33 protein-coding genes, 1 tRNA gene, 1 rRNA gene and 1 riboswitch (1 of these 36 only partly in view) are annotated in these 43,052 nt (G+C 52.5%); of the genes, 6 read left to right on the forward strand and 29 right to left on the reverse strand.

All coding sequences use genetic code 11. From position 1 onward, the window contains the following. The 23 genes from ACSF8W_RS15965 to csrD form a co-directional block, all read right to left on the reverse strand. A protein-coding gene (locus tag ACSF8W_RS15965; RefSeq protein ID WP_500848205.1) for a YhdP family protein crosses the window boundary here: on the reverse strand, positions 1–1,512 show its beginning. 2,451 nt of this gene lie to the left of the window's left edge; the window shows 1,512 of its 3,963 coding nt (coding positions 1–1,512); the start codon lies at positions 1,510–1,512; its stop codon lies off the left edge, out of view. 15 nt (positions 1,513–1,527) lie between these two features. Then, positions 1,528–2,997, reverse strand: coding sequence for a ribonuclease G (gene rng / locus ACSF8W_RS15970; RefSeq protein WP_500848206.1), 1,470 nt, complete (start codon positions 2,995–2,997; stop codon positions 1,528–1,530). Between the two features lie 8 nt (positions 2,998–3,005). After that, on the reverse strand, positions 3,006–3,593 hold the full coding sequence (locus tag ACSF8W_RS15975) for a Maf family protein (RefSeq protein WP_500848207.1): 588 nt from the start codon (positions 3,591–3,593) through the stop codon (positions 3,006–3,008). Between the two features lie 107 nt (positions 3,594–3,700). Then, entirely contained in the window at positions 3,701–4,189 is a 489-nt protein-coding gene (mreD, locus tag ACSF8W_RS15980; RefSeq protein WP_428476468.1) for a rod shape-determining protein MreD, read from the reverse strand. Next, entirely contained in the window at positions 4,179–5,039 is an 861-nt protein-coding gene (gene mreC / locus ACSF8W_RS15985; RefSeq protein WP_428476467.1) for a rod shape-determining protein MreC, read from the reverse strand. Before mreC ends, mreD begins: the two co-directional genes overlap by 11 nt. Before the next feature lie 40 nt (positions 5,040–5,079). Continuing rightward, positions 5,080–6,123 carry a rod shape-determining protein gene (locus tag ACSF8W_RS15990; protein ID WP_281026299.1) on the reverse strand — a complete coding sequence of 348 codons (1,044 nt, stop codon included), beginning with the start codon at positions 6,121–6,123 and terminating at the stop codon, positions 5,080–5,082. Between the two features lie 115 nt (positions 6,124–6,238). Then, the gene (locus ACSF8W_RS15995) at positions 6,239–9,466 is read right to left on the reverse strand and encodes a DUF6701 domain-containing protein (protein ID WP_500848208.1); all 3,228 of its coding nucleotides are present in this window, start codon (positions 9,464–9,466) and stop codon (positions 6,239–6,241) included. Between the two features lies 1 nt (position 9,467). Beyond that, positions 9,468–9,908, reverse strand: coding sequence for an MshP protein (locus ACSF8W_RS16000; RefSeq protein WP_500848209.1), 441 nt, complete (start codon positions 9,906–9,908; stop codon positions 9,468–9,470). Next, on the reverse strand, positions 9,898–10,665 hold the full coding sequence (locus ACSF8W_RS16005) for a PilW family protein (protein ID WP_500848210.1): 768 nt from the start codon (positions 10,663–10,665) through the stop codon (positions 9,898–9,900). The genes ACSF8W_RS16000 and ACSF8W_RS16005 overlap by 11 nt, the downstream gene beginning before the upstream one ends. Then, positions 10,665–11,432 carry a type IV pilus modification PilV family protein gene (locus ACSF8W_RS16010; protein ID WP_500848211.1) on the reverse strand — a complete coding sequence of 256 codons (768 nt, stop codon included), beginning with the start codon at positions 11,430–11,432 and terminating at the stop codon, positions 10,665–10,667. The genes ACSF8W_RS16005 and ACSF8W_RS16010 overlap by 1 nt, the downstream gene beginning before the upstream one ends. Continuing rightward, positions 11,416–11,952 (reverse strand): prepilin-type N-terminal cleavage/methylation domain-containing protein, encoded by a 537-nt coding sequence (locus tag ACSF8W_RS16015; RefSeq protein ID WP_500848212.1) that lies wholly within the window; start codon positions 11,950–11,952, stop codon positions 11,416–11,418. Before ACSF8W_RS16015 ends, ACSF8W_RS16010 begins: the two co-directional genes overlap by 17 nt. A 90-nt stretch (positions 11,953–12,042) precedes the next feature. Next, a complete protein-coding gene (locus ACSF8W_RS16020; RefSeq protein ID WP_428476461.1) occupies positions 12,043–12,510 on the reverse strand; it encodes a type II secretion system protein in 468 nt (155 codons plus the stop codon). 30 nt (positions 12,511–12,540) lie between these two features. Continuing rightward, the gene (locus ACSF8W_RS16025; RefSeq protein ID WP_500848213.1) at positions 12,541–13,119 is read right to left on the reverse strand and encodes a prepilin-type N-terminal cleavage/methylation domain-containing protein; all 579 of its coding nucleotides are present in this window, start codon (positions 13,117–13,119) and stop codon (positions 12,541–12,543) included. A gap of 40 nt (positions 13,120–13,159) precedes the next feature. Further along, positions 13,160–13,636 (reverse strand): hypothetical protein, encoded by a 477-nt coding sequence (locus ACSF8W_RS16030; RefSeq protein WP_500848214.1) that lies wholly within the window; start codon positions 13,634–13,636, stop codon positions 13,160–13,162. Continuing rightward, positions 13,617–14,837, reverse strand: a complete 1,221-nt coding sequence (locus ACSF8W_RS16035) for a type II secretion system F family protein (protein ID WP_500848215.1) — start codon at positions 14,835–14,837, stop codon at positions 13,617–13,619. Before ACSF8W_RS16035 ends, ACSF8W_RS16030 begins: the two co-directional genes overlap by 20 nt. Positions 14,838–14,886: 49 nt before the next feature. After that, the gene (locus ACSF8W_RS16040; RefSeq protein WP_500848216.1) at positions 14,887–16,590 is read right to left on the reverse strand and encodes a GspE/PulE family protein; all 1,704 of its coding nucleotides are present in this window, start codon (positions 16,588–16,590) and stop codon (positions 14,887–14,889) included. Between the two features lie 2 nt (positions 16,591–16,592). Beyond that, entirely contained in the window at positions 16,593–17,909 is a 1,317-nt protein-coding gene (locus ACSF8W_RS16045) for a tetratricopeptide repeat protein (RefSeq protein ID WP_500848217.1), read from the reverse strand. Positions 17,910–17,913: 4 nt separating this feature from the next. Then, the gene (locus ACSF8W_RS16050; protein WP_500848218.1) at positions 17,914–18,762 is read right to left on the reverse strand and encodes an ExeA family protein; all 849 of its coding nucleotides are present in this window, start codon (positions 18,760–18,762) and stop codon (positions 17,914–17,916) included. 3 nt (positions 18,763–18,765) lie between these two features. After that, positions 18,766–20,394 carry a pilus (MSHA type) biogenesis protein MshL gene (gene mshL, locus ACSF8W_RS16055; protein WP_500848219.1) on the reverse strand — a complete coding sequence of 543 codons (1,629 nt, stop codon included), beginning with the start codon at positions 20,392–20,394 and terminating at the stop codon, positions 18,766–18,768. Between the two features lie 17 nt (positions 20,395–20,411). Then, positions 20,412–20,759 carry an MSHA biogenesis protein MshK gene (locus ACSF8W_RS16060; protein WP_500848220.1) on the reverse strand — a complete coding sequence of 116 codons (348 nt, stop codon included), beginning with the start codon at positions 20,757–20,759 and terminating at the stop codon, positions 20,412–20,414. Beyond that, positions 20,752–21,393: an MSHA biogenesis protein MshJ gene (locus ACSF8W_RS16065; RefSeq protein WP_500848221.1), complete on the reverse strand. Its 642-nt coding sequence runs from the start codon at positions 21,391–21,393 to the stop codon at positions 20,752–20,754. Before ACSF8W_RS16065 ends, ACSF8W_RS16060 begins: the two co-directional genes overlap by 8 nt. Then, a complete protein-coding gene (locus ACSF8W_RS16070) occupies positions 21,390–22,874 on the reverse strand; it encodes a PilN domain-containing protein (RefSeq protein ID WP_500848222.1) in 1,485 nt (494 codons plus the stop codon). Before ACSF8W_RS16070 ends, ACSF8W_RS16065 begins: the two co-directional genes overlap by 4 nt. Positions 22,875–23,014: 140 nt before the next feature. Beyond that, entirely contained in the window at positions 23,015–24,982 is a 1,968-nt protein-coding gene (gene csrD, locus ACSF8W_RS16075) for an RNase E specificity factor CsrD (RefSeq protein ID WP_500848223.1), read from the reverse strand. Between the two features lie 263 nt (positions 24,983–25,245). Between csrD and ACSF8W_RS16080 the strand changes: the two genes are divergently transcribed. Together ACSF8W_RS16080 and ACSF8W_RS16085 are read left to right on the forward strand one after the other, a co-directional pair. Beyond that, positions 25,246–26,133: a LysR family transcriptional regulator gene (locus ACSF8W_RS16080; RefSeq protein ID WP_500848224.1), complete on the forward strand. Its 888-nt coding sequence runs from the start codon at positions 25,246–25,248 to the stop codon at positions 26,131–26,133. 108 nt (positions 26,134–26,241) lie between these two features. Beyond that, positions 26,242–27,459: a putative manganese transporter gene (locus ACSF8W_RS16085; protein WP_500848225.1), complete on the forward strand. Its 1,218-nt coding sequence runs from the start codon at positions 26,242–26,244 to the stop codon at positions 27,457–27,459. A 103-nt stretch (positions 27,460–27,562) separates the two neighbouring features. Here ACSF8W_RS16085 and ACSF8W_RS16090 read toward each other — a convergent pair whose 3' ends face one another. Then, positions 27,563–28,135, reverse strand: coding sequence for a single-stranded DNA-binding protein (locus ACSF8W_RS16090; RefSeq protein ID WP_500848226.1), 573 nt, complete (start codon positions 28,133–28,135; stop codon positions 27,563–27,565). Positions 28,136–28,402: 267 nt separating this feature from the next. On the opposite strand from ACSF8W_RS16090, the gene uvrA reads away from it, so the two are divergent. Together uvrA and ACSF8W_RS16100 are read left to right on the forward strand one after the other, a co-directional pair. Next, positions 28,403–31,246 (forward strand): excinuclease ABC subunit UvrA, encoded by a 2,844-nt coding sequence (gene uvrA, locus ACSF8W_RS16095; protein WP_500848227.1) that lies wholly within the window; start codon positions 28,403–28,405, stop codon positions 31,244–31,246. A gap of 104 nt (positions 31,247–31,350) precedes the next feature. Then, the gene (locus tag ACSF8W_RS16100; protein ID WP_500848228.1) at positions 31,351–33,108 is read left to right on the forward strand and encodes a PglL family O-oligosaccharyltransferase; all 1,758 of its coding nucleotides are present in this window, start codon (positions 31,351–31,353) and stop codon (positions 33,106–33,108) included. A gap of 80 nt (positions 33,109–33,188) precedes the next feature. Here ACSF8W_RS16100 and ACSF8W_RS16105 read toward each other — a convergent pair whose 3' ends face one another. Beyond that, positions 33,189–34,307 carry a pyridoxal-phosphate-dependent aminotransferase family protein gene (locus ACSF8W_RS16105; RefSeq protein ID WP_500848229.1) on the reverse strand — a complete coding sequence of 373 codons (1,119 nt, stop codon included), beginning with the start codon at positions 34,305–34,307 and terminating at the stop codon, positions 33,189–33,191. A 279-nt stretch (positions 34,308–34,586) separates the two neighbouring features. After that, positions 34,587–34,777: riboswitch (Lysine riboswitch) on the forward strand. A 110-nt stretch (positions 34,778–34,887) separates the two neighbouring features. Between ACSF8W_RS16105 and lysC the strand changes: the two genes are divergently transcribed. After that, the gene (gene lysC / locus ACSF8W_RS16110; RefSeq protein ID WP_500848230.1) at positions 34,888–36,267 is read left to right on the forward strand and encodes a lysine-sensitive aspartokinase 3; all 1,380 of its coding nucleotides are present in this window, start codon (positions 34,888–34,890) and stop codon (positions 36,265–36,267) included. A 101-nt stretch (positions 36,268–36,368) separates the two neighbouring features. On the opposite strand, the gene metH is transcribed toward lysC, so the two are convergent. Then, on the reverse strand, positions 36,369–40,043 hold the full coding sequence (metH, locus tag ACSF8W_RS16115; RefSeq protein WP_500848231.1) for a methionine synthase: 3,675 nt from the start codon (positions 40,041–40,043) through the stop codon (positions 36,369–36,371). Between the two features lie 196 nt (positions 40,044–40,239). On the opposite strand from metH, the gene ACSF8W_RS16120 reads away from it, so the two are divergent. Then, positions 40,240–41,523, forward strand: a complete 1,284-nt coding sequence (locus ACSF8W_RS16120; RefSeq protein ID WP_500848232.1) for a cation:proton antiporter — start codon at positions 40,240–40,242, stop codon at positions 41,521–41,523. A gap of 91 nt (positions 41,524–41,614) precedes the next feature. On the opposite strand, the gene metA is transcribed toward ACSF8W_RS16120, so the two are convergent. The 3 genes from metA to ACSF8W_RS16135 form a co-directional block, all read right to left on the reverse strand. Further along, a complete protein-coding gene (gene metA, locus ACSF8W_RS16125; RefSeq protein WP_500848233.1) occupies positions 41,615–42,556 on the reverse strand; it encodes a homoserine O-succinyltransferase MetA in 942 nt (313 codons plus the stop codon). Between the two features lie 251 nt (positions 42,557–42,807). Beyond that, positions 42,808–42,923, reverse strand: a 5S ribosomal RNA gene (gene rrf, locus ACSF8W_RS16130). A gap of 8 nt (positions 42,924–42,931) precedes the next feature. Further along, positions 42,932–43,007 (reverse strand) — tRNA-Thr (locus tag ACSF8W_RS16135). Positions 43,008–43,052: the final 45 nt, after the last annotated feature.

The raw sequence follows: 43,052 nt of genomic DNA on the forward strand, positions 1-43,052 counted from the left end.
CCACGCGGGCGAGTCGGTCGGAAAATCCAAACGGAATTGCCCGTCGACGCTCAAATCCGGGGTGGAGACCGCCAGTTTGTCGCTCCATAAACGCCAGCCTTGTTTGTCCATCTGCCAATAAGCGGTCACCTCCGCATTGCGGATCGGCAATGCGGCCTGAAACATATCACCGTATGGCAAGCTGTCGTTTTTGAGGGTCAGTTGGGCCTTACCGCCTGCCAGATCGCCGGCGACATGGGCATCAAGCTTGTTGAACCCCGGCAGGTATTCCCAGTGGGTCAAGCCCAGTTGCTTGGCATCAAAAGAGAAATACGGGCCATGCTTCGCATCGCTTGCCACACGAATATCGTTAATCGTACCGTGCGGCTTCAGTTGCTCAATGGCGTTGCGGGAGGTCTCATCCAACGGCAGCAAGTCCACCAACGGACGCAAAGGCGCCAGCGCAATCGTGTTGAGCGCCGCTTGCCAGCCGGAAGGCGTCCACTGTGCCGCGAGATCGAGTTCAGGCCAATCGGTGCGATCGGTTTGCAGAGCCAGCTTATCGCTGTCCAAACGCCAGCCAATCACCGGAGCATTACCGGATCGGCCATGCGTATCCTCAAACAGGGGCTGAAGGCGTAGCTGGCCGTCATGAATGCGCAAATGGTGTGAGCCGTTTTTGCCTTTCCAGCGCAGGAAGGTGTCGTCCAACACCAAGCGTGAACGCTGCAGCTGGCCATCCACTACGGTCAGCCACGCTTGTGCATTAATGTTACTGCTGGTGATTTCAGCCTCGCTGACGCGCTGCTTGTTGAGCCATGGCGTCAACGACAGGTTGCGCGCGTTCAGGTAAATCTGTCCGGATTGCTCTGACCACGATTGCTTGGCGGACAAGTTCGCCATCACTTCCACCTGACTGAAATGGGTATCAGCGATACTGATCACCCCTTCGGCACGGCGTTGGTCATGCAAGGTATCCCATTTCAGAGTTTGGATGTCGACCGTCAACCGCTCATTGGCGGGCGACATAAAGGTAATGGCGGAGTTACGCAGTGAGAACTGCCCCAACTGAACAAAGAGCACGTCTTCCAGCCGTTTAAGGGTGGCAAGTTGTTCATCGTCTTCGTTGGCCGACGCCGTGTCGGGCGCCGATTGGAAAGCGGTCACATCAAGCTGTAAGCGGTCAATGCGCAGATCCTGAAAGACCGGCTGCAAACGCCATAGTGATGCCAGTACATCCAATTGGAAAGAGACATCCCCCACCTGCACTAACGAATCAGGCTGATCCGGCATGGTGACGCTGACGTCTTGTAAAATCAGGGAAGGGCCTAAATTGCGCCAATGTCCTTCAACATGGGCGATGTCCAGACGCAGACCGGCCTGCTCAGAGGCCCACTGCCGAATAGGCTCGCGGTAATCGTTAAGCTGGGGAAGGATAAAACGCAGACCACTAATCGCAATTGCGGCCAGTACTAACACCGTTAGTACCAGCCACATGCATCCACGTACCAGACGAACTGGAACTGTTGTCACTCAACTGCCTCGCTGTTACATCATGACGACGTCAAACTGCTCTTGGATGTACAGCGGCTCTGCTTTGATTTTCACTTGTTTGCCAATGAAAACTTCCAGCTCTGCCAATGCGTGAGACTCGTCGCCCACCAAAGCATCTGCCACTGCCGGAGAGACATACACCACGAAGCGATCCGCGTCATACGCACGGTTCACACGCGTGATTTCACGTAAGATCTCGTAACATACGCTTTCCACTGTTTTCACCGTACCACGTCCTTCACAGCTTGGACAGGTGCCACACAAGACATGTTCAATGCTTTCACGGGTACGCTTACGGGTCATCTCCGCCAAGCCCAGTTGCGTAAAGCCGTTGATATTGGTTTTCACGCGGTCATACGACAGCGCCTGCTCTAAGGCACTCAATACGCGACGCTGGTGATCGTCTAACGCCATATCAATGAAATCAATGATGATGATCCCACCGAGGTTACGCAGCCGCAACTGGCGGGCAATCGCTTTGGTCGCTTCAATGTTGGTGTTGAAGATGGTCTCTTCCAAATTGCGGCGACCCACAAACGCACCGGTATTGATGTCGATCGTCGTCATCGCTTCTGTTTGATCAATGATCAAATAGCCGCCAGACTTCAACTCGACCTTACGATCCAGTGAACGCTGAATTTCATTCTCGGTGTCATACAGATCAAAGATCGGCTGCGACCCGGCGTAATATTCCAGCTTTTCACTCAACTCAGGCACAAACTCATCGGTAAACTCTTTGAGCTTTTCAAAGCCCAAGCGGGAATCCACTAAAATGCTATCTAACTCTGTACCGACAAAGTCACGCAAAATACGCTGCGCCAACCCCAGCTCACCGTACAACATCGACTTAGGCTTGTACTTCGCACGGCGTTCCAGCACTTTGCGCCACAAATGCTTCAAGAAAGCGGCATCTTGTGCGATTTCGTCTGAACTTGCCCCTTCCGCGGCAGTACGAATAATAAAGCCGCCAAGATCGTCACAATACGCGTTCACCACACTCTTAAGACGATCTCGCTCTTTTTCACTTTCAATACGCTGCGAGACACCGACATGACTCGCCCCTGGCATAAACACCAAGTAACGTGATGGCAATGTCACGTCTGTGGTTAGACGCGCGCCCTTCGTGCCGAGTGGATCTTTCACCACCTGCACAACCAGATCCTGCCCCTGGCGAACCAGTTCAGAGATATCACGCACCTGAAATTGTTGTTTTTCGTTTTCAGCGACACATTCCGTGTGCGGCACAATGTCTGATGCATGCAAAAAAGCAGCTTTATCAAGGCCAATATCAACAAATGCAGCCTGCATGCCCGGTAACACGCGACTCACGCGACCTTTGTAAATATTTCCGACGATACCGCGCTTGGATTCACGTTCAATATGAACTTCCTGCAGGGTGCCGGCCTCAATCATCGCAACGCGCGTTTCGCTCGGCGTTACATTAATCAGCAGCTCTGTGCTCATGGTTGCCTCTAATTTGATAAACTTAAAAAGTTTTGAACCATGATGTCGGTTTCCACTAACGGTAACCCCACCACAGCGTAATAACTGCCATCGATACGCTCGACAAACTTGCCACCGATCCCCTGAATACCGTAACTGCCGGCTTTGTCTTGGGGTTCTCCGCTTTGCCAATAGGCGTCGATCTCTTGATCGGACAACGTTTTGAACCACACATCCGTGATCACAAGTTGCGTCTGCTGCTGTACCTGAGTGGCAAGGGTCACGGCGGTCATCACTTGATGGCGACGGCCGGATAATAACTGCAACATACGCTTGGCATCGGCAAAATCATGGGGTTTTTCAAGGATGGTTTCATCCACCACGACAATGGTATCGGCCCCGAGAACCGGGTGACTATCGGCCACTTCGGCCACTTCGGCCACCCCTGCCATCGCTTTGTCTCGCGACAAACGCTGGACATAGTCTGCAGGCGCTTCGCCGACTTGATGTTGTTCTTCAACATCGACCACAACCCGTTCAAAACGATAGCCTAATTGGGTGAGAAGCTCTTTACGGCGAGGCGAACCGGAAGCCAGATACAGTTGTGGCGTCGACATGATATCACTCATACAGTTTGGTGTGATAAATCAATGCGATCCGTCCAATTTCGCTCGATGTATAGGACTACACCCTAGCATCGAACAGATCGCATTGGGAATATTATTTAACGAATTGAGAGCTTGCGACGCATTCGGCGTAAGAGCAGAAATAACCACGGCCACAACAGGAAGTTTAGCAGCACAGCCCAGAGTCTTTCCGGATCAAAACTGATCACTGACACCAGATACTCCGCCCAGAACTCGACCAGTTTGCCGCCGAGCGTCAGCAAGGCAATCAGGATGGCCTGTTGCCACAATGAGAGATTCCGCAACACCTGAAAATTCAATGCTACGATATAACACAGCACCGACATCATCAGCCCGCGCACACCCAGCGTGGAGCCCAACATCAGATCCCACAATAACCCGAGCACCAATGCGGTGCCCACGTTCACCCGATGCGGCAGTGCCAACACCCAGTAAAACGTTATCAGGATCACCCAGGAAGGACGGAAGGGTTCCAACTCACCCGGCCAAGGCGCAGCCTGTAAGATCAAGGCCACTAAAAACGACAGCCAAATCCAAAGACGGCCATGAGCTCGACTATTTGCCACCCGCGAAGTCTCCATCTGTCAGGGTTTCACGTTCGGTCGGCCACACTAGCAACAGGTAGCGCAGACGATCAAACTGTACCGTGGGTCTTGCCTTGATTTGAGCAAACGGCCGTTTGTTATCAAACGAAAATTCCGTCACATGCGCCACCGGATACCCTTCAGGATACCGCCCGCCTAATCCGGAACTGACCAACAAATCTCCCACTTCAATGTCGGTACTGCTTGGCACGTGTTCCAATTGGATCTGATCAATCTGGCCACTGCCGGACGCGATCACGCGAATGTCATTACGCACAACTTGCACCGGAATGGCATGGCTTGGGTCAATCAGCAAGAGTACGCGACTGTTGTGCGCCCCCACGTACGAGACCTGTCCGACGATCCCTTTTTCATTGATCACCGGTTGGCCTTCATACACGCCATCAACACGCCCTTTATCGATCATCACTTGATGACTATAAGGGTCGGAATCCACCGCCATCACTTCGGCAATTAATTTCTTTTCGTCACGCACAAACGGGGAGCCTAATAGCTCGCGTAAACGTTGATTTTCCTGTTTCAATTGCTCAAGCAATAAGACATCGCTCTGCTGCACCAATAAGTCACGCTGTAAGGCTTTATTTTCGGCCAATACGCGGCGGTGCGAACTGAACTGTCCAGAGACGCCATCAAGAAAATCACGCGGCAAGTTCGCAGCATATTGCAACGGCGCAATCGCCGTGTTCAGCAAATAACGGACATTGGCGAAGGCATCAAGACGACTGTCGGCCAGCATTAAGCCAACCGACAGTAAAATGGCAAGAAACAGGCGCAGTTGCAGGGAAGGCCCCCTGCCAAAGATAGGTTTCATGTAACGCTATAACCTGTTTATCGATATGCCCGAACGGGCATTATTCTTCGCTGAATAGATCGCCACCGTGCATGTCGATCATTTCCAGTGCTTTACCGCCGCCACGCGCGACGCAAGTCAACGGCTCATCGGCCACGACCACTGGAATACCGGTTTCTTCTGTAAGCAGACGATCAAGATCACGCAATAGCGCACCGCCGCCTGTTAGCACCATGCCGCGCTCTGAAATATCAGACGCCAGTTCTGGTGGACACTGCTCAAGCGCAACCATCACCGCTGACACGATACCGGTGAGTGGCTCTTGCAATGCTTCAAGAATTTCGTTTGAGTTAAGCGTAAAGCTACGTGGCACACCTTCAGCCAGGTTACGGCCGCGCACTTCGATTTCACGCACTTCATCGCCCGGGTACGCCGAACCGATTTCATGCTTGATGCGCTCAGCAGTCGCTTCACCGATCAGGCTGCCGTAGTTACGGCGCACGTAGTTAATGATCGCTTCATCGAAACGGTCACCACCAATACGGACAGAAGACGAGTACACCACACCGTTCAGTGAGATCACCGCCACTTCTGTGGTACCACCACCGATATCGATCACCATTGAGCCGGTCGCTTCAGACACAGGCATGCCCGCGCCGATCGCAGCCGCCATTGGCTCATCAATCAAGTACACTTCACGTGCACCTGCACCTTGTGCGGATTCACGGATCGCACGGCGCTCAACTTGCGTAGAACCACAAGGAACGGCCACCAACACGCGAGGGCTTGGACGCAATAGACTGTTGTCGTGAACCTGCTTGATAAAATGCTGAAGCATTTTTTCTGTTACATAAAAGTCCGCGATCACACCGTCTTTCATCGGGCGGATCGCCGCGATATTGCCCGGAGTACGGCCTAGCATCTGCTTGGCATCATGACCGACTGCGGCCACGCTTTTGGTTGCTCCGGCACGATCCTGACGGATCGCCACTACTGATGGTTCATCGAGAACGATGCCCTGTCCTTTGACATAAATAAGGGTATTGGCTGTACCCAAGTCAATAGACAGGTCATTAGAAAACATGCCACGAAGTTTTTTAAACATAGTCTTCGGCTAATCCTGCAAGATCACAAATTCGTTAAATTGCGCTAAATGTATCAAGGGGGGCGGATCGAGACAAGGTAAGCTTTGTCAAACCTGCCACAGATCGTCATTTTATTTACGGCAGCCTAAAATTCATGCCCTTTTCCCCCCGATAGATAACACGATCGTTACCCCGATACGTCCCAAACGTCACCACAGCTGACGGGTTTTCGTCACCTTGTTGACGCCAGTTGTATAACAACCACGGCTGCAATTCGCCGCTGCGATCCACCGCACCAGGCTCACAGGTGATGACAGGATCATTGTCCGCCACTGGCGCGGGTGTTTGATCCACTAACTTCTGCCAGAACCGGGTCTGTTCACGGTAGTGCGGCAGATCGTGCGGCTGCGCCAATAACTGGCCTGACGCGGCAACGCCCTTCTCCACCACACCGCCCCCTGACATGAGGGTATCACTGTCGACACTGGTATCAGACTGCATCAGGATCTGCTTACAATAAAACTGACCATCAAAGGCCGATACATTGTCATCTCCGTGCGCCGTGAACGCACTGCCGTTCCAGTGCTCTACCCTTAGCGGGATCGCCAATGCCTGTCCGCTGCGTCCGGCGGTGTCACCCATCACCATACGACCATAACGCGTGGTAAAGGTTACAAAGGGTTGTACCGACAATGTGGTACTGCACGCCACGTCCGCCCTACAGTTAAAGACCTTTATCTTAGGTTCGTCCAATACCGGACAACCAATTTGTGAACAATTGTCCGATTCTTGAGGGGCGATCCCCAAGCTCACGCGATACGGTCCATCCGGTTGTGTGGTTCCAAACCGACTCGTAGCAACGCCTTGTATCACATTTGAACGGGTAAAGAGCAAAGGTGCGGTTGGCACGATAATGGCGTCTTGTTCCCAGTTGTGCTGCCAACCGTTTCCCGCCACACGGTCCCATTCAGAAAAATCCATCCGATCCGTCAGACGATTGCCTGTACCGTCAGGGGTATTCTGCGCGACCGCAACCACTTGGATCCCGATTTTATTCCCCGCTGAAAAATGCCCGTAGTTATAGGTCGGTTCACGCTGTTGATTGAGTGCCTGTACCTTTAACCGGCCATTAAACGGCTGATTCATGTACACAAAACCCTGCGCCTTGGGATACGTCATACCACTTTGGTTCGGATCCACCGCCATGAACTTAGGATAAAAACGCCCCACAGGCCGGTAACCGATGTTCACTGTCATCCCCAAATACGAGCCTTGTACTCCCGCCCGCAGTTGAATGCTGCCCACCTCACTCCAACTGGCATAAAACGCATTATTGTCTATCTGCTGATGCGTTAACGACGAACTCGTTAAGACACCCGGACGGGATCGCTTATCTTTGGGTGTATCGAGTATTGATGACAATACAACCTCAGCGGTAGGCGCTTGGTCATGATAAAAATTCGTCGCTTCCGTCCGTCCACACAAGTTGCGGCTATCCACAAGATCCGTTGCATTACCGGCGGTATCAATATTGTCTTTGCCTGCATCACCGTTGACCCAAATCACGGCTTTCACTTTCGTCGCAAAACGCTCGCCTGCCGCCACAAACGCGTTTTCCGTATTCGAGGCCGTCCCTTTCGCTTGCTCAATGGAACGGGCATCGGGGGCATCACACAGAGCAAAGGTATAGGGACGCGATTTAATGGATAGGGATCCGGTTAACGCCTGCCACCCATTGGGCAGACCAGAGCGCTTACGCAGAACGGTTTGTATCACCGTACAATCTGATGTATTGCATTGCTTATCGGTCACCGTTAAACGGGCTTGGCCTGCATCCAGATAGCGCAACTGCGCGCTGGCTTTTCCCGCCTCAAAATGCACACTGAGTTGACGGCTTTGCCATTCGGTACTATTTGGTTTTGCCAGCTGAATACGCTGACTGCCCGTCGACGGTGAATCGTAAACCGTCTCTAACGTCAGTGTCCGGTTTCCCAGATATTCGGTTGCGACCATCTGGCCTTTTTCAGAGGGGCAAGCCAATGCGGTGATCGCAATATCGACCGGCTTTCCTGCCACTAAAGGGAGCTCGCCCTCTGCGATTTCAAATCCATAAGGGGCAAACAAAAAGGTGCTGCTATCGGTTTTCTTGTCATCCTTCGACAAGGTCGCCGTCACGGTTATCTTTCCAATGTGTTCGCTTTTGAGCCACACCTCAGCCTCCCCTTGATGAGGCGTGATAGATACACTTTTCAGAGCGTCACCTAACGTAGTACCTCCAGACGCAACATCAAACCAATGTGCTTTACCTGCCATAGTCAGCGACGAGGATACATGGATATTTCCCGTGTAATCGGTTGCGACTTGCTTGTCTTTATCCAAAACCCGCACGGTCACTTTTTGACGGTCACACGTGAGGGATTCATTTTTTTCGGGCGTGACGTCAATGAAGTATTCTTTGGGGTTGAAGCAGACACTTTGACCATAGATGATAGTTGTTGGCTCAGCATAGGCACTATTCATCGTCAGATCTTTTGCCGTTAATGAGCCCGTAATTGACGTCACTTTATCTTTTTCTCCCCACCCCCCACTCATCGCCACCTTGCCTTCAGAATAAAGCAATGCTGTTACCTTACTGCCCCTCGTCAACTCAACACTACTACTTATATTTGGAGGCAATTCACTGTCATGTACATATATTTTTAATTGGTCGGGGTTCTTATCTTCTGGGGAAATTAACCCCATATCACTAACAATCAGTAATTTAGTATGAATCGTCACATCACCATGTGTCACCAAGTGGCTTTGCGTTTTAATATCAAGTTTCTCAATCCAGTACTCACCACTGTAGAGATGCAAAATAGAGCGATTATTCAAGTCCAAAGACCGGATTTTTTGGCCGGCGCCATCACGCAAAGAAACCTCTCTATTCGGAGAATGAACCCCCAATGAAAAGGTTCCGTATTCAGGTAAGGTATTATCACCATTAAACTGCGGCGCATATCCGGACGCAGTTAAAAACGGCCCAACATTCAGCTTCTTAGCCCAATAACTGCCTTTAGCCTCATCCGGAGAATGACAAGGAAAACCATCACATCCTGTGGCCCCATTACCCGGATGTATGGAGGGTAGATAAAACCACAAAAAGTGTTTATTACCTTCCTTTCGCGTCTTCGTGATCAAGGCTTTATCTTGCAAATATGCCTTCTCAGTGTTGCCTTCCCACGTCTGTGCTGGCCCCGGAAACGCGGCACAATAATTGTCGATACCGACCGCTTGAACATTGACGGAATACAATAGACTCACCATCACACTGAGGGTCATCAGCCCAAGCGCGATAACGTTTGATAAATATCGCTTCATCATCTTATTCAATCTCTTTCGCCCACGCTTCTTGCACACGCGTTGTTGCGTAAGCGCCGGTGCCGCAGGTGGCGGAACTGACTAACTGAAAACGCAAGGCGTCCTGACCCGTGGCATCCTGATACGGCAACGCGCTGCATGTCACCGTCACCTGCTGGCAGGAAAACGCGGCAGCCGACAAGGTGTACGTTTTACACGCTGCCGCATCGGCATCGTGACGGCCGAGGGGGAACAACTGGCTGAGCACATATTCATTGCCCGAATGGGCGGCATACCATGCCCGGGAGGCAAACACTTCATGCGTGGTGGAGGTTTGACTGGTACTGTCGATCCGGATCATCGCCGCCGCCAATAACCCCATTACGGTGATCAGAAAAATTGCCACGATCAAGGCACTGCCGCGCTGGCGACGATAAGACACCGAGGGACGTACACTAAAGGACATTTAACACCTGCACCGTATGCTCATAACGAAAGGCCTCATCACTGCGCGGGTCAACCGTACGCAAACGCACGTGCACCATGCCGTTGTTTTCCAACCCGGCACTCAAGGCGGTGATCTCAAACATCGCCACATGGTTCATGATTGGCGTCGCGGTGCTGGCTTGCTCCCGCACCAATTGGTGGCCCCTTTGACAATAACGCACTGCATCACCATAAACGTAAACGCGCTGCGCTGGCGAACGGGAGACCAACGGCTTAGCTAACCGTACCCACACTTTTGACACATCACCATTATCATCCGGCGTCACACCTTGAATCCGAAAATCAGGGTTAGCGTACTCTGCAGCATTTGCAAGGCCAACGGCCAAGGCTAAGCTTCCTTTCGGTAACGCCACCCAGTCATCCACTGAACCGAGAGTCGGCACCACCTGCAACGGCTGCGCATCCGCCGCACCCACGTAAAAACCGGCGGCGATAATAGGACGAAACGCGATGCAATGCTGCCCATTGGTCACCTCTCGAGAGGCACTGCTCGGCGCAGCATGGCGAAGCTCACGGGTCATTTTTTCCAGCGCAAAGCGGGCTTCACTTTGAAAGCGCTCCCGGCTGACGGTACTGACATACCCTTGCGCCCCCCATTGCAAATAGCTGCCAATGCCCAGCACGATAATGCCAAGAATCACCAGTGAGACCACCATTTCAATCAGGGTAAAGCCGCTCAGTGCCGAACGTGACTGGCAGGATTTGCACTTCGCCATTAGTAGTTACTCCGGTAAGCAACCACGTCATACTGACCGTAGCGGCCCGCATCCACCGTCACGGTGATCCGCTTGTGACGCCGTGCCTGTTCCAGTTCCTGTGCAGCACTCTGCCCGTTCACAGGCTGTAAGCCGGTGTCGTAACGCACATCCACGGTGACGGTCATGTTCTTGTAATCGTCCAAGCGGCCACTGTGGTCATCGAGCAAAGTTTCAATGAATCCCCGCCACGGATAGCGCGCAGCGTCATCACGCTGTTGGCATAAAGACAGCTCTCCCCAACAGCCGTGAAAGTCATCCACATCATTGGCCACCGAGGTCACCAAGCCATACCCCAAAAGCTGATGATTGATAGGGTCGACATACTTGAAATACTCCACACTGTCGCCATCTGCATCGGCTTTATCGCGAGGCCACACACCGTTCGCCTCCGGCACGCTGCATGCGACAGGATCGCCTTTGGCATTCGCTTCACCACAACGTACGCGGCTGTCACCATAAGGATCAGAGAATTCATCAAACTGACGGGCAAGCATTTCATTGAGGAAGGCATTGGCGATCGCAGCCGCGCGCGCCTGATAATACGGCGTAGCAGAACGCTCAGCCTGCGGAAACAGGAAACTGGTCATCGTGACCATAGCGATAGCCAAGATCACGATGGCGACAATGCTTTCAATCAGGGTAAAACCACGCGACGCCGTGATGCGGGAAACTATCTTACGGGAAGAGGCATATGAACGAGGCACCGGACTAAATCGCGCAGTCATTGATCAGCCCCTCGGCGTTAATGCACAACATGGCATTTTCACCATTGCGGGCGATAATGGTGATTTCACAACGATTGGGGGTACAGGCGCGTAGGAACGGGGTTGTCTCGACCGTCATTGGGCGACCGAGCCAATCAAAATGCAAGGTCATGACATCACCGGAGAGCATCCGATGTGATGAGGGAACGGAAAACGTCACCTTATCGTGCGTCGTCGACAAACACGATGTAGCAGCAACGTTTGTTTCACAGACGGGTGAACCCAACACATTCTGGCCGATATACAGACCAATATGCTCCGGCACAGCATTCGGGGTTAACACCACATCCATTCCTTCACGTTGGATCTGGCGCGCTAACGCAATGGCTTGGTCACGCACCACGATGGCATCAAAACTGCTGCGCCCGATCAGGCGTGACGAAGCGGTGACCGCCAGGATCCCGAGCAGGATCACCACCACTATCAGTTCAATCAGCGTAAAGCCGTGTTGTACGGCTCGAGGAGCAGGATGAAGGGGCATGAATCACCCGAAAAGAAGTGAACCTATTGCCATAAGCCACCACCGATGATGGCTTCTGGCAATAGAGCTCCGAAGAGCTCTATATGGCAATTAATTAGTAGCTGCGTTACAACCAGCACCAAAAGTAATTTCGGTTTTAGCTGGCGTATTCTCATCAACCGCTTGTGTATAAGTCACAATACATTGACCTGCAGAAGCATTACCTTTGTAAGTATATGCAATCTTATTACCAGTAATAGAAGTATCATGCTTCCAATCATCAAGACCGTTAACAACCTTATTCAAAGCTGCGGATGTTGCTTGTGGATAACCAAAAGCAATAGGAATTGCACCTTGAGTGGTGGTTGCTGAACTAACCGTTTCTTGCCCTTCAATTGCAGCACGACCATACGTAATCGCTGCCGCACCATCAATCGCGCCTTTCAGGCCTTGTAATGAGCTTGCGCGCGCATCATCTTGCAGGTTCAAAAAACGTGGGGCAGCGGTCACGGCCAAAATACCCAGGATCACGATAACCACTACCATCTCAATCAGCGTAAAGCCGCCTTGACGTTTCATAACATTCTCCATTTACATTCAATAGTACGCTTAGCGTATGTCAGTCTGCACCAAACCCTTGGCAGGCTGGTAAGTAAAGTAATGACCCGAGGTCACATTGGTAGAGCCACTGCCATCACTACCGGCAGAGGCCAATTGGTAGTAACGACAAGCATTCTGGCTGTCTTCAACGACAAGATCGGTAAAGAACAGAAAATCGCCCTCAGGTACATCGGCGGCAACGCGGGTGACTTTAGGCGGGTTTTGCAACAAATTGTCCATCAGAGCCACGCAATCATCCGCGGTCATCGATTCCACGGTTTTACTGGACAAAGCGATCGGGTAACCGATGCTGGGAGAGGGCACATCACTGGCTTGGGTCAGGAAGAAATCGGTGCCGTCATAACTGACGCTGTTACGGCCTGCCGTTTGTGGACGCCCATACGCTTCCCACTGGGCACGCACAGATAGCACCGCCGTGGCATACCCACCCGCGACACCTTCAATGGCGGCTTTCTTGGCTTCATCTGTCACGTTCAAAAAGCGCGGCAAGGCAGCCACGGCCAAGAGACCGACCACGATGATCACAATCACCAATTCCACTAACGAGAAACCCGTTTGCTTTTTCATTCTTCCCTGAGCCCGATTTTAATTTGTCAAATCAACACCTCTACTCTTGGAAGGGCGTCAAAAAATTGCTGATGAATATTGTCTCATTTTCATAAAATAATGCCACACCTTTTCCACCTTCAAGCTGGTAATAACACGAATTATAATAGATTGATCTCATTTCATTTTCTTCAACAACTCGTACGTATTTAACCGGTTGAATACGGGATGAGAGCAAACCCCATGTTTCACTGCAGTCAATCCGTCCATTTCGGGATATAACTGGCCATCCTTTTTTCGTAAAGGAATAACGAACACCTTTTAGCGATGCTGTTGCGGGCTTGTTTTCAATTTCCCATTTTTGACGCAAACTGACCGCGCTACGCCACAATGTCTGCGTCAGCAATTTGACACGCGTGGCGTCTGTCGCCTGTTGCAAACGGGGCCATTGGGCGAATAAAGCCGCTACGATCACCACAATCAGCAACAACCACACCATCAACGGGGCATATTCCCGTTTAAGCGCCGCGCGCGACATCGAGCAGCCCCCACATCGGCAAGAAGATCCCCAAGGCCAACATCAGCACCATGCCCGCCACCACCAGCAATAACAGGGGTTCAATCTTGGCCGTCAGGGTTTTGAGATCGTAATCCACTTCTCGATCATAGAAGTCGGCCGCTTCGAGCAGCAGTTCGTCCACCTGACCGGTTTCTTCCCCAACCGCGATCATTTGCAGCACTAACGGGGTAAAGACGCCAGATTGGCTGGCGGTATTGGCAATGCTGTTACCCCCTTCAATCCCTTGTTTCATTGCAATTAAACGGTTTTCCAAATAGCGATTGCCTAGGGCTTCCGCTGACATCTGGATCGCTTGGTTCAGCGGCACACCGGCACTAACCATCAAAGAAAAGGTCCGGGAAAAGCGCGATAGCTGAGCGCGATTGATAATATCCCCCACAATCGGTGCTTTCAGGCGCCACCGATCCCAACGCTCACCGCCTTTAGGGGTTTGGCGCCATAACCGCACACCCAGCCAACTGGCAATCATGCCGCCAAGCATCAGCGGCCAGTAATTGACGAACAGGTTCGACGAGCCGATCAGCATGCGGGTGGGCAAGGGTAAATCGACGCCAAAGCGGCTAAACATAGAGGAGAACTGCGGGATCACTTTGATGTTCAGCACCGCCATAGCGAGTAAAATGGCACTGATCACAAAGGTCGGGTAACGCATGGCCGATTGAATTCGGCGGCGGGTTTCCACTTCCTGCTCGTAATACTGCGCCAATTGCAGCAGCAAGGTATCTAAACGACCGGTGTTTTCACCGACACTGATCATCGACACAAACAGGCCAGAGAAAACCCGTGGGTGCATTTTCATCGCGGCTGACAGGGATTTACCGTTAGTCAACTCAATCACCACCGATTCCAAGGCGCTTTTGAGCAGCGGATGACTGGCGCTTTGGCTCAAACCGCGCATCGAGCGTAGCAGCGGCACGCCGGCTTTGGTCAGGCTATACAGCTGGCGACAGAAGATCACCAACACATCGAGCGGGACCGGGCGCTGAAACAGTTGCGACCAATCCATATTCATTGCCTGCGCGGGGCGAACGCGGATTTCCAACGGGATGATCCCTTGGCGGATCAAGTTATCGCTCGCCGCATCGGCGGAGGCGGCATCAATCTGGCCGCGCAGCAGTTCACCTTTGCTGCCACGGCCACGGTAAGTAAAGACCGGCATGGTTATGTCCTGCTTCGTTTTCGGGGGTCTATGTGTGTCTTACTGTCGGTTACGCGAATTCATCGCCTTCACCCAGTATCAATACTTCTTCAATGCTGGTGATCCCTTCGCGGGCCAAGACCATTGCGGACTCCACCAAGGGCTGATAGCCCTCAGACAGGCGGGCTAACTGACCAAACAACACGGTATTGCCGGCTCGCAGGGCGTCCATCATTTCAGGGGTCATTTCCAACAATTCAAACACCCCGACGCGTCCACGGTAGCCGGTAAAGTTGCAACTCTGGCACCCGCGGCCACGGTGAAAACGCTGTAGCCTCGCCTCTGGAAAACGGGCGGCTAACCACTGCTGTTGTGCGGGTTCGAGCGTGGCTGGTTCATGGCAATCACGGCATACTCGGCGGATCAGACGCTGCGCCAGCACGGCACGCACCGCACTCGCGACCAAATAACCGGGCGCTTCCATATCGATCATCCGTAAGGCACTGTCGATCGCATCATTGGTGTGCAACGTAGACAGCACAAGGTGACCGGTTAATGCCGATCGCAAACCGATTTCCACGGTTTCCTGATCACGCATTTCCCCGACCAAAATGATATCGGGATCCTGACGCAAAAACGTACGCAGAATGGTCGAGAAGGTCAGGCCGATCTTGTTGTTCACCTGCACCTGATTCACACGAGGCAAACGGTATTCCACCGGGTCTTCGGCGGTGATCAACTTTTTGCCCGGCTTGTTCAATTCATTCAACGCGCCATACAAAGTAGTCGTTTTGCCCGAACCGGTTGGCCCGGTCACCAGGATCATGCCGTGAGGGCGGCGTAATTGGCGACGGAAGCGCTGCAGAATATCGGCGGGCATACCGACCTGATCCAAACTCAGGATCCCCGCCGATTGGTTCAACAAACGCATCACCACCGACTCGCCGTGTTGCACGGGCATGGTAGACAAACGTACATCCACCGACTGGCCGCGCACTTTCAGGTTGAAGCGACCATCTTGCGGCAAACGCTTTTCTGAAATGTCTAAACTGCTCATCAGCTTCAGGCGCAATACCAGCGCCGAGGCCACCCCCGATTCATTGATCAGGGTTTCATGCAGCACGCCATCGATCCGTTGACGGATCCGCAATACATCGCTGTCAGGTTCGATATGAATATCCGACGCACCGACTTGAATCGCATCTTCAAACAGCGAGTTGATCAACTTCACCACGGTGACATCGTTGCTGTCATCGTCGTCAAGGCCAAAGCTATAGTCCGCAATGTGCTGATGCTCGGCCTGCAACTGCTCGGCAAATGAGACAATTTCTTGGGTGCGGCGATAATAGCGATCAAACGCAGCAATCAACTGACGCTCAGGCGTGACCACCAATTCGACCCGGTAATCCCCCAATTGGTTGTACAAGGCTTCTTGCGCCGCGAGATCGGCCGGATCACTCATGGCGATCCGCACCGTGCCGTCACGCTCACCAATGACCAAGGCACGCAAGCGACGGGCATGCACTTCAGGCAATAACGTGACCGCCTCCAGATCCACCGAGACCCGGTTAAGATCCACCAACGGAATGTCTAACTGGCGTGACAAGAACTGCAGCATTTGCTGCTCGCTCAAGAACCCCATGCTGATCAGGGTATCGCCCAGTTTACGGCCGCTCGACTGCTGGTTATCCAGCGCTTGCTCTATCTGCTCGGCCGTGACAATGCCTTCTTCTATCAGCAGATCCCCGAGGCGTTTGCGTAATCGGATTGGCACGGTTATCCCTTCTTGCTGGCCAGCACCGCTAAGCGCTGCTGAATAAATTGTTGTGATTGGTTGGAAATTTGCCCCATCAGCAAGGCTTGCTGATAGGCATGACGAACCTTGTCCGTCGAGACCGGCTTGCCTTCTGTTGCTACCGAATGTTGGGCTTGGCTGCGCTCCAAGGCGATGCCCAAGCCCATCCACCAGCGACCGTCATACGGGTGATCCGCGACCAAGCGCTGATAGCTGCTCAGGGCCAATGCCGGTTGATGCAATTGCTGAGCGAGCGCCCCGCGCATGGCCAGATAGCGGCTGTTGCCGTCGGTCGGTAGAGCGTTCAAGACACTCAATGCCGCCTGCTGTTGCGACTCATTGACCAATAATTTGGCCAAGGTTACGCGCAATTCAGACTGGCCACTATCAAGCTGCAAGCCCTGTTGTAACACCGCCATGGCACGGCGCGTGTCTTGACGGCCATAATACAATGCCGCCAGTTTTTGACGCGCGATCACCCAGTGAGGACGGTATTCCAGTGCCGCTTCCAAGGCCGTCATGGCTTTGCGGCTGTCCCCTTGCTTCAGGGCTTTTTCAGCTTTTTTGTATTCGAGTTGCGCCAAGGCGTCGGCGTCAAGCTCCACGGTTTCAATGGTTAATCCCGCAGGCGAAGTCGGCGTATTTTCTGCTACCTGTTCTGTTGCTTTTTTAACGGCCTTTTCTGCCACCCTCGGCAGAGAAGGTGCCGCTGGCTTCTCTACAATCCGCTTATCGACACTCGGCTTATCGACACCCGGCTTGTCCACCGAGAGAGCTTTCAAGGCAGTTTCTTTGACCACGGGTTGTTCCACAGGAGATGGCTTCACCGCCAGTTTGTCTGTGGTGGCTTCTTCCTCGGTGACGTTTTCTAAAACAGGTATCGCGACGTCCATAGCTTCAGGCGCAGCTTCAGTGGCAACAGCAACCTCAACCGGGAGCGCAGTCTGCGGATCTATTTGTGAATCACTTTGTGCATCGCTCTGCGGAGCAATGGATCGCTTTGCAGGCAAATCTATAGGTTTCGTCGCTACTGCCGTTTGAGTCGGTATTTCCGCCGATGTTGTTGACTGTGCTGTCATCGAGAGCGCAGACTCGACAGGTGCCGTTTCCGTCCGGCTTGGCGCAGATCCCAACCACCAGCCGATCACACCCGTCAGGCTCATGGCCAATACACCCAGTCCCAGCCAACGCCATGAAACAGCACGGGGCAACGGCTTGATGATGGCTGGTTGTAAGTCAGCCAGCATCACACCTTGCTGCTGGCTCAGTGCCTGCAGCTTTTTATTTAATTCACTCATGTGGCTACTGCCATCCCCATAAAACGGGGTACGTCCAGCGCGGCTGGCGCGCACCCACGGTATCTCGTATCGCCATCAGTACCGCAACACGGTTGGCCTCATTCTGCCGATCGCTGCATGTCGCCAGTAAAGCTTTATGGCACAGCTGATTGATCAGCCGTGGGATCCCTTGGCTGGCCTGCCAAATCGCTTTATACAACGCGACCTCAAACAACGGCTGATAGCAGCCGGATTTCGCCAAGCGATGCTCAATATAAGCCACGGTTTCTTCTAACGTCAGCGGTCGTAGTTCACTGCGAAAGGTGATCCGCTGGCGAAACTGGCGCAGGTGATGTTGCGCCAGACGGCTATCCAATTCTGGCTGCGCGAATAACACAATATGCAACAATTTATCTTGTTCGGTTTCGAGGTTGCCCAGCAGACGAATGGCTTCCAGCGCATCATCAGGCAAGGCTTGTGCCTCATCGATCATCACTACCACAGCACGGCCAGCGGCCTTGCGCTGCAATAACGTCTGCTGCAACTGCTCAATCAATCGGGCTTCATCGTTCAATACGACACTCGCCACCCCTAACTCACGCGCCAACGCCAAACGTAACGCTTGCCCCGACGAGGCAGGCGTCGGCAAATAGGCCAGATCCATATGGGCAGGCAGGCGATTGATCAGCATGCGGCAGACTAAGGTTTTCCCCGTGCCGACTTCCCCGGCGATCTGAATGATCCCTTCGCCCATGCGCAAGGCAGACAAGGTGGTTTCAATCGCTTCGAGGTGCGGCGGCAAGGCATGAAAAAGTTGGGTGTTGGGTGTCAGCCCGAACGGGGCTGACACCATATTGAAATGGGTTTGGTACATGGTTTATCCCTCGCTTGGGAACCACTCGTTCACCAAAGCGCGGGAACGTTCAATTTCCTGCTGCCACGTTTGCTCACCGACTACCGTCGGCTTCAGCAAAATGACCAGTTCGGTCTTGGATTGCAGTTTATTCACGTTGCGGAACAGGTGACCCAATGCTGGTATATCACCCAACAACGGCACTTTACTCACCTGATCCAGCGTGGACGTTTTCATCAAACCGCCAATCACCACCACATCGCCCGAGCGGGCATAGATGATAGAGTCCGATTCACGGATAGAGCTTTTTGCTAACGGCAATTTATAGGTGCCGAACGAGTCGCCCAAGGCAATGTCACGCACTTCGGTTTCCACATCGACTACCGCCGGGTGCACATGCAGTAACACGCCGCCGTCGTTGTCGATTTGTGGCGTCACATCCAGCGAGATCCCTGAGAAAAACGGCGTCAGCTCAATGTCTGGTGAGGCACTGCCGCCATCACTGTTGACTTCCCCGCCCGAAATATCGGTCACGAAATACTGATCGCTGCCAACTTTGATCACCGCTTTCTGGTTATTGGCGGCCGTCACGCGCGGGCTCGACAGCACATTGAGATCCCCTTGGGTATCCAAGAAGCTCAACACCGCCTCAAAATTACCGTCTGAGATCGTGATATTGGTTTGCCCGCCCAGCAACGCGGAAATCGCATTGCCCCCCGGCAAGGTATCACCCACCGATGGACGGCCAAAAATCACGTCCGTGCCCCCCAGTGTTTTGGTGATGTTGCTCCAGTTAACGCCTTGCTGATAACCGTCACTCAAGGTCACTTCCATGATCTTGGCTTCCAATACCACTTGGCGTTTGAGGCGTTCTTGTGACATCCCTAAAAAGGTTTTTACTTCACGTAACTCATTTGGGAAAGCACGCACAGAGATCAAGCTGGCTTGTGGCGACACCACAATGCTACGCCCTTCGCCAGCCCCAATCATGGCCTGTACCGCCAACTCTAACTGACGCCAGAAATCACTCTCCGACACGGTTTCAATGGTGGTACCACCAGTGGTCGTACTGCTGCCTTTGCTGTTGCCACTGTCATTGCCGCTATCGCTGCTGCCACCGGTATCTCCGTTGGTGATCGAACCGGTGGTTAGAGAGGTCAATGACACACCACGACGCTGGAGTTGCAAGTAATCCACCGGGATCACTTCTGTACGCAGCGTGGCGGGAAACACTTGAATGATATTGCCCTGACGGGTGGTATGGTAGCCGTAGATATCAGAGACCACACCCAAGACCTCATCAAGTGTTACGTCACGCAATGACAACGACAAACGCCCTTTCACATCGGGATGGATCACCATGTTAAACGGCGTACCTTTCACCAAACTGCCAAAGAAGGCTTTCGCATCCACATTGTGGGCGTTAACGCGAAAACGTTTTTCCATCGGCAACGCGGTGATCGCATCTTGCCCCGCGTTCGTTGGCATCAAATCGGCATTCACAGAATCCGGCAACGCCATCAGCGGCCGACTGTGAGCCTCATTAGCGGCTTGATTCAGGGCCCCTTTCACTGCCACCGGATCGCGGTGTCCCATATTGGCAGCACACCCTGCCAAAGAAGCAATGAGCGCTACTACGACTACTCCACGCATGTTAATCACTTCTCGTTCTACTCTGTTATGACGTTATCGGCGAACAGGCGCAGTCGCCAGTGACGACCGCCTCGTACTAACCGTACCTCATCGTCCGTAATGGTTGACAAGGTGTATCCTTGAATGCGGGCGCCTGGCGCCAGCGTGCGGCCATTTAAAATGGCGTAGCACTGCGATTCCACCGCCTCTTGGCACACAATGCTTTGTAATTGGGGTAAGCGTACCGTCTTCGTTGTTCGCACGGGCGCGGTTGGCGCTTGCCAACTTAACGGCGCTGTAGGGTCCTGCGCCAGGCTCGGCCCACTCATCAGGCATGCCATGGCGATCAGAAGCACGACGTTAAGCCGCGTTAGCGTATTAACCACCGATAAAGTCCTCGCTCTCGCCCAAGGTATAGACCACCAGTTCGACCGTGGCCCACGGGTAGGTTTCCACCTGATAATTCAGGCTTTGCCAGTAATATTTCATCGGCAAGGCTTCCAATGCCGCCAAGTACGCGGTGACATCAAAATACCGTCCGCGAAAGGTCAATTGCAGGGGATGGACGTAATAATCCCGCCCTTTCTCACCGTCCCTCAGCAGTTTTTGCGGCGGTAACGTGGCCAAGTTTTGCAGCGTTAACCGTGAGGAGTGCTGTAGCACTTGCTCCATCATCAACGCCATTTCTGCCGGACTGACCAAGCTCGCGATGCGGTCGCCCAATTGACTATCGAGGGCAGCGCTGTCACGTTGCAACTGTGCAATGTGCTGATCCGTCTCCGCGTTCGGATCGACAGCCAACTGACGGGCTAACACGATCAAGCTATTACGGTGCGTCACTGTGGCATTACGCTGCGTCATCAAGGTGGTTTTCGCCTGAGACAACGCCTGCATTTGCGGTTCGATGATCCCTATCACGCCAATAAACAACAGCGCGACCCACCCCGTCAGGGCGATCAGCCATTGCTCACGCCGTGTCAGGACAGAAAATTGTTCACACACCGTTTGCCAGCGACTCATGAGTCACCGCCTGCGACGGGTGCCGATGTCGACGGATTGGCCTGCAACGTGAAAGTCAGGCGCTGCTGGCTATCGCGCCCCAAGGCCATCTGCACAAAGCGGCGCTCTGCCAAGGCCGGATACTGCTGAAATTGCTGTACCCACGCAGGCACCGCGGCAGGTGTACGGGCAAGCCCCGAGAGACTCAATTGCTGTTCATTCATCTCGATCGCTTGCAGGGAAATGTCTTTGCTGTCGACCTGCGCCAATTGTTGCAACAGGCTGGCATACCCCACGTGAAGGCTATCATCGTGCTGGCTGATCACCGCAAGCACCGCCTGTTTATCGGCTAACTGCTCCGCCAATTGCTCAGCGTGGCGGATTTTCAACAGGCTCGGCTGGCGCTGATTTAAGGTGTTTTTTGTTTGCTGGATATCATTCTGGATCTGCTGCGATTCCCGCTGAGCCAGATCGATGTGTTGCTGCACCTGATGCTGCTGCCACTGCAACGCACCGCTTCCGCCAGCCAACAGCAAGGCGATCACGATCCAGCTGATCAGAATATTGCTTAGCGTCAGCCGGTCGACACTCGGTTTCAGGGCATCGCTGTAGAAGTTGATCCCGCTCTCAGCCGGTTCAATCATCGCCGCATACGCAATACGGAACGCATTGCTGTGTAAGGCCTCGTGGGGCGGCTTCACGGAGACCACGTTGACACTCAGGCGCTCACTCAATGCCAGTGCCAAACGTGGGTCGTCATCCCCATCACAGGAAATCACTAACTGGGTGATCGGTGCATCGCGTAATTGTGCGCTAAGAAAATCGAGCGAACGTTGCAGCTCCAGCGCTAAACCATCAAGCTGCAGCGCGGTATTGATGGCCGTTTCATTGTCAGCAGGCAGCAAGGGCGACGCAAAGCCCCGCAATTGACGCTGAAAGCACAGGCTTTGTTGTTTAAAGGCGGACAATTGCAGATTGTCATGGCCACGGCGATGCAGCAGCAACTGACTTTGCTGTGGGTGCGTTAACTGCCCCCACACCACTTCTTCCGCAGACACGGACAACAGCGAATAACCGGCATCAGTGCAGGCTTGCGCGAGTAATTCAAGAGGACGGCGTTGGGTGCAGAACACCTGCAGGCGTTCTTTCAGTGGCGCGGTAAAGCCATCGGCCACCAAGTCTTGCGGTGATTCATTGACCAGCTCCCGCACCAGAAACGGTAACGCGGTCGGGTATTCTTCGCGGGGCAATTCCGGCTTATCAATCAACATGCTCTGGTACAGACCATGCCCCAGCACCATGCGCAGTGCATACCCTTTTAACGGATGGCGGTCGAGTAAACGGCACAGCGCCTCCGGCCACTCAGTGATCCCTTGGATCGGTTCTTCATCGGTCAGCCATGCAGCCTCAACCTGATAGACCAAGGCCAGCCGATCCGCAAACAGCGCAACACCAGCTACAGAGGATTGCTTTTTCTGCTTTAATACTTTTATTGATAACATTTCAGGCTTCTAAAACAACTCGGTATTGGCGACGACAATGAAACAAACAGGTGCGATTTACGGCTAAAAACTGGAAGGTGCGTCAAGTTTTTGGCCAGTATATCTGCGTTTACCTGAATTCGTCGTTATTTACCGAACAATTATGAGGGCTTATGAAACATATTCAGTAATTTATCATTAGAAGATGTTCTTTTTTCGACCGATAATTCAGGTGCAAAGAAGCGACCTTGTCCACCACTGACACCCAGCTGCTGTAAAACGTGCCACTCCTTAGCGTTTTCGACCCCAACAGCAATAACTTTAGCGTCAGTATTGGCACAAGCACCAAGCATACTTCTAACGAATAATTGATTCTCTTGACGCATGTTGATTTCTCTCACCAGAGAGCGGTGCAGCTTAATATAATCAACCCGAAGATCTTTGATGTAGTGCGTGCTGACAATGGTGCGGCCGGCCTGATCGACCACCAACTTACAGCCCAATCCCACCAGCATGCGCGCAATGGGACGCATGGCATCCAGGTGTTTCACTAATGCCCCTTCCGGGATTTCAAACGATAAACGGTTCAATACCGTCCGTGGTGTTTGCAGCAATTCATTACGCAACCATTTCACGAACGCCTTATCCAGCAACGCTTCAACACTGAGGTTAACCGACAGATCATCCGTGGTGGGCTCTTGCTTGAGCAACAGCAAGGTTTTGGCGACCACCAGCTTATCCATGCGGGCACTGAATCCGACTTGCTCGACGGCACGCATAAAACGCGAGGCTTTGATCAAAATACCGTTTTCATCTCGGATCCGAGACAGTAATTCACGGTGCAGCACCTGCTCATCCAACATGACGACAGGCTGTTGATACAGAATCGGCCCTTCCCGATTAAAGATGGTATCGAGCAGGGTGCGCCAACGAACACTGCCTCGCGCATCTTCAAATTGCTGATCTTTCTTGAAGGCATACCAGCTATTGGTGCCTTGCAATTGCGCACTGCGTAGCGCCATATCCGCTTCATCCATCACACGGCCACGACGCTCCCCACTGGTGCAGAAGGTCACCCCGATGTGACACCAGTTATCCGCCTCTAAAGGCGTCGCGGGCACTAAACGATCCAGAGCATGCATGATTTGATTGGTGAACAGTTTGACCTCTTTCACCGATTGCTGGGACAGCAAAATGGCAAACTCGGCATCAAAGTAACGGGCCAACACGGTATCTGGATAACGCTGCACCAGATTGGAGAGGATCACCCCGACATCTTGGATCAGCTCATCTGCAACGTCACGGCCCCGCTCACTGACCAACTCGTCCCAATCAGCAATGCGGATCACAATCACCGCGCCGTGGTTTTCCTGATCTTGCAGCATCGATTGCAAGCGGCTATCAAACAACACGCGATTCGCCGCGCCCGTCAGTTGATCCAAAAAAGTGTGGGTACGAATGAAGGTATCAAACCGACTGCGCTCTTGGCGGGCATCTTTCAGTTCGGCGATCATCAGATCCAAGGCCAGGCTGGCGGTGCCCGGCCACTCATGATCGTCGCCGATCGCATTGTCATCCACGCGGCCAGCCAAGATCATGCGCCCACGCTGTTCCAATAACTCTGAACCGTGCAGCTGACGACGCAGCCAGTCGACGCCCCAGATCAAGCCCAGAATGATGATCCCAATGGCTAAACTGATGGAGGACATCGCCCCGATGGAATAGGCAAATTCGGTATACGGCGGCAACGATTGCAGACGGACATAAAAGCCAGGATTGTGTTTAAGGGTGTATTCACTGTGGTGAAGAATGCTGGGATCGGGCAGTTTTTGTAGCCCTTTGAAGGCATAGACCACGCCCGTGTCGCTGCCGATTTCTAACGCGGTCACATTGCTGGCTTTCAACAGTTTAGGTAGCCAACGGGACATCGATGTGGCCCCCTCTGGCGCCGCCATTTCCTGATCGATCACCTCGACGATCCCATCGAGATAATGGGTGAGGTAATCCTGACCCAACTTACGAAAACTGAATGCCCCGCCAATGAAAATGACAAAGATGGCGCAAATCACAATCAATGTAACGAAGGCAACCAACCGGTTGCTGAGCTTCATGCCCGATGCTTTTCTCATAGTCCGCCAAAATCAGTCAATGTAATCCCTGTCTTCCCACAGCATAAAGCGCGATGTCAGCCTCAATACGAACAGGAAACGGCCTTCAAAATACCATTCTCTGCCACACAATGTCAGTGCCAAGATCGACAATTTCCCCTTTCATCACGCCCTAAACGGCGGAGAAAAACACTTTCGCGGTAAAGCAATCATGTTACTGTTAGCCCTTCATCCAACAGGGCGTCATCACACGCCATTCGCACTTCGAGGGGAAGCAAGATTACATGGACTGGATCACGTGCACCAAAAGCTTTGTCATGGTGGTCGATCAAGGCTCACTGGCACAAGCCGCGACCCGGCTCAACACCTCAAGCTCAGCCTTGTCAAAACGCCTCGCTTGGCTGGAAAAACAACTTGGTGTCCAACTTCTCAAACGCACCACCCGCAGCTTAACCATGACCGATGCCGGACGTTTGTTCTACCAACGCAGTGCACGCTTACTCGATGACTGGCAACAACTGTTGGCCGAAACCACCTCCACGTACGGGGATGTCAGCGGCGTATTACGTATTGGCGCGCCCCTTGCGACAGGCAGCCGTTTATTGGTGCATTATCTGGCGGAATTCATCGAAACCTACCCCAATATTCAGGTCGAGCTGCACACCATTACGCCCGGTCAACTGCCGGATCTCAACTTGGATGTATTCATCAGTAAAACCCTGACCGATTTCAACTCCGCCAGCTATATCGCCACGCGACTGTTTGATTTTCAGCCGGGCTTTTACGCCGCCCCCAGCTACCTTGAAGGCAAGCCGTGCATTGCAACGGCAGAACAACTGATGCAGCACAATTGTTTGCTCTTTGGCACCCATGGCCATGAGCAAGAGCATGTGTTTGAAAATAACGTGCGGTTGCGATTGAAAGGCAATTTCACCACGCAAAATCCGGAAGCGTTATTGGCAGCGGCGGTGGCGGGAATGGGGATCATTTTAGTCGGGGAAAACACGGTACGCCGAGAGTTAAGTAAAGGGTTACTGGTGCCGGTATTGCCGACATTGCGCCAGCCGGTCAATTCCGCTTACGCCTATTACCCGAAGCTGGACTATAACCACGTCAAAACCAAGCTGTTCATCGATTTCATCAAAGCCAAAGCCAAACCCGTAACTGAGTGAGTGAGAAGATTGAAAAGATAAGGAATAACAAAAAAACAGTTGATAATGATTCTCAGTTGCATTTAAATGGTAACACCTTTTTGCACAGAACACATTCGGAGAACTCGAATGGCGTCGTTACCAAGAGTACTGAATCACTATTTACCCCAACCTTTAGGCCGCTTAGCCAATAAACGGCTGATCCTCCCTATTATTCTGATCGCCTTGCTGGCCGCCTCTGCGGGCACCCGGGCGCTAACCATTGCGGTTTTGTCGGATGCTTTCTGGCAAGTCGCTGCGTATGTTGCCGCTACCCTCACCCTTTACCATGCGCTGGCCGCACAGTTGAACCAACGGACGACCACGCTCAGCACCCTGTTAGCGAGTAGCGCGCGATGGCAAGTTGTCTTTGCCGCCGCCATGGGGGCACTGCCCGGATGTGGCGGTGCCATCGTGGTGATCACCCAATTTGTTCGCGGCAAACTGAGCTTTGGCGCCGTCGTGGCCGTACTGACCGCGACCATGGGCGATGCCGCCTTCCTGCTGATTGCGGCCGAGCCCAGCACGGGCCTGTTTGTGATCGCCTTAGGGTTTGTTGTGGGTGTGATCAGCGGACTCATTATCGACCGCCTGCATGGTGCCGATTTCCTGCGTCCTTCTCCCCGTATTGAGCCCGCGCCGTCTTACGACGCAGCGGCCATGTCCGTGTCAGCCGCGAAAAAACACACCAACCAACCGATGATCCACTGGCAAAGTCGATTCTGGCAGTGGATGCTGTTACCCGCTAGTGTCATCGCCATTATGGGATCGCTACAAATGGATGTTGATGCCGTCTTCCATCTGCCCCCACATACGATCAGCCTGATTGGCGCAGGCGCCGCGCTGATCGCCATGCTGCTGTGGGCCACCAGCCGTGATGTCACTGACTATGAATCTGCCGTGTCGGAAGATCCGAAACACCGTACTGCGAACCTGTTCCAACGCGTCGCCCAAGACACCAACTTTGTGACCAGTTGGGTGATCGCCGCTTTTCTGGTGTTTGAATTAACGATTTACTGGAGCGGTATTGATTTGGCGTCGGTATTCTCCAACTGGCTCTTGTTACTGCCGCTGATGGGGGTATTAATTGGCTTGCTGCCCGGCTGCGGACCGCAAATTTTGGTGACGGGTCTGTACTTATCTGGGACAGTGCCCCTGTCGGCACAACTCGGTAATGCGATCAGCAATGACGGCGATGCCCTGTTCCCCGCGATAGCACTCGCGCCAAAGGCTGCGCTTGTCGCCACCCTCTACTCTTCGATACCCGCCATTATCGTCGCGTACGGCTATTTCTTCTTGTTTGAATAGCCGCGCTTTATCTCCCCCCATCACGCAAAAAGCCCCGCATCATACGGGGCTTTTTATTGTCTTCAGACAGCGTCTATTCTTGCACCTTTAAAAAGGCACAGGCTTAGAATGGGATGTCGTCGTCAAAATCCATTGGTGGTTCGTTGTACTGTGGCGCAGGAGACTGTGGCTGCTGCTGAGGCGCAGACTGCTGTGCAGGTGCAAAGTTGTTGTTTTGCTGCTGCGGCGCATTGTTGTACTGCTGCTGTTGTGCGGCTGGCTGCTGAGGCTGACCCCAACCACCTTGTTGCTGCTGGCCACCCATTTGTGCGCCTTGACCGCCTTGACGGCCGCCCAACATTTGCATCACGCCATTGAAGCCTTGTACCACGATTTCAGTCGTGTACTGATCTTGGCCTTGCTGGTTCTGCCATTTACGGGTCTGTAGTTGACCTTCAATGTAAACCTGTGAACCTTTACGTAGGTATTCACCCGCCACTTCAGCCAATTTGCCGAATAGCGCCACACGGTGCCATTCAGTTTTTTCACGCTGTTCGCCGGTGTTCTTATCGCGCCATGACTCAGAGGTAGCAACAGTGATGTTAGCTACTGCACCGCCACTTGGCATGTAACGGATTTCAGGATCATTACCCAAGTTACCCACAAGGATAACTTTGTTTACGCCACGACTGGCCATAGTTCTCTCCGATCTCATTACCGACTCACGCTGATCACGGAGCGGTTATTGAAAGTTTATACTTAATCGCGCAGTCTATCATGCTTCGGCCTGTTAAGAACAGTTGGGGAAGGTGAATCAAGTTCAAATCTGAACATCCCCTCACCGACCGACTGCGCATAATAATTATACATTTGACTGTGTTTTTATACAGCCTTTTCTTTCGCGGTCTTTTGCCCTGTGCCATAATGCCGCATTCATCAATGAGTCAATAATAAGCATACCGATATGGATAAGATCGAAGTCAGGGGTGCCCGTACCCACAACCTCAAGAACATCTCCCTTACGCTGCCTCGGGATCAGCTGATCGTGATCACCGGGCTATCGGGATCCGGGAAATCCTCTCTGGCCTTCGATACGCTGTATGCTGAAGGCCAGCGCCGCTATGTCGAGTCCCTGTCGGCCTATGCGCGCCAGTTTTTATCCTTGATGGAAAAGCCCGATGTCGATCACATTGAAGGCTTATCACCGGCTATCTCCATCGAGCAGAAATCCACCTCACACAACCCGCGTTCCACGGTAGGTACCATTACCGAAGTGTATGACTACCTCCGTTTGCTGTACGCCCGTGTCGGCGAACCGCGCTGCCCGACTCACCATGTCGAGCTGGCCGCGCAAACCGTCAGCCAGATGGTCGACAAAGTGTTGGAACTGCCAGAAGGCAGCAAAATGATGCTGCTGGCCCCGATCGTCAAAGCCCGTAAAGGGGAACACGTCAAAACGCTGGCCGGCCTTGCCGCGCAAGGGTATATCCGCGCCCGCATCGACGGTGAGGTGTGTGATCTGTCCGATCCACCGACGCTGGAACTGCACAAGAAGCACACCATTGAAGTGGTGGTGGATCGCTTCAAGGTGCGTGACGATCTTCAGCAACGCCTAGCCGAATCGTTTGAAACCGCGCTGGAATTGTCCGGTGGCACCGTGGTGGTCAGCCCAATGACCGACGGCGAGCATGACGAGATTGTGTTCTCGGCCAACTTTGCGTGTTCACACTGTGGCTACAGCATGCAAGAACTGGAACCGCGTTTGTTCTCGTTCAATAACCCGGCTGGCGCCTGTGGCACCTGCGATGGCTTGGGGGTGCAGCAGTTCTTTGATCCTGACCGCGTGATCCAAAACGGCGAGCTCAGCTTGGCCGGCGGTGCGATTCGCGGCTGGGACAAACGTAACTTCTACTACTTCCAGATGCTCAAATCCTTGGCCGATCATTACGACTTTGATGTGGAAGCCCCGTTTGACAGCCTGACCCCTACCGTTCAAGGCGTGATCCTGAGTGGTTCTGGCCGTACTGAGATCGAATTTAAGTACATCAACGATCGCGGCGACATTACCGTGCGTCGTCACCCGTTTGAGGGGATCCTCAACAACATGGAACGCCGCTATCGCGAAACCGAATCCAATTCGGTGCGCGAAGAGCTGTCGAAATATGTGTCCACCAAACCCTGCAGCAGTTGTGGCGGCTCACGCCTGCGCTTAGAAGCGCGCAATGTCTACATAGCCGACACCACCTTGCCCACCGTCAGCGAAATGAGCATCAGTGAAGCGGTTCACTTCTTCACCCACCTCGACCTCACGGGGCAAAAAGCCAAGATTGCTGAGAAGGTACTGAAAGAAATCAATGACCGCCTCACCTTCTTGGTGAACGTCGGCCTGAACTACCTGAATTTATCCCGCAGTGCCGATACCCTGTCAGGCGGCGAAGCCCAGCGTATTCGCCTGGCCAGCCAAATCGGTGCTGGCTTGGTGGGGGTGATGTACGTACTGGATGAGCCTTCTATCGGCCTCCACCAGCGCGACAACGAACGCCTGCTTCAAACTCTGACCCACTTGCGTGATTTAGGTAACACCGTGATTGTGGTCGAGCACGATGAAGATGCGATCCGTATGGCCGATCACATCATCGATATCGGTCCGGGGGCCGGCGTACACGGCGGCCACATTATCGCCGAAGGCAAACTTGAGGATATTCTCGCAACCAAGGCCTCACTGACAGGCCAATACCTGAGCGGTGAAAAAGCGATAGCGATTCCTGCCGAGCGTATTCCGATGGATCCGGCACGCACGATCAAACTGCTGGGCGCCACAGGGAACAACCTGAAAAACGTGGACGCAGAAATCCCAGTCGGCCTGCTCACCTGTATCACCGGCGTCTCCGGCTCCGGTAAGTCGACCCTGATCAACGATACTTTCTTCCAAATCGCTCACCATCGTCTGAACGGTGCCACCAGCGGTCAGCCTGCGCCGTATCGTGAGATCCAAGATCTGGAACACTGCGATAAGGTGATCGACATCGATCAAAGCCCGATCGGCCGCACGCCTCGTTCAAACCCAGCGACCTACACGGGGATTTTCACCCCGATCCGTGAGTTATTCTCCGGCACCCAAGAAGCCCGTGCACGCGGTTACAAACCGGGTCGCTTTAGCTTCAACGTCAAAGGCGGACGCTGTGAAGCCTGTCAGGGCGACGGCGTGATCAAAGTGGAAATGCACTTCCTGCCGGATGTGTACGTACCGTGTGATGCGTGTAAAGGCAAACGCTATAACCGCGAAACTTTGGAAGTGCGCTACAAAGGCAAAACCATTGATGAAGTGCTGGAGCTAACGGTGGAAGACGCCCGTACTTTCTTTGATGCGGTACCGGCGATTGCACGAAAGCTGCAAACCTTGATGGATGTCGGTTTGTCCTACATCCGTCTGGGACAAGCGGCGACTACGCTGTCTGGCGGTGAAGCCCAACGCGTGAAGCTCGCGAAAGAGCTCTCCAAACGCGACACAGGCAAGACGCTGTACATTCTGGATGAGCCGACCACAGGCCTCCATTTCCATGATATTCAGCAGCTACTCAATGTCCTGCACCGCTTACGCGACCACGGCAACACCATTGTGGTGATCGAGCATAACTTGGATGTGATCAAAACCGCAGACTGGATCATCGATCTGGGGCCGGAAGGCGGCAGTGGCGGCGGTGAAATCATTGCAACAGGTACCCCTGAACAAGTGGCAAATGTCGAGGGATCTCACACCGCCCGTTTCCTGAAACCTTTGCTGCAAGGCGGAACCTCAGTACAATAATCAGCAAGATAATAAGACCACACACAACCGGGCCGCTATCAGGCCCGGTTTTGTTTTATAGCGGCTACCTCTATCTACCTCATTCACTTTCACAGGGAACCACAATGACAGTGCTCTATGTCAAAGGCACCACACTGGCGGAAAAAGGGATCAGTAAACCCATGGTGAAACCGTTTCTGATTTCACTCGGCATCCTGTTCTTGTTCACCATGCACTATTTTCAGCACAATCCTGGCGGATCTGGGCTGGAACTCTCTTTTAACGCCCTGAGTTGGATCCCGTTTGGTTTCGCCATCACCTTTGGTCTGTTAGAAATATTTCGTCAACAAGTCTGGCGTTATTCGCGACTTACCGTGGCTCTGTTTGTCTGCTGTGTGCTGTTGTCCCTGCCCCTCTTCTATCCGCAAGCGGTCAGTGAAGAAGCCTTACCCCGTATTCTGGGCCTATGGGCGGGGTGGCTCTTTTTCGTCGGACTGCAACAGTTCTCGTTTACTCATAAACAACGCCAACGCTTGTTGTGGCTGATCCTTGCTGCGGTGTGGATCCAAGCGCTGTTTGGTTGGGTACAATTTTTACTGCTTGAGCCCGGTAATCCCATCGGCTACGACACGGTCGCTAACCGCCCTTACGGCATCTTCCAGCAGCCCAATGTGATGGCATCTTTCCTCGCGACAGGCTTGGTCCTATCGGGGTATCTGCTCGCGCGCATTCCAATGTACCGCGGGAAGTGGTCGTGGCAACACCTGTACCTGCTGCTGACGCCAGTGATCACGATTCCACTTTTGGTCGTTCTTAGCTCTCGCACCGGCTGGCTGGCCGCCATTGTGGGCAGCTTGATGATGCTGCCGTATTTGCGCCAGTTTGGCGCAAAAGTCCAATGGCGCATTTGGGCTTTGATGGTCCTGCTTGGGCTTACCGTGTCATGGGCGCTGAACAGCAGTACCGACTGGTCACCAAAGGAAGAACGCTTAAGTCTAGTCAGTGCCCGCGCAATGCACATCCCGCAAGCGGTCGACATGTTCTTTAATAAGCCATTAACCGGCTACGGCTATGGCACCTTTGAAGTCAGCTACCTAACACAAACGGCGCACTGGCACCATGCGGATCCAACGCGTCCCGCGGGCATGGCGGCGCTTGATCATCCACATAATGAATTGGCGTTCTGGGCCGCAGAAGGCGGTATCGTGCCTTTGCTGGCATTGTTGATCGCGGCCGCGGCCGTGTTACTGAAAGTCAAAAAAGCCCGTGCGGGTACCCAACTTGCGCTGGTCAGTTTGTTCTTCCCGATCACCCTGCACACCCAGCTGGAGTACCCGTTTTATCACTCCCTGCCACACTGGATCGTCTTTATCATCCTGATCTATTGGGTGGATAATTTAACGGCCAAGTATTACCGTAAACCGATCAACTATGTCATGACCTTGCGCCTCGTGGTACTGGTACTGCCGGTGGCTATCACCAGCTACATGGCCACCACCTTGTATTCCGGTTACTTACTGACGAAATATGAAACCACCCGCCCTATCAACGTCGATTATCTACTGAAAGTGAATAACCCTTGGGCCTGGCATAATCGGTTTGAATGGGATCTGTATCTGACGCAATTGCAGATCGGCACCGCGAAGCAAAACGCTGGCATGATCAATGAGTACATCACCTGGGCACAAGAAAAAGCCAAAATCTGGCCGCGCCCTGATCTGTATAAAAATTTGATCAGTGCCTATCTGGCATTGGGGCAACCTTCGCAAGCCGATCAGATTTATCAGGAAGCGCTATACCTGTTCCCCACTCAAGCCGCGTCATGGGTGACGCAAGCGGCGCCCCGTTCTGAAGAAAAAGCGGCATCCAATACCGCTCCGTGATCGCTCTCACTACAAAGATTCACCCTACAAAAACGGCTACCCAGAGGTAGCCGTTTGTCTATCGGTAAGCCGCGTACGAATTATTTCAAACACGTCTCTAGCGCACGTAAACAGAGCGCCACATTTTCACGCCGAGCCGCGTACCCCATCAAGCCAATGCGCCACGCTTTGCCCGCCAGCGCTCCCAGCCCTGCACCAATTTCAAGGTTGTAGTCATTCAACAATTGGGCACGAATCGCGGCATCATCCACCCCGTCAGGAATGTACACGGCATTAAGTTGCGGCAAGCGCGATGCTTCATCCACGACAAACGAGATCCCCAACCCTTCAAGTCCAGCACGCAATACTTGGTGCATATCACGGTGACGCTGCCAGGCATTTTCCAAGCCTTCGTGCTGTAACAACACCAACGCTTCGTGTAAGGCATACAAACTATTGACCGGTGCCGTGTGGTGATAACTGCGTTTCCCTTCTCCGCTCCAATAGCCCAATACCAAACTTTGATCGAGGAACCAACTTTGTGCGGGGGTTTTACGCGCCTGAATTTTCTCAATGGCTCGCGCAGAGAAAGTCAGTGGTGACAGCCCCGGCACACACGACAGGCATTTTTGACTACCGGAATACACCGCATCCAATTGCCATTCGTCGACCAACAACGGTACGCCACCGAGCGAGGTGACGGCATCCACAATGGTCAAACAATCATGCTGGCGCGCTAACTTGGCAATCGCCTCGGCATCGCTCAAGGCCCCCGTGGAGGTTTCGGCGTGCACAAACGCAACAATCTTTGCCTCTGGATTGGCCGTTAACGCCTCGGCGACCAAGGCTGGATCCACCGGCTCACCCCACGCATTATCCACCATCACCGCGATGCCACCACAGCGCTCAACATTCTCTCGCATGCGATCGCCAAACACACCATTACGGCACACAATCACGGTATCGCCCGGTTCAACCAAATTCACAAAGCAGGCTTCCATACCGGCACTGCCCGGCGCCGAGACCGCGATAGTAAACGGGTTTTGGGTTTGAAAGGCATATTGCAGCAACTGCTTCAGCTCATCCATCATGCCAATAAACAGCGGGTCAAGGTGGCCAATCGTCGGACGACTTAGCGCCTGTAACACTTGCGGAGAGATATCTGAGGGGCCGGGGCCCATTAACGTACGCTGAGGGGGGTAAAAACTGCCAATAGTCATGGGGTTTCCTCCGTGAAGGTCTGCATGAAAAGATGTGTATAGATTGAAAAGTACGCCTAATGACTATATCAGCAGATCGTCGATTTTGCCGTCTAGGTTATTGATCTACTGATGACACGCACAAGGTTATGACTTACTTATGACAGCTTTTTGCAAAAAATTGCAAAAAAGTGCTAAAGGGAATTGACAAGATATAGGCAAATCCGCTTCAATAAAGCACATTTTTTGTTCATCCCGATGGCACGGTTATTCAGCACACACGCTGCCTGCACATCCGGTGAAAACAGAAGAGGAGCGTTACCCAGGTATCGATGATTGCGGGGCCCCACCCCAACGCAATCTTGAGAGGGGGAGTAACGCCGAGATATGGCATGACAGGGGGCATGGCATATCGGCTATGAAGGTTGAATCCTTCTGGCTGTCACCTTTCTCATAACTATGACCGAGAAAGGTGGGGAGCTTCTGGTCATGCCATCTACCAAGATCTGACTGCTAGATTCCCCTGACACTTGTCGGGATCTTGATCCCGAGTCATCCCCCTTTGTATTAGACTTTCTACTATCTTACTGGGAGACTCGTTGTGAGCTTTGTTGATAATAACTTTACTGTTCCTCCGCCGATCACTGTAGCGAAATTTGGCGGCACCAGCGTAGCCGATCATGCCGCCATGAGCCGTAGTGCTAGCATTATTAAAAATAACCCACAAGCGAAAGTGGTTTTAATCAGTGCATGCTCCGGTGTTACCAATCTGCTGGTTGAGTTAGCAAATGGAATTGCCGATAACGAGCAGCGCTCAGAGCGGCTACAACAACTTCACGCCATTCATCAGTCTATTCTGGATGAACTGGCGCACCCCGAAACGATTTCGGGTGAGATCCAACAACTGCTAGATCAAGTCGCAGACTTGGCCGAGCACGCCACCCATACCCCTTCTAAGCAATTGACTGATCAATTGGTTGCCCATGGCGAACTGCTTTCTACGCATCTTTTTACCCAAATTCTTAATGAAATGGGCGCGAGTGCTGCGCGTTTCGATATTCGCCACATTCTACGTACCGACAGTCAATACGGCAAAGCCGTCCCTGAGATTGATGTTATTCGTCACTTAGCGACGCAGCACATGCAACCCTTACTCAGTGAATCCATTATCGTCTCTCAAGGCTTCATTGGCGCGAATGAACACGGCCAAACCACGACCCTCGGGCGCGGTGGCAGTGACTACAGTGCCGCACTGGTTGCTGAAGCCATTCAGGCTGAAACATTAGAGATCTGGACCGATGTCCCGGGTATGTACAGCACCGATCCGCGCATCACCGCCAATGCCAAGCCCATCAAAGAGATCAGCTTCAGTGAAGCCTCTGAAATGGCCAATTTTGGCGCGAAGATCCTGCACCCCTCAACGCTGCTTCCGGCTGTACGTCAAAAGATCCCGGTCTTTATCGGCTCATCCAAAGCACCGGAACAAGGCGGTACGTGGATCCGTCAACACGTCACTGCACCACCCAAATTCCGCGCATTGGCATTGCGTTGCAACCAAACCATGGTCACGCTAACCAGTTTAAAAATGTTCCAGGCCTACGGCTTCTTATCCGAAGTTTTCCGCATTTTGGCCGAACATAAAGTCTCTGTGGATTTGATCACCACCTCTGAGGTCAGCGTGTCACTGACGCTGGATCAAACCGACACCTGTGGCGGTGCCCCCAATTTACCGGCTGCCGCAACCGCTGAACTGAGCAAGCTGTGCCGTGTGGAAGTGGAACAAAACCTCTGCCTCGTCGCGCTAATCGGTAATAAGCTAGGCGATGCCCCAGGTGCTGCAACGCAAGTGTTTGGTGCGCTTGAGCAATACAGCCCACGCATGATCTGTTTTGGTGCCAGTGCCCATAACCTGTGCTTCTTGGTCAATACCGAGGAATCACGCGATGTGGTAAGAACACTGCACCACACCTTGTTTGAATAATCCTTCGTTATTCGACATAAAAAAAGGCGCTCACTGAGCGCCTTTTTTATCACTACTGACGGATGTAGCATCCACATAGACACCACACCGTTTCCTGGCCGTTACGACAAATTCGGCCCCAGCCATTTCTCGGCTTCCAGCAAATCCCAACCTTTACGATCCGCATAGCTGTCACGCTGATCCGGCTGGATCTGCGCAATCGCGAAATAGCGGGAATCAGGATGCGAGAAATACCACCCCGACACCGACGCCCCCGGCCACATCGCGTAACTGGAGGTCAGTGACATCCCGATAGTTTCTTCCACTTTTAGCAATTCCCACAAGCTGCCTTTTTCGGTGTGCTCTGGACAAGCGGGGTAACCCGGTGCCGGTCGGATCCCTTGGTATTTTTCTCGGATCAAGGCGTCGTTGCTGAGGTTTTCATCCGGTGCATAACCCCAAATGTCTTTACGGACCAGCTCGTGAAGGTATTCGGCAAAGGCTTCCGCTAAGCGATCGGCCACCGCTTGGATCATAATGGCGTTATAGTCATCCCCTTGCGCTTTATAGGCGTCCGCTAACTCACGCTCACCCACGCCGCCGGTGACAGCAAATCCACCAATCCAATCCAGCTTACCACTGTCTTTGGGCGCAATGTAATCCGATAAACAGTAATTGTACCCTTTCGGTTTCTGCGTTTGCTGGCGCAAGTTATACAGTACTTTCGCGACCGTCGTGCGCGACTCATCGGTATAGACTTCGATATCGTCACCGACACTGGCGGCAGGGAACAACCCACACATACCGCGTACCTTGAGTAGGCCTTCTTCTTCCACACGATCCAACAGCGCATTCGCATCCTTAAACAAACGCTGCGCTTCTTCACCCACTTCTTCGTGATCAAAAATGGCTGGGTATTTCCCCATCAGCGACCATGTCATGAAGAAAGGCGTCCAGTCGATATAAGGACGTAACGTTGCCACATCCACCGTATCAAACACGTGGATCCCAGGCTTAGCTGGAGCCGGTGGCGTGTAGCCCGCCCAGTCAATCATGACCTTATTGGCACGTGCCGCTTCCAGTGTCACAGGCTTGGTGCGCGGTCGTTTCCGAGCATGCTGTTCTCGCACCACGTCATAATCGGCTTGCAGTTTTTCCACAAAGCCCGGCTTGAGTGTTTCCGACAGCAAAGAAGAACAAACACCGACAGCACGTGAGGCATTATTCACATACACCACAGGGTGACGGTAATTCTGCTCAATCTTCACTGCGGTATGGGCTTTTGATGTCGTTGCACCACCAATCAACAGCGGTAGATCAAAGCCCAGTCGCTCCATCTCTTTGGCCACGTGAACCATTTCATCCAATGACGGCGTGATCAACCCCGACAGGCCAATGATGTCGACGTTTTCTTCAACCGCGACTTTGAGGATCTGCTCACACGGCACCATTACTCCAAGATCGATGATTTCGTAGTTATTACACTGCAATACCACGCCGACAATGTTCTTACCGATATCGTGCACATCGCCTTTAACCGTCGCGAGTAAAATTTTACCGTTGGACGATCCCGCTTGCTTCGCGGCATTAATGTAGGGTTCCAAATGGGCAACGGCCTGCTTCATCACACGTGCGGATTTCACCACTTGCGGCAGGAACATCTTCCCTTCACCAAACAAATCCCCCACCACATTCATGCCATCCATCAACGGCCCTTCAATGACAGAGAGGGGTTTATCGGCATTCACGCGGGCTTCTTCGGTATCCGCCACAATAAACTCGGTGATCCCTTTCACCAATGCGTGCTCTAAGCGTTTCTCCACCGACCACGTTCGCCATTCTAAGGCTGACGCATCGGCTTCTTTGCCGACGTCTTTACCGGCATATTCAGCAGCAATATCAAGCAGGCGCTCCGTGCTGTCATCACGTCGATTCAGAACTACATCTTCCACGGCTTCGCGCAGTTTATCGGGCACGTTATCGTAGATTTCAAGCTGACCGGCATTGACGATCCCCATGTCCATCCCGTTTTTAAAACAGTGATAGAGGAACACGGCATGAATGGCTTCCCGCACGTAATTGTTACCACGGAAAGAGAAAGAAACATTCGAAACCCCTCCGGAAATCATCGCATGCGGCAGATCGCGCTTAATGTCGGCGACCGCTTCAATGAAGTCGACGGCGTAGTTATTGTGTTCATCAATCCCGGTCGCGACTGCAAAGATATTCGGGTCAAAAATAATATCTTCAGGTGGAAAGCCCACTTCATCGACAAGGATCCGATACGCATTGCTACAGATTTCCAGCTTTCGTTCACGGGTATCGGCCTGTCCGACCTCATCAAACGCCATCACGATCACTGCCGCCCCATAGCGACGGATCAACGCGGCTTGTTCAACAAACTTGGCTTTGCCTTCTTTCAACGAGATGGAGTTGACGATCCCTTTGCCCTGAATACATTTCAAGCCCGCTTCGATCACTTCCCATTTGGAGGAGTCGACCATGATAGGAACTTTCGCGATCTCCGGCTCTGTCGCACACAGGTTTAAGAAGCGTACCATCGCCGCTTCGGCATCCAGCATGCCTTCATCCATATTGATATCGATGATCTGCGCGCCGTTTTCCACCTGTTGACGCGCCACTTCCAGCGCTTCGTCGTATAACTCTTCTTTGATCAGACGCTTAAAACGCGCCGAGCCCGTCACATTAGTCCGCTCACCCACGTTAATAAACAGGCTGTCTTTTTCAATGGTCAGCGGTTCAAGCCCTGACAAGCGACAGGCAACGGGGATCTCAGGCAACGCACGCGGTGTCATATCTTTGGTCACGGCATACATCTGGCGGATATGCTCGGGGGTGGTTCCACAACACCCGCCAATTAAGTTAAGGAAGCCACTTTCCGCCCACTCTTTGACATGCTCAGCCATCTCTTCCGGTGACAAGTCATACTCACCAAACGCATTGGGCAGACCCGCATTCGGGTGCGCAGACACCGCGTATTCAGAGATTCGAGATAACTCCGCCACATAAGGGCGTAATTCATCCGGCCCCAAGGCACAGTTAAGACCAAAAGAAATCGGCTTTACATGGCGCAAGGCGTTATAAAAGGCTTCGGTAGTTTGACCGGAAAGCGTGCGACCGGAGGCGTCGGTAATGGTGCCGGAAATCATCACTGGCAAGCTGTAACCCAACTCATCAAAGACGGTTTCAACCGCAAACGTACAGGCTTTCGCGTTAAGGGTATCAAAGATGGTTTCGATCAAGATCAGATCTGCCCCACCTTGGATCAAGGCACGAGTGGATTCCGAATAGGCCAGCACCAGTTCGTCAAAGGTGACATTACGGTAACCGGGATCGTTCACATCCGGAGAGATGGAACAGGTGCGGTTCGTGGGGCCTAACACACCGGCGACAAAGCGCGGTTTGTCCGGTGTTTTTGCCGTCCATTCATCGGCAGCAGCACGGGCTAACTGCGCGGCCACCAAGTTAATTTCGGCGCTCAGACTTTCCATGTCGTAATCCGCCATCGCGATGGTGGTCGCGTTAAAGGTGTTGGTTTCAAGGATATCCGCCCCCGCTTCGAGGTAGGCCGCATGGATATCTTGAATAAGTTGCGGCTGGGTCAACACCAGTAAATCGTTGTTCCCTTTGAGATCGGAAGGCCAGTCCGCAAAGCGTGTGCCGCGGTAATCCTGCTCCTCCAACTTATAGCCCTGGATCATGGTGCCCATACCACCATCAATAATCAGGATCTGCTCATTTATCCGCTTTTGAAGTACATCCTTGCTCGTCAACACCACATTCATCCTTCTTTAATGTTACAGCTATTTCACATCCTACCATAGCAAGAATGGAAATCTAGACGTCTATCGTGTGTCTCATGGAATAAATAATGCAAAGTATCGATAAATTAATCATGGCTATCGGTATAGGATGGTTTTATATTTTATTACAATTAAATGCTTTACTTAGCTGCCACCTAGAGGTCACGGAATGTCAGTCTACAGCACCCTCTGTTTTCTTGCCGCCGCTGCAATGCTCATTGCGTTCGTTAATAGCAAAATAGGAAAAATGCAGACCACTATCGCCATTACTGCTGGCGCATTGATCCTGTCACTCATCATCATCATTGCCGGTCAAAGTGGCTGGTTTCATCTCGACACCATTGCCGCCGAGCAACTAACGGAAATCAATTTTGAAGACTTTCTCTTAAAAGGGATCTTAGGCTTCTTGCTCTTTGCCGGTGGACTGGGGATCAAACTCCCACACCTTGAAGATCAAAAGTGGGAAATCACGACATTGGCACTCGGGGCAACCTTGTTCTCTACCTTCTTCATTGGTGGGGCACTGTGGGGTATTTGTCAGCTCATCGGCATCCCCTTAGGGTTCATCTACTGCCTGCTGTTTGGCGCGCTGATCTCGCCCACCGATCCCATCGCCGTGCTCGCCATTGTCAAAAAGCTCCATGCACCGAAACGTATATCCACCCAAATAGAAGGGGAATCCCTGTTTAACGATGGTTTCGGGTTAGTCATCTTCGTCACCCTTTTCACGATTGCCTTTGGTGACCATACCCCAACAGTCATGGGGGTCGGACAATTATTCCTACAGGAAGCGATTGGCGGCATTATTTATGGCTTTGTACTCGGGCTACTCTTCCATTACCTGATCTGTGCCACCAACGACCATTCCATGGAATTGCTACTGACATTGGGGATCCCTACTGCAGGCTATGCGTTGGCTGAAGTGCTGCATGTGTCTGGCCCATTGGCTATGGTCGTAGCGGGGATCATGATCGGTAACTGGACGCGTTACATCGGCTTCTCCAAAGAAAGCGAAGCACATCTCGACCATTTTTGGGAGCTCGTGGACGAATTCCTCAATGGGGTACTGTTCTTACTTATCGGGATGAGCATGCTGCTCTTTACTTTCCACCATGAAGATTGGATTTTGATGGTACTGGCGGTTCCATTAGTCCTGCTCGGTCGCTATCTGAGTGTGAAACTGGCGTATGTCGGCTTTCAACGCTACCGCGACTATAACCCGTATTCGATCAGAATTTTAACTTGGGGTGGATTGCGTGGGGGCCTTGCACTGGCGATGGCCATGGCGATCCCCGCAGGCGTCATGGTGATCCCAGAAAAGAACATTGATGTGCGAGAAATCATTCTGGTGATGACGTACTCGGTAGTGGTGTTTTCTATTTTGATCCAAGGCTCCACCATTGTCCCGCTGATCAATAAAGCCAAAGCATGGGAAGCCAAACAGCCGCATTGACCGTGTCATCATCATTTCGCGATGACACTTAGATAAAACAAAGGCCTGTCTCAACAGGCCTTTTTATCGTCTTCATACGTGTAATATCGCGCTATTCATCTTTGGTGAAGTTCGCTTCCGAGAAACGATCCAAATCATACGGTGTCTGCTGGTAGACACAGTAATTTAACCAATTCGCAAATAACAAATGCCCATGACTACGCCAACTCGCGATTGGCGCTTGCTCTGGATCGTCCTCGGGGTAATAGTTCACCGGGATCATCGGTTCCATCCCCTCCCCCATATCCCGCATATATTCATTGTGTAAGGTATCCACATCGTACTCAGGGTGACCGGTCACAAACACATTACGCTTGTCTTTTGTTGATGCCAGATACATCCCTGCTTGCGCGGAGGTGGCGAGAATATCCAAATCCGTATGTTGCTGTAGGTATTCTGGCGAAAAGTCTGCATAACGCGAATGCGGCGCTAAGAATGAATCATCAAAACCACGCAGCAAAGGGTGGTGACAATCCAAAGAGCGGTGGGTATAGATACCGGAGAGTTTGCTTTTGCGGGTTCGCTTGGGCAAATCATAGAGTAACTTCAGTCCCGCTTGCGCAGCCCAGCACACAAACAGCGTCGAGGTGACATGCTCCTTTGCCCACGCCATGATGGTTTGAATTTCTTCCCAATACAGCACATCTTCAAATTGCACTAAGCCTAAAGGGGCGCCCGTAACAATCAAGCCATCAAAGTTACGGTCTTTTACCATCTCAAACTGGCGATAAAAGGTGTCCAGATGCTCTGTCGGCGTGTTTTTCGTCGGGCGATTATCAATACGCAGCAATTCCACATCGACTTGTAGTGGGCTATTAGAAAGCAAGCGAAGAAATTGGGTTTCCGTCTCAATCTTCTTCGGCATCAGATTTAATAGCAGGACTTTCAACGGACGAATTTCCTGACTGGCAGCACGCGCTTCAGACATGACAAAGATATTTTCACTACGTAAGACATCCGTCGCAGGCAGGCGATCCGGGATCTTAATTGGCATCTGAGTTTACTCCTTAAACATAGAATCCAATGACGACAGACGAATGACATAAGAAGTTTAGACGTCCAGATATCCAAATAAAACTATAAGAGTTTGTGATGACATGCAAGGAAAACAAGGTAAAAAGAATTGATGGGAAAAGGGAAAATGATGAAGAAATCTAATGAGGCAATAAAAAACAGAGCAATAAAGGAGAAAAAACGGAAAGCAGAAATGAAAAAAACCAGCCGAAGGCTGGGTTTTAAAGAGGTATTCAGCAATGTCCTACTCTCACATGGGGAGGCCCCACACTACCATCGGCGCTACAACGTTTCACTACTGAGTTCGGCATGGGATCAGGTGGTACCATTGTGCTATTGTCGCTGAAAAAATAGATGGTGCTAGTACCCAGATTCGAACTGGGGACCTCACCCTTACCAAGGGTGCGCTCTACCAACTGAGCCATACCAGCACACAATTACGTGTCGAAATTCGTCAAAGACCAATTTCAAAATTT

The organism is Photobacterium sp. 270122K, from assembly GCF_059941365.1.

Bases quoted from the DNA above. Each gene is read 5' to 3' on its own strand.
- rng (WP_500848206.1), bottom strand. From the start codon at position 2,997: ATGAGCACAGAGCTGCTGATTAATGTAACGCCGAGCGAAACGCGCGTT.
- ACSF8W_RS15975 (WP_500848207.1), bottom strand. From the start codon at position 3,593: ATGTCGACGCCACAACTGTATCTGGCTTCCGGTTCGCCTCGCCGTAAA.
- mreC (WP_428476467.1), bottom strand. From the start codon at position 5,039: ATGAAACCTATCTTTGGCAGGGGGCCTTCCCTGCAACTGCGCCTGTTT.
- ACSF8W_RS15990 (WP_281026299.1), bottom strand. From the start codon at position 6,123: ATGTTTAAAAAACTTCGTGGCATGTTTTCTAATGACCTGTCTATTGAC.
- ACSF8W_RS15995 (WP_500848208.1), bottom strand. From the start codon at position 9,466: ATGATGAAGCGATATTTATCAAACGTTATCGCGCTTGGGCTGATGACC.
- ACSF8W_RS16000 (WP_500848209.1), bottom strand. From the start codon at position 9,908: ATGTCCTTTAGTGTACGTCCCTCGGTGTCTTATCGTCGCCAGCGCGGC.
- ACSF8W_RS16005 (WP_500848210.1), bottom strand. From the start codon at position 10,665: ATGGCGAAGTGCAAATCCTGCCAGTCACGTTCGGCACTGAGCGGCTTT.
- ACSF8W_RS16010 (WP_500848211.1), bottom strand. From the start codon at position 11,432: ATGACTGCGCGATTTAGTCCGGTGCCTCGTTCATATGCCTCTTCCCGT.
- ACSF8W_RS16015 (WP_500848212.1), bottom strand. From the start codon at position 11,952: ATGCCCCTTCATCCTGCTCCTCGAGCCGTACAACACGGCTTTACGCTG.
- ACSF8W_RS16020 (WP_428476461.1), bottom strand. From the start codon at position 12,510: ATGAAACGTCAAGGCGGCTTTACGCTGATTGAGATGGTAGTGGTTATC.
- ACSF8W_RS16025 (WP_500848213.1), bottom strand. From the start codon at position 13,119: ATGAAAAAGCAAACGGGTTTCTCGTTAGTGGAATTGGTGATTGTGATC.
- ACSF8W_RS16030 (WP_500848214.1), bottom strand. From the start codon at position 13,636: ATGTCGCGCGCGGCGCTTAAACGGGAATATGCCCCGTTGATGGTGTGG.
- ACSF8W_RS16035 (WP_500848215.1), bottom strand. From the start codon at position 14,837: ATGCCGGTCTTTACTTACCGTGGCCGTGGCAGCAAAGGTGAACTGCTG.
- ACSF8W_RS16045 (WP_500848217.1), bottom strand. From the start codon at position 17,909: ATGAGTGAATTAAATAAAAAGCTGCAGGCACTGAGCCAGCAGCAAGGT.
- ACSF8W_RS16050 (WP_500848218.1), bottom strand. From the start codon at position 18,762: ATGTACCAAACCCATTTCAATATGGTGTCAGCCCCGTTCGGGCTGACA.
- mshL (WP_500848219.1), bottom strand. From the start codon at position 20,394: ATGCGTGGAGTAGTCGTAGTAGCGCTCATTGCTTCTTTGGCAGGGTGT.
- ACSF8W_RS16065 (WP_500848221.1), bottom strand. From the start codon at position 21,393: ATGAGTCGCTGGCAAACGGTGTGTGAACAATTTTCTGTCCTGACACGG.
- ACSF8W_RS16070 (WP_500848222.1), bottom strand. From the start codon at position 22,874: ATGTTATCAATAAAAGTATTAAAGCAGAAAAAGCAATCCTCTGTAGCT.
- csrD (WP_500848223.1), bottom strand. From the start codon at position 24,982: ATGAGAAAAGCATCGGGCATGAAGCTCAGCAACCGGTTGGTTGCCTTC.
- ACSF8W_RS16080 (WP_500848224.1), top strand. From the start codon at position 25,246: ATGGACTGGATCACGTGCACCAAAAGCTTTGTCATGGTGGTCGATCAA.
- ACSF8W_RS16085 (WP_500848225.1), top strand. From the start codon at position 26,242: ATGGCGTCGTTACCAAGAGTACTGAATCACTATTTACCCCAACCTTTA.
- ACSF8W_RS16090 (WP_500848226.1), bottom strand. From the start codon at position 28,135: ATGGCCAGTCGTGGCGTAAACAAAGTTATCCTTGTGGGTAACTTGGGT.
- uvrA (WP_500848227.1), top strand. From the start codon at position 28,403: ATGGATAAGATCGAAGTCAGGGGTGCCCGTACCCACAACCTCAAGAAC.
- ACSF8W_RS16100 (WP_500848228.1), top strand. From the start codon at position 31,351: ATGACAGTGCTCTATGTCAAAGGCACCACACTGGCGGAAAAAGGGATC.
- ACSF8W_RS16105 (WP_500848229.1), bottom strand. From the start codon at position 34,307: ATGACTATTGGCAGTTTTTACCCCCCTCAGCGTACGTTAATGGGCCCC.
- ACSF8W_RS16120 (WP_500848232.1), top strand. From the start codon at position 40,240: ATGTCAGTCTACAGCACCCTCTGTTTTCTTGCCGCCGCTGCAATGCTC.
- metA (WP_500848233.1), bottom strand. From the start codon at position 42,556: ATGCCAATTAAGATCCCGGATCGCCTGCCTGCGACGGATGTCTTACGT.